This window comes from Sinomonas flava (assembly GCF_039531875.1).
GTDB classification, from domain to species: domain Bacteria; phylum Actinomycetota; class Actinomycetes; order Actinomycetales; family Micrococcaceae; genus Sinomonas; species Sinomonas flava.
Map to the genome: position 1 here is coordinate 1 of NZ_BAAAQW010000005.1, position 49,591 is coordinate 49,591.

Below are 49,591 nucleotides of genomic sequence, written 5' to 3' on the forward strand. Positions count from 1 at the left end.
TGGTTGAGCGGAGCGCAGCGGAGTCGAAACCCGTAAGTGGTTTCGACTCCGCTCAACCACCGGCTCGGCCCGACCACGAAGGAGCACCATGACTGACATCGAGAACAAGATCCTCATCGGGACGGCCCCCGACTCGTGGGGCGTCTGGTTCGCCGACGACCCGAAGCAGACCCCGTGGGAGCGCTTCCTCGACGAGGTGGCCGAGGCCGGCTACAAGTGGATCGAGCTGGGCCCCTACGGCTACCTGCCGACGGACCCGTCTCGGCTCGCCGACGAACTCAAGTCCCGCGACCTGCAGGTCTCTGCCGGGACCGTTTTCACCGCGTTCCACCGAGGCGGGCGGCCGGGGGACGCAGCATTCGAGGAGGCCTGGGAGCCGGCCCGGCGCGTGGCCGAGCTGACGGCGGCCATGGGCGGCGAGCACATCGTCGTCATCCCCGCCATGTGGCGCGACGACGTCACCGGCGAGGCGGTCGAGAACCAGGACCTGTCCTCCGAGCAGTGGGACTCGCTCTTCAACGGCCACAACGAGCTGGGCCGCCGCCTGCACGAGCAGTTCGGCCTGGCGCAGCAGTTCCACTCCCACGCCGACTCGCATGTGCTCACGCAGGAGGACATCGAGACCCTCCTGAAGAACACCGACCCCGCGCTCCTGAACCTCTGCCTCGACACTGGGCACGCGGAGTACGGCGGTGCAAGCAGCGTGGACCTGGTCCGCAGGTATCCCGAGCGCATCGGCTACCTGCACCTCAAGCAGGTCGACCCTGGCGTCATGGAGCGGGTGCGGGCCGAGAACCTGACGTTCGCGGCGGCCAACGCTGCCGGCGTGATGACCGAGCCGCCCGGCGGCCTGCCGGACCTGCGCGAGGTCCTCGAGGAGGTCGAGAAGCTCGACCGTCCGATCTTCGGCATCGTCGAGCAGGATATGTACCCGGTCGCGTTCGACGTCCCGCTCCCGATCGCCAAGCGCACCCGCAACTACCTCCTCTCGTGCGGGTCCCGCACCCGCGTCTCCTGACCTGCCGGTCCCACGGACACAGACCAAGAAAGGCACATTCCCATGGCTGAGAACCTGCGCGTCGCCGTCATCGGCGCCGGCCGTATGGGCGCTGACCACATCCAGCGCCTCCACACGCGCATCCACGGGGCCGACGTGGCCGCCGTGGTCGACATCGACCTCGAGCGCGCCAACGCCGCGGTGGCCCACATCCCCGGGGCGAAGGCCTACGCGTCCGCCGCGGAGGCGTACGAGTCGGGAGACGTGAACGCCGTCCTCATCGCCACCCCCGGCTTCCTCCACGAAGTCGCCCTCCTCGAGGCCCTCGAGCGGGACATCCCGATCCTGTGCGAGAAGCCGCTCACGCCGGACGCCGCCTCGGCCTGGAAGATCGTGGAGGCCGAGCAGAAGCTGGGCCACCAGCGCATCCAGGTCGGCTTCATGCGCCGCTTCGACGAGGGCTACCGCGAGCTCGGCGGCATGGTCCGCTCGGGGGACCTCGGCGAGCTCCTCATGCTCCACTGCCGCCACCGCAACCCGGACACGCCGGCCGGCTTCACCAACGAGATGCTCATCAATGACTCGGTCGTGCACGAGTTCGACGTCATCCGCTACCTGACCGGCGAGGAGATCACCTCCGTCCAGGTGCGCCTGGGCAAAGCGTCCTCGAAGGCGCCGAGCGGCCAGCACGACCCGCAGCACGTCCTCATCGAGACCACCTCGGGCGTCCTCGTCGACGTCGAGATCTTCGTCAACGCCCAGTTCGGCTACCAGGTGCTCACCGAGGCCGCGTTCGAGGACGGCATCGTCACCATCGGCGGCGACAGCGGGCCGTACGTCCAGCGCGCCGGCCGCTGGGGCGGCGAGGTCACGCCTGGCTTCGAGGCCCGCTTCGGCGCCGCCTACGACGTCGAGGTCCAGGCGTGGGTCGATGCGGCGCTGCGTGGCGGGATCGGCGGCCCCTCGGCCTGGGACGGCTACGCCACCGCTGCCTGCTGCGAGGCAGGCGTCGAGGCGCAGAAGAGCGGCGAGAAGGTCGCCGTCGTGCTCAACGAGAAGCCGGAGCTGTACCGTGCCGGCGCAGCCGCGGAGGCGGCGAAGTGAAGTTCGCGCTCGATCCCACCCCGTTCCACTCCACGCATTCGCTGCTCGAGTTCCCCGCCCTCGCCGCGGAGCTGGGCTACAAGTACCTCCAGATGACTCCGCACCGGGACTTCATCCCGTTCTTCACGCACCCCAAGGCCGATGACGAGCTCGTCCGGCAGTTCCGCAAGGCCTGCGCCGACGCGGAGGTCGAGGTCGCCTCGGTCCTGCCCGTACTGCGGTGGTCCGGCCCCGACGAGACGATGCGCGAGGCCGCGGTGCGGTATTGGAAGCGCGCCGTCCAGATCACCGTGGACCTGGGCTGCACCCAGATGAACACCGAGTTCTCGGGCCGCCCCGAGAAGCCGGAGGAGTCCGAGGCGGCCTTCTACAAGTCCATGGAGGAACTCGTGCCCGTCTTCGAGCGCGAGGGCGTCCACGTGGCGATCGATCCGCACCCCGACGACTTCGTCGAGGAGGGCCTCGCAGCCCTGCGCGTGATCCGCGGCATCAACTCGCCCAGCATCGGGATGGTCTACGTGGCCTCGCACACCTTCCACATGAAGGACGAACCGCTCCAGATCATGCGAGCGGCCGGGGAGCGCCTCCGCGTGGTCCACGTTTCCGACACGATGAACCACCATGCCTCGCACGGACTGCGGTACATCACCAACCCGCCCGGCAACGATGTGCGGGTGCACCAGCACCTCAAGATCGGCGACGGCGACGTCAATTGGGATGAGTTCTTCGGCGGCCTGGGCGAGATCGGCTTCCTCGACCGGGAGGACACCGTCATGGTCTCGAGCGTCTTCGCAGAGAACGAGAACGCCGACGAGGTGTCCCGCTACCAGCTGCGCACCATGCAGGACCGGGTCGCGAAGGCCTCCCGCTGACGCAGCTTCCGGACGCTCGATGGGAGATGACCGGATCCCGAAGGGCCCAGGCCCGGTGACCTGCTCACCGGGACTGGGCCCTTCGCCGTCCCCGGCCCGCCGAGGTCACCCCGTGCCCGCGCGAGGTCACCCCGTGCCCGCGCGAGGTCACCCCGTGTGCGCGCGAGGTCACCCCGTGTGCGCGCGAGGTCACCCCGTAGAAATGCGCACGACGGCGCGCGGCCGCGCGCGCCGGGGCCGGCCACCCGCCGTCGTACCTGAGAAGCGTGTGGGGCGGGAAGAGCTGTACCCGAAACGTCCTTGGGGCGAAAATGGCGTACCCGAAACAGGGTGGGCGGTGGCTCAGGCGGTGAAGGGGAGGCGGGCGTCGACCTGCTGGGCGTCCCACGTGGAGCGGATCCAGCCGTGGTGGGGGTCGTCGCTGATGAGCCACTCGCGCACCCGGCCCGGGCCAGCCATCACGTTGAGATAGTAGAGGTCGTAGCCGGGGGCCGCCATGGCCGGGCCGTGCCACCCGTAGGGGACCAGCACGACGTCGCCCGTGCGCACCTCGGCGTTGACTTCGATCGGCCGCTCGTCGGAGGCGTACACGCGCGCGTATCCCACCGGATCCTGGCCCGCGGCAGCTTCGGAACCCGTGGGCGAGCCCGGGGCCAGACGCGTCTCGAAGTAGTAGATCTCCTCGAGGAACGTCTCCCCGTCCTTCTCCTCGTCGTGCTTGTGCGGGGGGTACGAGGACCAGTTGCCGGCCGGCGTGATGACCTCGCACACGATGAAGCGGTCGGCCTCGAGCGCGGCGGGCGTGCCGAAGTTGTGCACCTGGCGCGAGCAGTTCCCCGCGCCACGCAGCTCGACCGGGGTCTCCTCGGCGCGCACGAGCCGGGTCGGGTACTCCGCCTTCGCGGGGGCGAGCGCGACGGCGACGCGGCCGCCCCGGGCGCTCGAGATCTCCACCGACCTCCCGATCCCGGTGTAGAGCACGTCGCTCGGCCCGGCGAAGACCGAGGTGCGGCCGCGCAGGGAGTGGACGACGCCGTCGACCGTCACCTCGAATGCGCCGGCGAGAGGCACGACGATCCGCTCCTCGCCAGTGGCCTCGAGGGAGACCGAGGCGCCGGGCGCGAGCTCGGCCACCTTGAGGCCCGTGTGCTCCCAGCCGTCCACGGCCGTGGAGCTGTCGTGCCCGCCGAGGGAGACCTGCCAGTCGCCGTCCTTGGCCGTTCCGAGGGGGTAGACCCACTCTGCCATGTGATTCCTTTCGTCAGGTGCTGCTCGGGCGCTGCCTCAGCGCTGGACCAGCGTCATCTCGAAGCTGTACGAGTCCGCCCGGTAGACGTGCCGGCCGGTCTCGACGTTGCGCCCGGTGTCGTCCACGGCGGTGCGCTCCATCGTCACGAGCGCCGAGCCGGGCGCGGTCTCGAGGAGCTCGGCCTGGTACTCGTCGGCGACGGTGGCGCCGATGCGCTGGTTCGCGAGGCGGAAGTTCACCCCCGCGTCGCGCAGGATCTGGTACATGCCGCTCTGGCGCAGGCCTTCCTCGGTGAGCTCGGCGACGTCGTCGCGCACCCAGTTCTCCATGAGGGCCAACGGCTTCTCGCCGACCGAGCGCAGGCGCGTGAAGTGGTAGACGCCGACGTCGGGCGGCAGCTGCAGCGTCTCGGCGATGTCCCGCTCGGCGGGGCCGTGACGGAACGCGAGCACCTTCGTGGTGGGCTGCTTGCCGCCGCGCGAGAGGTCGTCGAAGAGGCTCGAGAGCTCGAGGTGCCGGCGCACCTGGCTCGCGACGACCTGGGTGCCCACGCCGCGCTTGCGCACGAGCAGGCCGGCGCGGACCAGCTCGTCCATCGCCTTGCGCATGGTCGGGCGCGAGAGGTTGAGCTGCGCCGCGAGCTCGATCTCGTTCTCGAGCCTCGAGCCGGGCTCCAGAGTGCCGCTGCGGATCATCGCCTCGATGCCCTGGACCACCTGGTGGTACAGGGGAATGGGGGACGAGCGGTCGATCGGGATGTTGAGGCTGGCTGCCATGACCCCTCCTTGGGTCGAGGTGACGGGTCCTGTGTCCCCGAACCGCTTTGTTTATTTGATAGGACAAATTCTCCACGCTCATCCTAGCAGTCGCAACCCCATTCCTCCGGGAATTCCGGCGGAAGGATGGTCGGCCGGCGCTTGTCTGCAGGAGGTGACAAACCATCATCGATGCTTCGGAGGGCTCCAAAAATTAGTAAGTATGTGTGGACAAACTGTTGACAGCGGTGATGTATGTCACCCAAGATCGACGCAAGAGCCTCAGGGGCCGGCGCAGCCGCCGGCCAGGCCGAGATCAAAGGAGATTTCCGTGACCAAGTTTTCGTGGCGCCGCGCAGCTGTTGTGGCGCTCGCCGTGCCCGCGCTCGCCCTCTCGGCCTGCTCGGCCGGCGGCAAGGCCGGTGACACCGGCGGCGGCAGCGGCGGCGGCCAGGCTGCCTCGACGCCCAGGATCAAGGTCGCGCTCGTCACGCACGCAGCAGCGGGCGACACGTTCTGGGACATCGTCCGCAAGGGCGCCGAGGAGGCGGCGTCGAAGGACAACGTGGACCTGCAGTACCTCAACGACCCCGAGGCGGGGCGCCAGGCCCAGCTCGTCCAGCAGGCGATCGACTCGAAGGTCGACGGCATCGCCGTTACCCTCGCAACGCCCGATGCACTCAAGGACGTCGTGAAGAAGGCGACGGACGCCGGCATCCCCGTGGTGAGCCTCAACGCGGGCGAGGACGTCTCCGCGAAGCTCGGGGCGTTCACCCACTTCGGCTCCAACGAGAAGCTCGCCGGCGAGACAGTCGGCACGCGCCTCGCGTCCGATGGGTACAAGCACCCGATCTGCGTCATCCAGCAGCAGGGCCACGTCGGCCTCGAGAACCGCTGCGCGGGCGTCAAGGCCAAGGTCCCCGGCACGGAGATCCTCTACGTCAACGGCCAGGACATGACCTCGGTGCAGTCCACCGCGACCGCCAAGCTCCAGGCCACCAAGGACGCCGACGTCATCATCGGCCTCGGCGCCCCGATCACCCTGACCCTGCTCAAGTCCGTCACGGACGCCAGCAGCTCCGCCAAGGTTGCCAGCTTCGACCTCAACGCCGAGCTCGCGCAGAAGATCGCCGACGGGACGGTCATCTTCACCATCGACCAGCAGCCGTGGCTCCAGGGGTACATGTCCGTCGACGCGCTCTGGCAGAACAAGCGCGGCGGCTTCAAGATCGGCGGCGGCCAGCCCGTCCTGACCGGTCCGACCATCGTCGACAAGTCCAACGCTGCCGACGTCGTCAAGTTCGCCCAGCAGGGCGTCCGCTAACACCGGATCGCGGGCTGCGCGGCGCGCATCGTCCAGAAGTGCGCCGCGCGGCCCGACCACCAAGGAGCATCCCCATGGCAACAGCAACCCTGCCGTCGGCGCCAGCGCCGCTTGCGGACGAGCGGATCGGGCGCCGCAGCCCGTTCCAGAAGCTCCTCGGGCGTCCCGAGGTCGGGGCCCTCGTGGGCGCCGTCGTCCTGTTCATCTTCTTCTCGTTCGTCTCGAGCACCTTCCTCCAGCCAAACGCCTTCGCCACCGTGCTGTACGGGTCCTCGACCATCGGGATCATGGCCGTCGGGGTGTCGCTGCTGATGATCGGCGGCGAGTTCGACCTCTCCGCCGGCGTCGCCGTGATCTCGTCGGCCCTGACCGCCTCGCTGTTCTCCTGGAACTTCGGCGTTAACGTGTGGGTCGGCGTCCTGCTCGCCCTCGTCGTCTCCCTCGGCATCGGGTTCGTGAACGGCTGGATCCTCGTCAAGACCAAGCTGCCGTCCTTCATCGTCACCCTCGCCACGTTCCTCATGCTCACGGGCCTGAACCTCGCCCTGACCCGGGCGATCGGCGGGGCCGTGTCCTCGCCGTCGATCGGGGCGATGGACGGGTTCTCGGCGGCCAAGGCGATCTTCGCCTCCTCGGTCTCCATCGCCGGGGTGGATCTGAAGATCACGGTCTTCTACTGGGTCGTCCTGGTCCTCATCGCCTCCTGGGTCCTCCTGCGGACCCGGGTGGGGAACTGGATCTTCGCCTCCGGCGGCGACGCCAACGCGGCACGCGCCGTCGGCGTCCCCGTCACGGCGACCAAGATCGGCCTGTTCATGGGCGTGGGGTTCTGCGGGTGGCTGCTGGGCATGCACAACCTCTTCGCGTTCGACGCCGTGCAGTCCGGGGAGGGCGTGGGCAACGAGTTCCTCTACATCATCGCCGCGGTCATCGGTGGCTGCCTGCTCACCGGCGGGTACGGCTCGGCCGTGGGCGGGGCGATCGGCGCGTTCATCTTCGGCATGGCCAACAAGGGCATCGTGTACGCGCAGTGGAACCCGGACTGGTTCAAGTTCTTCCTTGGCCTGATGCTCCTGCTGGCCACGATCGTGAACCTCATCGTCAAGCGCCGCGCGGAACTGAAGTAGGACGGAGTGGCCACCATGGCACAGCACAAGGCAGCCCAGCACATCAGCAACAAGGACCTCCTCGCGGGCGAGAGCGACCCGCTGACCGACCGGCCGGTGCACCTGCTGCACCTGGACTCTGTGGGCAAGCACTACGGGAACGTCATTGCCCTGCGGGACGTGACGATGGCCGTGGACAACGGCCGGGTGACCTGCGTCCTGGGCGACAACGGGGCGGGGAAGTCGACCCTGATCAAGATCATCGCCGGGCTCCACCAGCACGACGAGGGCACCTTCACCATCATGGGCGAGGAGCGGAAGCTCTCCAGCCCACGCGAGGCCCTGGATGCCGGAATCGCCGCCGTGTACCAGGACCTAGCGGTGGTCTCGCTCATGCCGATCTGGCGGAACTTCTTCCTCGGCTCCGAGCTGACCACCGGCGTCGGCCCGTTCCGGCGCATGGACGTGAACCGGATGAAGGAGATCACCAAGAAGGAATTGGCGCAGATGGGCATCGACCTGCGCGATGTCGAGCAGCCCATCGGCCAGCTCTCCGGCGGCGAGCGCCAGTGCGTGGCGATCGCCAGGGCCGTGTACTTCGGGGCCAAGGTCCTGATTCTGGACGAGCCCACCGCCGCCTTGGGCGTGAAGCAGTCCGGGGTGGTCCTGCGGTACATCCTCCAGGCCCGCGATCGGGGCCTCGGAGTCATCTTCATCACCCACAACCCGCACCACGCCTACCCCGTCGGGGACCGGTTCCTGCTCCTGAAGCGCGGCCGCTCGATCGGCTACTACGACAAGAAGGACATCACTCTCGAGGAGCTCACCGCCCAGATGGCCGGCGGCGCCGAGCTCGCAGAGCTCGCCCACGAGCTCGAACAGCTCGGCGGCCACACCCAGGCGCTCAAGGAGGTCAAGGCCGAAGCCGCCGCGGTCACGGCGGAGGCGCCCTCCTCCGAGCGGGACCTCTCGACCCGCCCCTGACCCCTTCCCTTTCATCGACTGCTCCGCAAGTGTCGTTTTCGAGCCTCAGACCGACACTTCTGGAGCAGTCGATGGGGGTGTGGGGACGCGCGCACGACGGCGCGGCGCGGCACCCAGCCCGCCGCGCCGCCGTCGTGCGCTGGTATGCGGGTGACGAGCGCACCTTGACAGGACAAAGTCGGAGCGTCTGAGATGGTGCAACGTTACCTTTGAACGTTCCACTAATCCCGTCGGAGGGATCGCATGAGCATCAGAGTCGGCGTGATCGGCGCCGGAATCATGGGCGCGGAGCGCGTCCGCAACCGGGCGCTGCAGATGTCAGGAACTGCACAAGCCACGGCCGGAAGCGGCCACTGGGGGCGTCGTCCGTCCCCGAGACGTGCAGTTTCGGGCGCCGCTCAGAAGATGTCCCTCAGGACGTGACCCTCAGAAGATGACCCTTAGAAGATGACCTTCAGGAGGGGACCTTCAGGAGAAAACCTTCAGACGGAAGCCGCTGGGGCCGTCGAGGCGCGGACCACGAGCTCGGGCGCCAGGAGCTCGCGGTGCGGGGGAGCGTCAGGGTGGTCCAGCCGGGAGAGCAGGGCCCGGGCGGCGGCGGCGCCGACCTCTCGTGAGTGTCCGTCCACGCTCGTGAGCTGGAGGTACCGGTAGGCGGCGAGAGGCGAGTCGTCGTGACCGACAAGCGATACCTCGGCCGGCACCGACAGGCCGCGTTCGCGAAGCGCCGCCAGCGCCCCGACCGCCATGACGTCGTTGCCTGCGACGATCGCCGTCACGCCCGCGGTCCCGTCGAGCAGGTCGCACGCAGCGGCATAGCCGTCCTCCTCGGAGGTCCCGCCGTCCTCGCCTGTCACGGCGGGCGCGAGGCCGGCCGCCGCCATCGCGGCCTCGTATCCCCGTCGCCGATGCGCGCCGGGCCCGCTGCGGCCGGTCAGGTGGCCGATGCGCCGGTGCCCCAAACCGATGAGGTGCTCAGTTGCGAGACGCGCGCCCAGCTCGTCGTCGCCGGCCACGATATCGGCGTCCTGCGCGCCGCCCAGTTCGCGGGTGCCGGCGACGACGATCGGCGCGCCCACGCCGTCGAGTGCGCCGGGCGCGGGCTCGGCGGCGACGACGAGCGCGTCGACGTGCTGGGCGAGGAAGCCGTCCACGGGATTGCGGCCCGAAGCCGCGTCGAGCTGCAGATCGGCGACGCTCGCGGTGTACCCCGCAGGGTCGAGGACGGAGCGCAGCCCCGCGAGGAGCTCGACGAACCAAGGGTTGTGGAAGTCATCGATGAGCACCCCGACCGTGCGCGTGCGCTGGCTGGCGAGGGCTGCGGCGGCCCGCGACGGACGGTAGCCCAGCTCTTCGATGGCGGCCTCGACGGCCTCCCGCCGCGCCTCGCTCACGTGCGGGGATCCGCGCAGCACGAGCGAGACGAGCGACTTCGACACGCCGGCCCGCTGCGCGACGTCGTAGATCGTCGGACGGGGGCTCGCATCGGCTGGCACGGGTCCATCATGGCACCCGCCGCTGCCGGGCACGCGCTGGGAAACGCCCCGCCGCGCTCTCTATTGACAGGACAAAGTCGCCGCCTCTACCCTGTCTTGGAGCGCTCCAAAATTAGGACAATTCCCGGCGACGCCGGACCCCTCGAAGGAGAGAAACATGAGCAAGCCCCTCGGCGTCGCCGTCATCGGCGCAGGCATGGCCGGCAAGGCCCACGCCGCCGCATACCGCACCGCGAGCACCCTCTACCGCCCCACCCTGCCGGAGATCCGCCTCGTCTCCATCGGCGACGTCAACGCCGAGTTCGGCCAGGCCGCCGCGACCCGCTTCGGCTACGCCCGCCACGACCCGAGCTGGCAGGCCATCGCCGAGGCGGACGACATCGACGTCGTCTCGGTCGTCATCGCCAACTCGCTGCACCGCGAGGTCGTCGAGGGCCTCCTCGCCGCCGGCAAGCACGTCCTCTGCGAGAAGCCGCTCTCCGACTCGCTCGTGGACGCCCGAGCGATGGCCGACGCCGCCCGCGCCGCCGAGGAGCGCGGCGTCCTGGGCCGCATCGGCTTCACGTTCCGCCGCACGCCCGGCATCGCCGCGATCCGCCAGCTCATTCAGGACGGCACGCTCGGCCGCCCGCTGCACTTCTCCGGCCGCTACTGGACCGACTACGGCTGCAGCCCCGAGGCCCCGATGAGCTGGCGCTACAAGGGCGGCCCCGGCTCGGGCGCGCTCGCGGACGTCGGCAGCCACCTTGCCTACGTGGGCGAGTTCCTCTGCGGCGACATCCAGTCGGTCTCGGGCGGCCAGCTCTCCACCGCGATCGCGCAGCGCCCCCTGCCCCTCGGCGCGGTCATGGGCCACGACCACGCGGCCGTCTCGGATCGCTTCGAGCGCGTGGAGAACGACGACGTCGCCTCCTTCTCGGCCGAGTTCGCCTCGTGCATCGGCTCGCTCTCGGTCTCCCGTGTCGCCGCAGGGCATGCGAACTCGCTCATGTTCGAGGTGTTCTGCGAGAACGGCGCGGCCGTCTTCGACCAGCGTCGCCCGGCCGAGATCGGCCTGTTCCTCCACGAGGGTCCCGACGCCCAGAATGGCTACCGCCAGGTCATCCTCGGCCCCGACCACCCGTACATCGCGGGCGGGCTGGCCATGGACGCCCCGAGCGTGGGCTTCGGCCAGAACGACGCCTTCGGCTACCAGGCGCGCGCGTTCCTCGAGGAGGTCGCCGGCCTGTCCGAGGCCGAGTCCCTCCCGCGCTGCGCGTCCTTCGACGAGGGCGTGCGGAACATGGAGATCCTCGACGCCGTCGCCGCCTCCGCCGCGGATGCCGGCCGCCGCGTCGAGGTGGGATCCGCCCCGAAGCCGACCGCCGCCGTCGTGCGCTGACCCCCCGAAAGGAACCGACATCATGGAGCTCGGCGTCTACAACGCGATCCTGCATGACCGTTCCCTGCCCGAGGCCCTCAAGGTCATCGCCGACCTGGGTCTGACCGGGATCGAGATCAACACCGGCGGCTTCCTGCCCGCCGTGCATGTCCCCACCTTCGATGAGATCCTCGTCAGCGACGCCGCCCGCGACGACTACCTCGGGATCTTCGAGGGCACGGGCGTGGGCATCGCGGGCCTGAACTGCAACGGCAACCCGCTGCACCCCAAGGCCGAGATCGGCCAGAAGCACGCGGAGGACATCCGCCGCTCCATCCGCCTCGCGGAACGGCTCGGCCAGACCCGGCTGGTGACCATGTCCGGCCTGCCCGGCGGCGAGCCCGGAGCGACCGTGACGAACTGGGTCGTGAACGCCTGGAACTCCGCCGCCCTGGACGTGCTGGACTACCAGTGGGGGATCGCCGCGGACTTCTGGCGCGAGACCGACCGGTTCGCCGCGGACCACGGCGTCAAGGTGGCCCTCGAGCTCCACCCGCAGAACATCGTGTTCAACACGGCGGATGTGTACAGGCTCGTGGAGCTGACCGGCGCGACGCACGTGGGAGTGGAGCTGGACGCGTCGCACCTGTTCTGGCAGCAGATGGACCCGGTCGCGGTGGTCCGCGAGCTCGGCCCGCTCGTGTTCCACGCCGCCGCGAAGGATGTGCGCGTCAACCCCGAGAACGCTCGCCTGTACGGCGTCCTCGACAACCGCTTCCGCCGGCTCTCCCCGGACGAGCCCCGCACCAACCTCGGTGGTGACGAGTGGGCCAACGAGTGGCCCAAGGACTCGGCGTGGGACTTCGTGGCGCTGGGCCGCGGGCACGACGCCGCGTACTGGGCCGAGTTCCTGCGCGCTCTCCGCGACGTGGACCCGGAGATGATGGTCAACATCGAGCACGAGGACGTCTCCCTCGGTCGGATCGAGGGGCTCGAGGTCGCCGCCGGCGTGCTGCTCGAGGCCGCGCGGATGATCGGGGAGGACGCCCCGGCGCGCGCCTGACGTCCCGCCCACCCATCGACTGCTCCGCAAGTGTCGTTATGAGCCCTGAAACGGACACTTGCGGAGCAGTCGATGGGGTCTAGCGCACGACGGCGCGCGGCGGGTCGGGCGCCGTGCGTAGCCGCGCGGCAATGACCTCCCCGACAAGCAGCGCCGCGACCGCCGGCCCCCGTCTCGGAGCGGTCGGCAGGATCGACGTGTCCGCGACCGTGAGACCCTCGACGCCGCGGACGGCGCCAGCGCCGTCGACCGCCGAGCCGGCTCCGCCGAAGGGGACCGTCCCGCACGTGTGCAGCGACGTGCCGAGGTGCGCGGCGATCCAGGAATCGAGGGCTCGGTCGTCTCGGACCGCCGTGTCTGGGATCCCGATGCCGGCGGCGCGGGCGGCCCGCCACGGCGCTGAGCCGAGGAGCTCGGCGCACAGCCGGGCCGCGTCGCGCAGATCCCGACGGTCGCGCTCGGTGCGGAGGTAGCCGTACTCCACGAACGGCGGGACATCCGCGTCGGCGGAGGCCAGCCGCAGCCGCCCGGTGTTCCTCGGCCGCTGGACCGAGGTCATGAGCGCCAGCGGTGCCCGCTCTGCCGCTCTCGCTGGATCAAGCAGGGCTCGCATGGGCTTGACGGTGCCGATCACCTCGAGGTCGTCGGTGTGCAGGCAGCCGCCCATCCACTGCCCGGGTGCTGCGGGCTGCTGATGGCGGGGACTCCATTCGACCACCAGCTGGGGATGGTCGCTGAAGGAGCTGCCGACTGTGGGTGAGTCCACGAGCACGGGGACACCTGCCCGGCTCAGCTCCTCGGCAGGCCCGACGCCGGAGAGCATCAGCAGGTGCGCGGAGCCGATCGCCCCTGCGCACAGCACGATCCTGTCGGCGTACGCCCGATGGCTGCGGCCCTGAGACCGGTACTCGACGCCGACGGCGCGACCGCCAGCGAACAGCAGCCGGGTGGCAGTGGCTCCGCCGCGCGCGGAGAGATTGGGCCGATGGAGGGCTGGAAGCAGGTGGGTCATGCCGGCGTTGTGGCGGATCCCGCGGCTGACGTTCGTGGGAACCGGTCCGAAGCCGGGAGGGCATTGGTCGTTCTTGTCCGGTTCCGGCGGGAACCCGAGCTTCGCCGCGGCTGCCTCGAACGCCTCGCCTGCCCATCCGGCAAGGGGGGCGCGGTGCACGGGGACCGGGCCTATGTCGCCGTGGACAGGCGTACGGCCGTACTCGGCGTCGGCCTCCGCGGCGATGAGCGCGGGAAGGGTTCGCCTGTACGACCACTCGGGGCCGCCGTCGATCGCCCAGCGTTCGAAGTCGGTGACTCTCGGGCGGATGAAGTAGCCGCCGTTGATCGTCGACGACCCGCCGAGAATTCGCCCGCGCACGGTCTCGTAGGGGCGTTCAGGTGTCAGGGCAGCGGGAAAGGTCCAGTTGATCGGCTGGTGCGGCGCAGCGCCTTGGACCGTTCCGCCATCGAGCAGGGCGGCCGGGAAGTCCTCCACATGCTGAGGGATCTGACCTGCTTCGAGGAGCAGCACGCTGCACGATTCGTCCTCGGAAAGCCGCGCGGCCACGACGCACCCGCTCGAGCCGGCACCGACGACGATGACATCGGGACCCGTCACGGCTCGCGCGCCCCGAACACGTCCTCCAGCTGCGTCATCGCGCTGTCCAGGAGCTCCAGAAGGCTCTTCTCGGGAAGGCGCAGCCATTGCTCGTACGCCGCGAGGCAGGCCGCGAGGCAGGCCCACGCCACGACCTGCGGCCCGAGGTCCGTCTCGGGGAGCCCCAGGCGGCGTCCGGCGAACTCTGCGACGACGGCACGCCACGACGCGTACCGCAGGGTCGAATGGGCCACGAGGCTCGGGACGTTGAGGAGGAGCTGCATCCGCTTGCGGTGGTAGTCGAGCTCCTCCTGCGGATACCGGTTGAAGTCTAGGATTGCCGTGCGCAGGGCCGCGACCATGGGGATCTCCGCGGGCACCGCGGAGAGGTCATTCCGCATCCGGTCGATGAGGATGTCGAATTCACCCCACGGCAGGTCGTTCTTCGAGGGGAAGTAGCGGAAGAAGGTCCGGCGGCCGATGCGCGCGGCCTCGGCGATGTCGTCCACGGTCGTCTCGTCGAAGCCGCGCTCGAAGAAGAGCTGCAGGCCGATGTGGCTGAGATCGGCGACCGATGTGGCCCGGAGCCCGTTGGGACGGGACGGCGTCGAGGCTGCCATGAGGACAGTTTTTACCACACCCCCTTGCCTTGGCACTCAGTGCCACCCTATGGTGAGTCACATCACACCGGTTCTCCCTGAAACAGCCACCCTCCACATGCAAGGAGACGCCCGCATGGACAACCCCACCAGCACAAGCGCCGCTGACGAAGCCGCCGTCGAGCCAGATGCCGTCGTCGAAGCCGATACCCTCGTCGAAGAGGTGTCGATCGACGGCATGTGCGGTGTCTACTAGTCCCGCCACCGCAGGCATCGACCTGGAGCGCGCATGGCGCCTGCACCCACAGGTCTCGGTTCGCCCCGAGCCGTTCGGCGCACTCCTCTACCACTTCGGAATCCGCAAGCTCTCGTTCCTCAAGGACCCCCGGCTGCTCGACGTCGTGCAGCGGCTCGGCGAGGAACCCACGGCGCTCGCGGCCTGCCGGGAGTCCGGCGTCGCGGATGCGGAGCTTCCCCGCTTCGCCAGCGCACTCGGAACCCTCGTCCAGTCGTCCATGATCGTCGAAGGGGCGCCATGACTCTGATTGCCGAAACCCCGTACAGGGCGGCGCCTCCCCGGGCCACCCGTCTCAGCGACCACTTCGAGCGCGGCCTCACCTCGCCGATCTGCCTGACCTGGGAGCTCACGTACGCATGCAATCTCTCGTGCGTGCACTGCCTCTCGAGCTCGGGGCGCCGCGATCCGCGCGAGCTGACGACCGAGGAGTGCAAGGCGGTGATCGACGAGCTCGAGCGGATGCAGGTCTTCTACGTCAACATCGGCGGAGGCGAGCCGACGGTCCGCAGCGACTTCTGGGAGATCGTCGACTACGCCACGAACCACCATGTGGGTGTGAAGTTCTCCACCAACGGTGTGAAGATCACCCCGGAAATCGCGCGGAAGGTGGCTGGCAACGACTACCTCGACGTGCAGATCTCGCTCGACGGGGCCACGGCCGAGGTCAACGACCACGTCCGCGGACCCGGGTCGTATGACACCGCGCTGCGCGCGCTCCGGAACCTCCGCGATGCGGGAGCGCAGAACTTCAAGCTCTCGGTCGTCTGCACCCGCTACAACATCCCCCAGCTGGACGCGTTCAAGGAGATCGCCGACCGCTACGGGGCCCAGCTCCGCCTCACCCGGCTGCGGCCCTCGGGGCGGGGAGCCGACTCTTGGGATGACCTGCATCCGAGGCCGGAGCAGCAGCGTGAGCTCTACGACTGGCTGGTCGCCCGCGGTGAGGACGTCCTGACGGGAGACTCCTTCTTCCATCTGTCGGCCTACGGCCAGGCGCTGCCGGGGCTCAACCTGTGCGGCGCGGGCCGCGTAGTGTGCCTCATCGATCCGGTCGGCGACGTCTACGCGTGTCCCTTCGCGATCCATGAGCAGTTCCTGGCCGGCAGCGTGCGCGAGCGCGGCGGGTTCCAGGGCGTCTGGCGCGGGTCGGAGCTGTTCACCCGGCTGCGCCAGCCTCAGTCCGGGGGAGCATGCGCCTCCTGCCAGTTCTTCGACACCTGCAAGGGCGGCTGCATGGCCGCGAAGTTCTTCACCGGGCTGCCGCTCGACGGGCCTGATCCCGAGTGCGTCCAGGGACACGGCGAGCAGCTCCTGAGCATGACGGACGACGGCGCGCGCGCACCCAGGCCCTCGGCTGACCACTCGCACCGGGTCGCCCCGCCGCGTCCGCGGCCCGGCTTCACCAAGGTCCCCCTCACGCTGTCACGCCGGGAGGACCTCGCGGCGCCACCGGTCAGTGCCTGCGCCGAGGATCCCCTCGCCGGCTTCACCCCCTAACCGCACACCGCTCCCACCCAAGGCGCACCGTCGGAGGACGGGACGCGCCGTGCTCCAGCGCACCCAGAAACCAACGACGGAAGGACATGCCATGGGACTCCTCGACGGCAAGGTTGCCCTCATCACCGGTGGCTCCCGGGGCCAGGGCCGGGCGCACGCCGTGACCAGCGCCCGTGAAGGCGCGGACATCATCATCATCGACACCCTCGAGCAGATCGGGACGGTGCAGTACCCGATGGCCCAGCAGGCCGACTTCGACGAGACCGTCAAGCAGGTCGAAGCCCTCGATCGGCGGATCATCGCCGTCAACGGAGACGTCCGCAAGCAGGCGGACCTGGACCGGGCGGTCCAGCAGGGCATCGCGGAATTCGGCAAGATCGACATCCTCATCGCGAACGCCGGGATCTTCTCCCTCTCGCCCGCCCACGAGATGACCGACGAGATGTGGGACGACATGATCGCCGTCAACCTCACAGGCATCTGGAAGTCCGCCAAGGCCGTCCTGCCGCACATGATGGAGAACGGGGGCGGGTCCATCGTCATCACGTCCTCGATCAACGGACTCGAGCCGGGCGAGAACTACGTGCACTACTGTGCCGCGAAGTTCGGGGCTGTCGGCGTCATGAAGACGCTTGCCCTCGAATATGCCAAGCACGGCATCCGGGTCAACGCGATCCACCCGGGCGCCATCCTCACACCCATGACCAGCTGGCAGGGCGCCTGGGACATGATGAGCGGCAAGCCGGCAGGCGAGGGAACCGAGGCGGACATGCTCGAGGCCGGCTATTCGTTCCACGCGCTCAAGGGCAACGGCTTCCTCTCGCCCCAGCGCATCGCGGACACCGGGCTGTACCTCAACTCGGACCTCGCGTCGTCGGTCACCGGGGTCTCGATCCCGGTCGACGCCGGCCACCTCCTCCAGCCCGGCTACAACCCGAACCCCGTCAAGTAGCACGCCGTCGCGGCGTCCGTGTCAACCACCCACCGAAGGAGAGAAGAACCATGGCAGGGAGAGTCGAAGGCAAGATCGCCTTCATCACCGGTGCGGCGCGCGGGCAGGGGCGCAGCCATGCCGTCCGCCTGGCTGAGGAAGGCGCGGACATCATCGCAGTCGACCTGTGCGGACCCGTGCCGAACCTGCAGTACTCGCCGGCCACCGAGGAGGATCTCGCAGAGACGGTGCGGCAGGTCGAGGCGCTGGACCGCCGCATCGTGGCCACCAAGGCGGACGTGCGGGACCGCGACGCGCTGAAGGCCGCGATCGACACCGGCGTGGCGGAGATGGGGAAGCTCGACATCGTCGTGGCCAACGCAGGCATCTGCATCATCGCGGAGTGGGACAAGGTCACCCCCGAGGTCTGGAACGACACGGTCAGCACGAACCTCACCGGCATCTGGAACACGGCGCAGCTGACCGCCCCACACCTCATCGAGGCCGGCGGCGGGTCGATGATCTTCACGAGCTCGGCGGCGGGACTCAAGGGCCTTCCGTTCCTGGCTCCCTACGTTGCAGCGAAGCACGGCGTCACGGGGCTCGCGAGGGCCCTCGCGCACGAACTGGCCGAGCACAGCATCCGGGTCAACTCGCTCCACCCGACCGGTGTTGCGACGCCGATGGGGGAGATGGCGAGCCTCTACCCACCCCTGCTCGAGGCCCATCCACGACTCGTGGGCATGCTGACCAATTCGCTGCCGATCGACGTGACCGAACCCGTCGACCAGTCCAACGCCGTCCTGTTCCTCGCCAGCGACGAGGCGCGGTACGTCACCGCGCTCGCCATGACGGTGGACGCAGGCAATACCCAGTACTGAACACTGGCCAGCACGGAGAACGCCACACCGATCGAGAGGAGCACCGAATGGGACGGGTTGAAGGCAAGGTCGCGTTCATCACCGGAGCGGCGCGCGGCCAGGGCCGGAGCCACGCGCTCCGTCTGGCTGAGGAAGGCGCCGACATCATCGCAGTCGACATCTGCGAGCCGCTGCCGGGCATGGACCGGTACTACGAGGGCGCAACGGACGAGGACCTCGCCGAGACCGTGAAGCAGGTCGAGGCCCTCGACCGCCGCATCGTGGCGAGGAAGGCGGATGTCCGGGACTTCAACGGCCTCAGGTCCGCGCTCGACGAGGGCGTGGCAGAACTGGGCCATGTGGACATCGTCTCGGCCAATGCAGGCATCTTCGCCTTCGGCGACCAGACCCATGCGGTGTCCGAGGACGAGTGGCAGCTCGTCACCGACATCAACCAGACCGGCGTGTGGCATACGGCCAAGGCCGTGATCCCCCACCTCATCGATCAGGGAACCGGCGGCTCGATCGTCCTGACGAGCTCGACCGCGGGGCTCAAGGGCACACCGAACGTCGCGGCGTACACGGCGAGCAAGCACGCCGTCGTGGGCATCATGCGCACGCTCGCGCTGGAGCTCGCACCCCACCGCATCCGGGTCAATACGGTCCACCCGACCGGCGTGGCCACGGACATGATCCTCAACGAGGCCACGTTCAGGCTCTTCATGCCCGACGTCGAGCACCCCACCCAGGAGCAGGCCGCGCCGATCTTCGAGTCGACGAACGCGCTTCCCGTGCCCTGGGTCGAGCCCGTGGACATCTCCAACGCCGTGCTGTTCCTCGCATCCGACGAGGCGCGGTACGTCACCGGCACCGAGCTCAAGGTCGACGCCGGCTACACCCTCAAGTAGGACCGCCACCATCACCACCGCATCTGAAAGGAACACACCATGGGACGTCTTGACGGCAAGGTTGCCTTCATCACCGGCGCGGCTCGAGGCCAGGGCCGCAGCCACGCGATCCGTCTGGCCCAGGAGGGCGCGGACATCATCGGCATCGACGTCTGCGAGGCGGTCGAGACCAACAAGATCCCGCCGGCCACCCAAGAAGACCTCGACGAGACGGTCCGCCAGGTGGAGGCGCTCGACCGGCGGATCATCGCGACGAAGGCCGACGTACGGGACTATGACGCCGTGAAGTCCGCGGTGGACGCCGGCGTCGCCGAGCTCGGACGCCTCGACATCGTCGCCGCCAACGCGGGGATCTCGGGCACGCCGAACAGGGCGGAGGAGATCCCCGAGAAGGACTGGATGACGATGATCGACATCAACCTGTCGGGAGTGTGGCGCGCCTGCAAGGCTGCCATCCCGCACCTGCGGGCCGCAGGAGGCGGCTCGATCATCATCACGAGCTCCGATGCCGGCCTGTTCGCCTACGAGAACATCTCCCACTACGTCTCGGCGAAGCACGGGCTCGTGGGCCTCATGAGGACGCTCGCCCTCGAGCTCGCGCCCGACATGATCCGCGTCAACAGCGTCCACCCGACGACGGTGGCGACCGACATGGTCATGAACGACACCATCTTCAAGCTGTTCCGACCAGACCTCGAGAATCCGACGAAGGATGACTTCGCCGCCGCGGCCGTTCAGATGAACGCGCTCCCGGTCCCCTGGGTCGAGGCCGTGGACATCTCCAACGCGGTGCTCTTCCTGGCCTCGGACGAATCCAGGTACATCACGGGCGTGCCCCTCCCGGTCGATGCCGGCGCAGCCGTCAAGTAGCGCCTCAGCGACCGACCGACCAGCACGAGGAAGCCCGAAGTGATTGAAGAGAAGGCAGCCGACGCCACCCGCGCGGATGCCCCGGTGGATGCGCTCATGGCCAACCTCGAGCGCATCGCCTCCCACCTCGTCGGCCGCGAGCGCGAGCTTGAGCTCACCCTCGCGGCCGTCGCGGCGGGCCGGGACATCCTGCTGGAGGGGCCGCCGGGCACGAGCAAGACGACGATCCTCACCGCCATCACCCAAGAGTGGGGAATCCCCCTGCTCTTCGTCGAGGGCAATGCCGACCTCACCCCCGCGAAGCTCGTGGGCCACCACAACCCGGCCCGCGTGCTCAAGGAGGACTACAGCGCCGAGAACTTCGTGGGAGGTCCGCTCGTCGAGGCGATGCGCGAGGGAGGCTTCCTCTACATCGAGGAGTTCAACCGCGCCCCCGAGGACACGCTCAACACGCTCCTCACCGCCATGGCCGACCGTTCCATCGCGGTGCCGCGCGTGGGGCGCATCAGGGCGAAGCCGACCTTCCGCGTCATCGCATCGATGAACCCCTACGACAACGTCGGCACCACTCGCCTCTCGACCAGCGTGCACGACCGGCTCAACCGCCTTGCCGTCGACTACCAGGACGCACCCAGCGAGGAGCGCATCGTCGCTCTCCGCACGGGTGCCGGCGGCGCGCTGGGGGAGCAGCTGACGGTCGACGCCGTCGCGGTCACCCGGGCGACCCGCAGCCACCCCGACGTGCGGCAGGGCTCCAGCGTGCGGGGCGCGATCGACCTCGTCCTCGTCGGCATGAAGCTCGCCGGCCTCCGCAGGGTGGCCGCTCCGGACCACGAGAAGTACGCGGGCCTCGTGTTCGACGCCATGATCGTGGCGCTCTCAGGCCGCATCCACCTCGACGAGGCCATCGAGACAACGCCCGAACGGGTGCTGAGGGAGATCTGGGAGGACCGGTTCATCCTCGAGCCGTCTGCGGCCAAGCCGGGTTGAAGGAGCGTCCCCGCGGACTCGCCTCTCCGTCGGGAGAGCGGCGAGAAGCGGGAGCGCGCGGGGAAGCCGTTGAGGCGCAAGCCCAAGCAGCTGGACGAGGAGCCCAGAGTGTTCGATGCGACCGGTGGAGCAGGAGGCGGAGCCTCCCTGACAGCGGGGGAGGGTCGACGCCCATCGCACGCGAAACCGCTGCCCGGGACCACCGCGACGGGGTTCACGGACGAGCCGGCGTCCCTCGTCGCGCCCGAGACCACGAGGGCGGTCGACCCGCTGGTCCGCGCCCGCGCCCGGCAGATCGCGTCGCGGCTCGCGGTGCGCAGGCCCAAGCGGGACGCCACGAGCCGGCGCGGGATCGGAGACCTCGGCAGCCTCCCCTATCGGGGCGGCTCGGACGACATCGACCTGGACAGGACCCTCGAGATGCTCGCCGAACGACCCGTGCCCGAGGACGAGGACATCGTGGTGCGCGACCGCGTCCGCACGAAGCGGTCCGTCGTGCTCGCCGTCGACGTCTCGGGATCGATGAAGGGCGAGCGGGTGGCCACGGCTGCCGCCGCCGTCGGGGCGCTGGCAGGAGAGCTCCAGCACGATGACCTCGCGGTGATCGCCTTCTGGTCCGACGCCGCGATCCTGCTGAACCTCGGCGAACCGGTCAGGCCCATGGAGCTGCTCGACGCCATCATGCATCTGCCGGCCCAGGGGCTCACGAACGTCGCGTTCCCCCTCGAGCTGGCCGCCAAGCAGCTCGCGCGGGCCCCAGTGCGCGATGCGCGGGTGGTCATGCTGTCCGACTGCGTCCACAATGCGGGTCCCGATCCGAGGACGTTCGCCGCGAAGCTGCCGCGCCTCGACATCCTCCTCGATGCCAGTGGCGAGAAGGACGTCGATCTGGGGCGCGAGCTCGCACTTGCCGGCCGCGGGACACTGCACCTCGTCCGGGACTTCCGCGACGTCGCCCCGGCCGTCACCGCAGCCTTCGGCACTTAGGCGACGCCAGGCGCCAGAAGCCAGCCGTGCGGCGTCGTCCGCCGTACGATTCCCGTCAGAAGGAGAACCCACCATGCGACAGAACCCGTGGTTCGAGTCAGTGCTCGAGGCCCAGCGCCGCGCGAAGAAGCGGCTGCCGCCATCCGTGTACGCGGCCCTGGTCGCCGGCTCGGAGCGCGGCCGCACCCCCGACGACAACCAGAACGCCTTCGCCGAGCTGCAGTTCGCACCCCGAGTCGCAGGACACCAGCCTGAGCGAGACCTCTCCACCACGGTGATGGGAATCCCCATCTCGCTTCCGGTCATCATCTCCCCGACCGGCGTCCAGGCAGTCCACCCGGACGGAGAGGTCGCCGTCGCGCGTGCGGCGGCGTCCCGCGGGACGATCATGGGACTGAGCTCGTTCGCGAGCAAGCCCGTCGAAGAGGTGACCGCAGCGAACGAGAACACGTTCTTCCAGATGTACTGGACGGGAACCCGGGAGACGATGGTGCAGCGCATGGACAGGGCGCGCGCGGCAGGGGCGAAGGGGCTCATTGCCACCCTCGACTGGTCCTTCTCGATCGGGCGCGACTGGGGCAGTCCCGTGATCCCCGAGAAGCTGGACCTCAAGTCGATGTGGGACTTCGCCCCCGAGGCCATCCGCCGGCCAAAGTGGCTCCTCGCGTACGCGAAGACCGGCAGGGTGCCGGACCTGACGGCCCCCAACCTCCAGCCCCCGGGCGGACCCGCGCCGACGTTCTTCGGGGCGTACTACGAGTGGCAGCAGACCGCACCCCCCAGCTGGGAGGACGTCGAGTGGCTGCGGAGGGAATGGGGCGGCAAGTTCATGCTGAAGGGGATCACCAGGATCGACGACGCGAAGCGTGCGGTCGATGCCGGAGTCGACGCGATCTCCGTGTCCAACCATGGCGGGAACAACCTCGACACGACCCCGGCGACCATCCGCTGCCTCGGCCCGATCGCCGATGCGGTCGGACACGAGATCGAAGTCCTGCTCGACGGCGGTGTGCGCCGCGGCGGGGACGTGGCGAAGGCCCTCGCCTTCGGTGCTCGCGCCGTCATGATCGGGCGCGCCTACCTGTGGGGGCTCGCCGCCAACGGCCAGACGGGCGTCGAGAACGTGCTCGACCTGCTCCGCGTGGGGCTGGACTCGGCCGTGCTGGGACTGGGGCACCGCTCGATCACACAGTTCAGCCGTGCCGACTTCTATGTGCCCGAGGGCTTCGAACGGAGGCTCGGCATCGAGGCGGCCTCGACCTCGCCAGTGACGGCATGACTGGCCGGTGCGACAGCCCGGCACTCGCTGACGCGCGCTGGCACGGACTGGGGGACACCGCCGTCGTCCTCGTCCCCCTCGGATCGACGGAGCAGCATGGGCCCCACCTTCCCTACGACACTGACACCGTCATCGCCGCTGCCGTCGCGAGGGCTGCCGCTCAACGGCTCCTCGACCGCGGGGCACCTGCCCTCGTGGCCCCAGCGCTCGCGTACGGCGCGAGCGGAGAGCACCAGGACTTTCCCGGCACGGTGTCGATCGGTGAGGAGGCCCTGAGCGCCGTCGTCATCGAGATGGCGCGGTCCCTCCGCACGTGGTCGCCGCGCGTCGTGTTCGTGAACGGGCACGGCGGGAACGTCCGTGCGCTTGCGGCCGCCGTCGCCCAGCTGCGCGCGGAGGGGCACGACGCCGCGTGGGCACCGTGCGCGGTGGCGGGCGCCGACGCACATGCCGGCCGCACGGAGACGTCGCTGATGCTGCATCTCGCCCCGGAGCGCGTCCGCCTGCAGGATGCCGTCGCGGGCCCCCCGGCGCCGGTGGCCGAGCTCATGCCCGCGCTCCGCGAGAGGGGCGTGCGCGCGGTCTCGCCGACCGGGGTCCTCGGCGATCCCACCGATGCCTGCCCCGAGCATGGCGCCCTGATACTCGGGGCCATGGTCGAGTCCTTCTCGCGGCGCCTCACGGCCGGGGCAGTCGACCGCCACGGCTGCCTCCGAGATGTCGCCCAGGTGGCCCCATGACCCTGCCGCGGGACTTCACCGTCCGCCTGAATCGGCACGCGCGGGTCATCGACGGGGGCCGAGCGCTCGTGGGCGGATCGCCCACACGGGTGGCCTACCTGGCTCCCCAGGCTCGCCCGCTGCTGGCCGGACGGGTCGTGACGGCCGATTCGCCCGCTGGCGCGGCGCTTGCGGACCGCCTGCTGGACCTCGGCATGGCCGACCCGGTGACGGACCTGCTTCCCGACGTCGACGCCGACTACACCGTCGTCATCCCGGTCATGGACCGGGCCGCTGAACTGGACCGTCTTTTGACCAGCATCGAGGCAGCCACCGACGGCCGCCGCGTCCCCCCGGTCATCGTGGTGGATGACGGCTCGAAGGACCGCGCTGCTGTCGCCGCCATCGCAGCCAGGCACGGAGCGCGCCTCGTGTCCCTCCCCGAGAATGTGGGACCGGGCGGGGCACGCAATGCGGGCCTGCGCGAGGTCACAACGCCGTTCGTCGTGTTCGCCGACTCTGACATCGTGCTCAACCCGAACACCGTGCCGACCCTCCTGAAGCATTTCGCGGATCCCAAAGTCGGCCTCGTCGCCCCGCGGATCGTGGGGCTGAAGGGCCAGCGGACGTGGATCGCCCGCTATGAGGACGCCCGGTCCTCCCTCGACCTCGGGCACCACCCCGCGGCGGTGAAGCCGCGCTCGCCCGTAGCCTGGACTTCGACAGCGTGCGTCGTCGCCCGCGTGGCGGCGCTCGGCGACGGGTTCGACGACGCGATGCGCGTCGGCGAGGACGTGGACCTGGGGTGGCGGCTCGTGGAACGCGGGTGGCGCGTGCGCTACGAGCCCGGCGCGCAGGCCGAGCACGAGCACCGCGCCGCCTTCGGTGACTGGTTCCTCCGCAAGGCGGTGTACGGGACGGGCGCGCATCCCCTGTCAGAGAAGCATCCCGACGCGATCGCGCCCGCGGTCCTCTCCCCCTGGAGCGCGGCCTTCCTGCTGGCCGTCATGGCGCAGCGGCGGTGGTCGGTTCCCGTCGCACTGGGGATCTACGGCGCTACAGCGCTCCGGATCGCCCGCAAGCTCGGGCGCACCGAGCGTCCGCTGGCCCTGGGCCTGTGGCTCACGGCCAACGGGGTGGTGAGTGCCGGTGCGCAGGCCTCGGCCCTGGCGCTGCGGCACTGGTGGCCTCTCGCGGCCGCCGGATGCCTTGTGTCCAAGCGCGTGCGCCGGACTGTGGCGGTCGCGGCCGTCGTCGACATCGTCCTGGAATACCGCAGGACCCCGGCGCAGCTCGACGTCGTGCGCTTCGGCATCGCCAAGCGCCTCGATGACATTGCCTATGGCGCGGGCGTGTGGTTCGGGGCCCTGCAGGCCCGCTCCTGGGCGTCGCTGAAGCCTGATGTGCGTTCCGGCCGCCGCTAGCCTGACGGCCGCGACCCTCGGGGCCCTCGCCGTCCCGCCCACCCCCATCGACTGCTCCGCAAGTGTCGTTATGAGCCCTGAAACGGACACTTGCGGAGCAGTCGATGGGGTCTAGCGCACGACGGCGCGCGGCGGGGCCGTGCTCGACCTCACCGTCAGCGAGGGCGGGACGAGGACCTGCGCGGGCTGCCCGTCGAGCGCGGCGGACGCGGCGCCGACCGCGGCTGCGGCGAGGGCGTCAGGGTCCTGGCGCACGCTCGTGAGGCTCACGTGGGCGAGGGCGGCGAGCCGTGAGTCGTCGTAGCCGACCATCGAGACGTCCTCCGGGATGCGCACCCCCCGCTCGCGCAACCCGTGCATGAGCCCCACGGCGAGGACGTCGTTGAACGCAACGACGGCGGTCGGCCGGGACGCGTCCGCACCGCGGAGGATCTCCGCGAGGCCGTCGGCCGCGGCCATGCCGTGCTCCTCGGTGGGGCCGGCGGGAAGCAGGAGGGGAGCGGCGCCGTCGTGCGCGGCGAGCAGCTCGAAGGCGTCTGCCCGGGCACGGGATCCGACGGCCCCGCCGCCGGCGACGTGCGCGATCCGCGCGTGCCCGAGGGCGCGCAGGTGCTCGACGGCGAGACGCACGCCGGCCGCCTCGTCGGTCGCGACGCTCGCGAGGGTCGGGCGCCCGGACGGCTCGAGGACGGAGACGGCCGGAACCGGCAGCTCGAGGAGGCTCTCGCCGGGCGCATCGGGAGCGAGGACCAGGAGCGCCTCGACGCCCAGGTCCAGCAGGTCCTGGACGGCCTCGCGCTCCGGCCGGCGCGGTCCCCGCGCCGAGAGCGCGACGCCGAAGCCCGCCTGCGCCGCGGCCGGATACAGCGCTTCGACGAGCTCGGCGTGGAACGCGCCGTCGAGGGCGAACACCACGCCCAGCAGGCGGCTGCGTGCGCTGCGGAGGAGCCGGGCCCGGGTGTCCGGCCGGTATCCGAGGCGCCGGGCGGCGGCGAGGACGCGCTCGCGGGTCGCATCGCTCGCGCCGGGTGCGTCGCGGAACACGATCGAGACGAGGGCACGCGAGACGCCCGCCGCTGCGGCGACGTCGGCCATGGTGGGGCGTCCGGCCATGCTCCCTCCTTCCGGGCGTCATCCTCACCCATACTACTAGATCGATCTAGACGAGCGCGGCAGTGCCGTGCCACACTGGCTCCAGATGCTTTGCTAGATCGATCTAGAAGCCTCGCTGCTATCGCCCCGACCCCCGAGAGGACCCGTCATGAGCTACCTCCCCATCGCCTCCACGAGGCCCGCCCCCGTGCGCGTCGGCCTCGTCGGCGCCGGCTGGATGGGTGCCTACCACGCGCGCAGCCTCGCGCTCCGCATCCCGGGCGCGGCCCTCGCCGCGATCGCCGACCCCGCCCTCGAGCCGGCCTCGGCGCTCGCGGCCGAGCTCGGCGTCGCCCGCGTGACCGCCGACCTGGCGGACCTCTTCTCCGACCCGGAGATCGATGCCGTGGTGATAGCGGGGCCCGCCCGCTTCCATGCGCAGCTCTCGGTCGACGCCGCCCGCGCCGGCAAGCACGTGTTCTGCGAGAAGCCCGCGGCGCTCACCCTCGAGGAGCTCGCCGCCGTCCAGGACGCGGTCGCCGAGGCGGGGGTGCACTGGCAGATCGGCTTCAACCGCCGCTACGCCGCCGACTTCCTCGCCGCCCGCCGCGACATCGCCGCCGGGGCCGTGGGCACGCCGCAGCTGCTCCGCTCGCTCACACGGGACCCGGGCACCGGCAGCATTCCCCACGCCGCGCGCGTCCCCCAGTGGACGATCTTCCTCGAGACCCTCATCCACGACTTCGACGCGCTCAACTGGTACAACGCCGGCGCCGAGCCCCTCAGCGTCCACGTCACGGCCGACGCGCTCGTCGAGCCATCCCTCAAGGACGCGGGGTTCCTCGACACCGCGGTGGTGACCGTCCGCTACGCGAACGGCGCGATCGCCGTCGCCGAGGCCAGCTTCTCCGCGCTGTACGGCTACGACGTCCGCGGCGAGGTGTTCGGCTCTGCCGGGATGGTCCAGGCCGGGCGCCCCACCGAGACCGCGGCCCTGCGCTACGGCGCGGGCGGCCTCTCCGCCGAGACCCCGCGCCTGAACATCGAGCTCTTCGCGGACGCCTACCGCGACGAGCTCGCCGACTTCGCGGCCCACGTCGCCGCCCTCCGCGACGGCGCCCCCGCCCCGGACCACGGCGTGCCCCTCACCCCCGGGCTCGACGATGCCCGGCGGGCGCTCGCCGTGGCCCTTGCGTGCATCGAGTCGGCCCAGACGGGGGCCGCGGCGGCGGTCCCGGGGTTCGCGCCCGGCTCACCGTCACGAACGGGGCCCGCGCACGACGCCGCCGGCTCGCCCGCCGCCTCGGCGGCACCTGCCGCCGCACCTCGCGCCGCGGGAGCCCGGGCATGAGGCTCGCCGTCTGCGCCGAGATGGTCTACACGGACCTGCCCTTCCCCGAGCGGGTGCGCCGCATCCACGAGGCCGGATTCGACGTCGAGCTCTGGGACTCGCGCAGCAAGGATCTCGCAGCGCTCACGGCCACGGGAGCGCGCTTCTCGTCCATGACCGGCTACGGCGCGGGCTCGATCGTCGAGCCGGACACCGCGGACCTCGTGGTGCGAACCGCGGAGGGCCTGATCCCGGCCGCACTCGAGCTCGGCGTCGAGCGTCTCGTGGTGCACCCGGCCGAGCTCGTCGACGGGCAGGCGGCGAGGCCCTACTGGCGCTCGGACGGGACGATGTGGCTGACCGCGGCCAGGACGCTCGAGCGGCTCGGCGATCTCGGCGCGCGGCACGGGTTCACGTTCTGCCTCGAGAACCTCAACACGGTCCTCGACCACCCGGGCATCCCGCTGGCCCGTGCGAAGGACACGCTCGCGCTCGTCCGCGCAGTGGACCACCCCAACGTGCGGCTCATGCTCGACCTCTACCACGCCCAGATCGGCGAGGGGAACCTCATCGGGCTGGTGCGCGAGGCGCTGCCGTGGATCGGCGAGATCCAGATCGCGGACGTGCCGGGCCGCTGCGAGCCCGGCACCGGGGAGGTCAACTACGCGGCGGTGCACCGGGCCCTCGCCGAGGCCGGCTACGGGGGGACCGTGGGGATGGAGGCCTACGCCTCCGGGGACTCGGACGACGCGCTCAAGGCCTTCGGCTCCGCCTTCGGGCGCTGAGCCACGCACGACGGCGTGGCACACGCCCGGCCGGTCGACCCGAGCGGCGGCCGGTGGGAGACTGGGCCGCATGACCCTGCGCATCACCGGCGACGCCGACGCCGACCGCCTGCTCACCGACGACCCGCTCGCCCTGCTCATCGGGATGCTCCTGGACCAGCAGGTCCCGATGGAGACGGCCTTCGCCGGGCCGCACAAGATCGCCCAGCGCGCGGGCACCCTAGACCCCGCGGCCCTCGCGCAGATGAACCCCGACGAGTTCGCGGAGCTGTTCAAGGAGACGCCTGCCGTGCACCGCTTCCCCGGCTCGATGGCGGCCCGCGTGCAGGCGCTGTGCGGGGCGGTCGAGCAGGACTTCGGCGGGGACGCCAAGGCGATCTGGACCCAGGGCGACCCGGACGGCGCCGAGGTCCTCAAGCGGCTCAAGAAGCTGCCCGGCTTCGGGGAGCAGAAGGCGAAGATCTTCCTCGCCCTGCTCGGCAAGCAGTACGGGTACGCCGGCGCGGGCTGGCGCGAGGCGTCCGGGGCCTACGGGGAGGAGGACTCGTACCGCAGCGTCGCAGACATCGTCTCGCCTGAGTCCCTCGCGAAGGTCCGCGAGTACAAGCGCGGGCAGAAGGCAGCGGCCAAGGCGAAGGCGCAGACCTCCTAGGCCGTTCCGGAGGAGAGGGAATGCAGAACGGGTACAGCCACATCGTCATCGGAGCCGGCGCGATCGGCTCGGCGGCGGCCTACTGGCTCTCGCGCAGGCCCGGCACGCGCGTGCTCGTGGTGGAGCAGTTCGGCCTCGTCAACACGCTCAACTCCTCCGGCGACGTCTCGCGGATCATCCGCCACGCCTACCACAGCAGCGACTACACCAAGCTCACGCCGGCGATGTTCGAGGCGTGGGCCGAGGTGGAGGAGCGCTCGGGGATGACCCTCTACGTGAAGACGGGCGGCCTGGACCTCGCGACCTCGGCCGAGGCCAGCATCGCCGAGCTGGACGCCTACCGCGGCGCGCTCGCCGCCGAGGGCATCCCGTACGAGGACCTGACCGCGGCGGAGATCCGCGCGCGCTACCCGCAGTGGCGCATCGACGACGACGTGGCCGGCATGTACCAGGAGGCAGGGGGACTGGTCGACATCCGCGCCACGGTCGCGGCCCACACTTCGCTTGCGCTCGCCGCCGGGGTGGAGTTCGTCCCCGACACCCGCGTCACGGGGGTGGGCGTGCGGCCGGACAGCGTCACCGTCAGGACCGACGGCGGCGAGTTCCACGCGCAGAACCTGGTCGTCGCGGCCGCGTCCTGGCTCCCCGAGCTCATGCCGGACCTCGGGCTCGACTACCCGCTCACGCTCTCACAGGAGCAGGTCACCTACTTCACCTCGCCGAACCTCGGCGACTTCGCCCCCGAGAAGTTCCCCATCTGGATCTTCCACGGCGACGAGACCTTCTACGGCTTCCCGGTGTACGGAGAGCCGGGCGTCAAGCTCGCCCGGGACATGCGCGGGCGGTTCATCACCAGCAGCGAGCGGGTCTTCGAGGGCGACGACGATGAGGCCGCCATCCTGCGCAGCTTCCTCGAGCGGCACCTGCCCGGCGCGGTCGGCCCGGTCTGGGCCAACAAGACGTGCGTGTACGACATGGCCCCGGACCGCGACTTCGTCCTCGACACGCTCCCCGGCAGCCCCCACGTCGCGGTCTTCAACGGCGCCGGCCACGCGGGCAAGTTCGCGAGCCTCATCGGGAAGATCCTCGCCGAGCTCACGGTCGACGGCGCGGCCTCCCTCCCGATCGGGCCCTTCTCGCTGACGCGGCCCGCCCTGACGGATCCCGGCTTCGTGCCAGCGTTCCGGCTCACCTGATGCACCGACGAGGGCGCGGACCGCTGCGGGGCCGGGTCAGCGCACGACGCCGGTCGGCGGCGCCGTGCTCGAGCGCGCCTTGAGCTCAGGGCTCAGGAGGACGACGGCGGTCGGTTCCGCGCCGCCGTCGTCCGTGCCACCCGTGCCCGAGCCCCGTGCGCCGGCGATGCGCTGGGCGAGCAGGTCCGCCGCGACGCGCCCGGCCTCGCGGCTCGCGTTGTCCACGCTCGTGAGGCCGACGGCGCGCAGCCTCGCCGCGGGCGTGTCGTCGTAGCCCGCCAGCGAGACGTCCCCGGGGACGCCCAGGCCCAGCTCCTCGGCGGCGGAGAGCGCACCGAAGGCGGCCATGTCGTTCACGGCGAAGAGCGCCGTGGGCCGCGGATCCTTCCGGAGCGCCTCGAGGGCTGCCCGGCGCCCGGCCTCCTCCGTCAGCCCGCCCGGGACGGTGGATGCCTCGATCCCGGCGCGGCGGGCCTCGTCCTCGAACCCCGCTTGGCGCGCTTCGCCCACGGGCGTCCCGGGCGCGGAGAGGTGCGCGATGCGCCGGTGGCCGAGGGCCGCGAGGTGGCGGACCACGCGGCGGGCGCCCTCGGCGTCGTCGTTCGTCACCACGGCCGCGCCCGGGACCTGGGCGAGCGGGGAGCCGACCTGGACCGCCGGAAGCCCGCCGAGCGCGGGGAGGGCGCTCTCGGCGCCGTCGAGCGTCCCCACCAGCACGAGGCCCTCCACGCGCAGTTCGAGGAAGCGCTCGGCGAGGGCCGCGCCCTCGAGCCGCCAGTCCCCGAGCAGCGGGCTCAGGCCCGCGGCGTGAAGGCCGTCTGAGAGGCCCTCGACGGCGGGCACGAACCACGGGTTGCGCAGGTCGTCGAGGATGAGGCCCACGGTGCCGCTGCGGGCTGAGCCCATCGCGCGGGCGGCGGCGTTCGGCCGGTAGCCGAGCTCCGCGGCCGCCTCGAGGACGGCGCGGCGCTTCGCCTCGCTCACGTAGCCCGTCCCGCGCAGGGCGAGGGATGCGGCCGACTTCGAGACGCCCGCGCGTGCGGCGACGTCGAGGATCGTGACGGACTTCGCCACCCCGACCTCCTTTCATGTCAGGACAAAGCTTGACCGCGCGTGCGGCCTCAGAGATACTCTAAGGGAAATGTTGGAACGTTCCCATAACACGATGGAGTGCCTCATGAAGACTGTCACGCTCGGGCTCGTCGGCGTCGGCCGGATCGGCGTCATGCATGCCCGGAACATCGCGGCAATCGCACCGCAGCTCGCCGCGCGCGGCGTCGAGCTGCGCCTCGCGCTCACCGACGTGGCCGAGGAGCACGCCCGCGGCGTTGCCGCCGAGGTCGGCGCGGAGTTCGTCCCCGGGGGCGCGGCCGGGCTCATCGCCCATGGCGTCGACGCGCTCGTCGTCGCGACCGGCACCCAGACCCACCCCGAGCTCATCCGCGCCGGCGTCGACGCCGGCCTGCCCGTGTTCTGCGAGAAGCCGGTCGCGGGCTCCGTCGCAGAGTCCCGGCCCGTGCTCGAGTACATCGCCGAGAAGGGCGGCACGGTCCAGATCGGCCACCAGCGCCGCTTCGACGCCGGCTACCTCGAGGCCAAGCGCCGCTTCGACGCGGGAGAGATCGGCTGGATCCACTCGCTGCGCGCGATGACCGGGGACATGGTCCCGCCGTCGGTGGAGTTCATCGCCACCTCGGGCGGGCTCTTCCGCGACTGCTCCGTGCACGACTTCGACATCCTGCGCTGGCTCACCGGCCGCGAGATCACCGAGGTCTACGCGAAGGGCTCCAACAACGGCGACCCGGCGATCGGCGAGGTCGGCGACGTCGACACGGCGCTCGCGGTCGTCACGTTCGACGACGGCACGGTCGGCACCGTCTCCGCGACCCGCTACAACGGTGCTGGCCACGACGTGCGGCTCGAGATCCAGGGCTCGAAGTCCTCGGTCATGGTCGGGCTCGACGACAAGACCGCGCTGCGATCCACCGAGGCCGGGGTCGCGTTCCCCGCGGGCGAGACGCACAAGACCTTCGCCGAGCGGTTCGACGCCGCGTACCGCGCCGAGCTTGTGGCGTTCGTCGAGCTCGTGCTCGGCGAGCGGGAGAATCCCTGCACCCCGGAGGACGCGGTGGCAGCGTCCTGCGTGGCCGACGCAGCCCAGGAGTCCCTCGAGACCGGCGCCCCCGTCCAAGTGGGGGTCCCCGCCCGCGCCTGACCCGTTTCGGGTACGCCAAATTCGCGCCCCGCCCGTTTCGGGTACGCCAAGTTCGCGCCAGGCCCGTTTCGGGTACGCCAAGTTCGCGGCAGGGCGGGTTCCGGCCACGCCGTCGCGTACCCGGAGGCCGCTTGGGCGCGATCATCTGTACCCGAAACGGGGTCCCGCTACGCTGGCCCCATGGACCCCGCCCCCGCGCTCAACCCGATGCCGCGCACTCTGGAGGTCGAGTCGCTCGAGCAGTTCGACGCCCTCGTCGAGGCGGGTGCGACCGACATGGCGGGGTGGCACGTCCAATCCGTTGACCTCACGGAGCGGTCCGGCGTGCTCAAAGCACTCAACCCGACCTCGGCGATGTTCCTCGGCTGTGCCCTGCAGCCCGGCATGGAGCAGTCGCTCCGGGCCAGGGGAGCGCTGGTCTTCCCCGTGCTCCCGGACGTGCCGTTCAACCCCTACCGCCCGAGCCTCTACACCGGCCCCGAGCTCTACGAGGGTGTCCTCGCCCGACCCTACGAGGAGACTCCCGACGCGCGGATCTACGCCTGGGCCAAGCGCCAGGGCCGGGCCGGCGTCGAGTCGGCACTGTCCGCGGCCCTCCACGACCACCACATCGGCGACGCGCTCCTCGACGCGCTCGAGGAGCTCGGCGCGGGCCGGCGAGTGGTCGGCGTCATGGGCGCGCACGCTGCGGCACGGGGCAGCCGCACGTACGACGACGCCGCACGGCTCGGGCGCGCGCTCGCTGCGGCCGGGCATCTGGTCGCCACCGGTGGCGGGCCGGGCGCGATGGAGGCCGCGAACCTCGGCGCCTACCTTGCCGCCGTCCCCGAACGCGACTTTGCCGCGGCGCTGCGGGAGATCGCCGTCGTGCGTTCGTTCCGCCCCTCGGTGAGCGCGTGGGCGCGGGCGGCGCTCGCGGTGCTCGGGCGGTTCCCGGGCGGGACGCCGAGCCTCGGCATCCCGACCTGGTTCTACGGCCACGAGCCGCCGAACATGTTCGCGACCCACATCGCCAAGTACTTCGCGAACTCGGTGCGCGAGGCGGTGCTCCTCGAGAAGTGCACGGGAGGCGTGGTGTTCCTTCCCGGCGCGGCGGGCACCGTCCAGGAGGTGTTCCAGGATGCGTGTGAGAACTACTACGGCACGCCGGGGACGATCACTCCCATGGTTCTCGTGGGAGTGCGGCACTGGACCGAGGAGCTGCCCGCGTGGCCCCTGCTTGCGCGTCTCGCCGAGGGCCGGGGCATGGCCGGGCGCATGCACCTCGTCGACTCGGTCGAGGAGGCGGTCGCGGTCCTCGGCTGACCCCGCAACGCACCGGACAGGACCCCGCAACCAGTGCGGTTGCGGGGTCCTGTCCCTATCGTTGCGGGGTCCTGTCCCGCTGGTCGGGCTATCAGTCGAGGTCCCGCCGGGTCCCCTCCGGGGTGGCGCGGACCGCGACGAACGCTACGAGCAGGATGCCGATCCAGAACGCCGCGACGGGCCACAGCGCGCCGCCGGCGGCGAGGGTCAGGCCCGTGATGATCATCGGGGTGAAGCCGGCGCCCAGCATCGACGCGGTGTGGTACGCGAGCGATGCGCCGGTGTAGCGGTGCCGGGTCGGGAACTGCTCCGCGACGTACGCCGCGATCGGGCCGTAGAGGACGCCCTGCACGAGGCCGTTGCCGATGAAGATCGCGAGCCCGAAGCCCCAGAGCGTGCCGTTGGTCATGAGCAGGACCGTCGGGTACGCCGCCACGATGCCGAGCAGGGCGCCGAAGGCGAGCACGCGGCGTCGTCCGAACCGGTCGGAGAGGCGCGCCGAGACGAAGCACATCACGAGGGTCAGGACCGCCGCGCCCGCCTTGATGTTGAGCACGCCGTTCTTGTCCGCACCGGACTCGACGGCGACCGAGACGCCCCACACCGTGGTCATGGCCTGGCAGACGTAGAAGGCGGTAGTCGCGGCCAGGCCGAGCAGGACGGCGCGCTTCGAGTGGCGCAGGACGTCGACGATCGGCACCCGGCGCTTCTCGCTCGCGGCCTCGAGGCGCTGGAAGGCGGGGGTCTCGGAGACCTTGAGGCGGATCACGAGGCCGACAGCGATCAGGAGCGCCGAGAGCAGGAACGGCACCCGCCAGCCCCAGACCAGGAACTGGCTGCCCGAGATCGCGGCGAAGAAGGACAGGGCCAGCGTGCCGAGGATCGCGCCGGCGGGGCCGCCGGCGTTGGCGAAGGAGGCCGCGAAGCCGCGGTGCTTCTGGGGAGCATGCTCGATCGCCATGAGCGCGGCGCCGCCCCACTCGCCGCCCACCGCGACGCCCTGGACGAGGCGCAGCAGCACGAGCGCAATGGGGGCGACCATCCCGACCTGGGCCGTCGGGGGGAGCAGGCCGATCGCGATCGTGCCTGCGCCCATGATCACCATGGACAGCACGAGCATCTTCTTGCGGCCCACGAGGTCGCCGAAATGGCCGAAGATGAGCCCACCGAGGGGCCGGGCCACGTACCCGACGGCGAGGGTCACGAACGAGGCGAACAGCGCGAAGCCGGGGCCGAGGTTCGCGAAGAACACCTTGTCGAACACGAGTGAGGCCGCGGTCGCGTAGAGCATGAAGTCGTAGTACTCGATGGCGCTGCCGGCGAAGGACGAGGCCAGGATGCGGCGCATGTCCTTCGTGTTGAGCGTCTCGGTGGACGCGGTCTGCTGCCCACGGGCTGTCTCGGTTGCCATGGTGCTCTCGGTGGTGGCGGTGCTTTCAGTGGTCACGGTGGTCCTCTTCCAATGATGGACTCAGGTGGGTCGGCCGTCAGCGCTGACGGCCGAAGGGGATGACGTCGAGGTCGTTCGGCAGCACGAAGCTGCCGGTGAAGTGCTCGGCGGCCTCTGCCCAGACGGCCTGGGGCGCGTGGCCGGGCACGAGGTGGTGCAGGGCGAGCGTGGCCGCGCCCGCGGCGTCGGCGGCCTTGGCAGCCTCGCGGACGCTCGTGTGCGACTTGTAGTGGTGGTCGCGCGCGGCGCGGGAGGCTTCGTCGGTCTTGTCCCCGTAGAGGGACTCCACCCAGTCGAAGTCGATGGCCTCGTGCAGGAGCAGGTCCGTGCCCTGCGCGAGGGTGATGAGGTTGGGGGTGTAACAGGTGTCGCCGGAGATCGTCACCGAGCCCTCGGCGGTGTCGAAGCGGAACGCGAAGGCCGGCGCGACGGGCGGGTGCTCGACCAGGATCGCCGTGACGGTGACGAGTTCGTCCCGGTAGACCTCGAACGGGTCCATCTCGGGGGTCTGGTTGTCGTTCGGGTGGTAGCCGATCCCGGCCGGGATCTCGATGTCCTCGGCGCTGAACACGTCCAGCGGACTGGGCTTGAGCGAGTCGAGGATGCGGTCGTTGAGGTCCGTGGCGTGCGCGGCCATGAGGGTCTCGAACATCTCCCGGGTGCCGGGCGTCGGGCTCTGCGGCGCGAGGGGCTCGGGACGCACGACGGCGCGCGGGGACACCGGGGGCAGCGCGCCGCGGTTGCCGGGGCCGAGGATGCGGACCGGGTCCTTCCCGGCTCGGTCCTGCAGGGCGTAGAGGCCGAAGATCCCGAGGCCCGCGAGGTCGTAGACGTGGTCGGAGTGCAGGTGCGTGATGAACAGGGCCCGGAGGTCCTTCAGGTCCAGGCCCGCCTGTGCGATGCGCCGGCCGGCTCCCTGGCCCACGTCCACGAGGTAGAAGGACTCGCCGACCACGACGGCGGTCGCGATCCCGGTGCGCTCGCCCGAGTCGGCGGCCGCCCACCAGCGGGGCCCGCCGGCGGTGCCGAGGGTGACGATGTGGGGTGCGAGAGGCGCTGCCATGGGGAGGATTCCTGTTCTTCCGGTCCTGCGGGTCTGGGATCCAGTGTGTCGAGCGCCACTCCATTTGTATAATCAATCATTCCGAGCCAAAACATAAGGAGTCTTGATGTCAGACTTCACGCTCCGGCAGCTCGAGTATTTCGTCGCCGTCCTCGACACGGGCTCCGTCACCGAGGCCGCGCAGGCCTGCCGGATCTCGCAGGCCGCCGCCTCCATGGCCATCGCGCAGCTCGAACGGTCGCTCGGCGTCGACCTCCTGGTCCGGGCGCGCTCCAAGAAGGTTGTTCCGACGCCCGCCGGCGTCGAGCTCGGGGCGCGGGCCCGCCGGATCCTCTCCGAGGCGGCCGACATCCCGGACGCGATCAGGACGGGCTTCGAGGAGCTCCGCGGCCGGGTCCGGCTCGGGTGCATGATCGCGATCGGGCCCCGACTCGTGCCCCGCCTCCTCGCCGAGGTCGGAGAGCGCTGGCCGGAGATCAGCGTCGAGTTCCGCGAGGGTGCGGCCGAGGAGCTCCAGCGCGCCGTCGCCGACGGTGAGCTCGACGCGGCGTTCGTCTACTCGCTCCAGGCGATCGGCGGCGTCGACCTCGTGGTGGTGGCGGAGTCCCGTCCGCAGATCATGCTGCACGAGTCCCACCCGCTTGCCGGCCGGGAGTCGCTCGCGTTCGCCGACCTCGCCGGCGAGGACGCGGTCCTGTTCGACGTTCCTCCCAGCGCGGAGCGGGTCCTGGCCATGTTCCGCTCCGCCGGAGTCGAGCCGCGGGTCCGGTGGAGGAGCGTCGTCGCCGAGAACATCCGGGGCATCGTCGCCCGGGGTTTGGCCTACTCGGTGGTGAACGTCTGGGAGGGGATGGGGGAGCTGTTCGCCTCGTCCGGCGTGGTCCTGGTGCCGGTTTCGGACCCGACGCCGCACAACGCCGTGGTGGCGGCCGTCCCGCCGGGGCTGAGCAGGCCCCGGCGGGTCGATGCCGTCATCGCCGCGGCGCGCGAGATCGCGAGCGCGTGAGAGGGAGCGGCCGGGCCCGGCCGCCCCGACGCCCCTCAGCCGATCGGCGCCCGCGCGGGCTCCTGCTCCGCGACGGCCCGGGCCGGACGCGCGGTGCGCCCCGAGATCCGTCGTTCCAGGTACCGGGCGAAGTGCGAGATGAGGATGTTGGTGACGATGTAGACGGCGGCGATGACGAGGAAGGTCTGGATGAGGTGGCTCGTGTACGCCGTGAGGTTGTTGGCCGTCTTCATCAGCTCCGGGTAGCTGACCGCATAGCCGAGCGTCGTGTCCTTCAGGAGCACGACGAGCTGCGCGACCATCGAGGGCACGACGATGCGCACGGCCTGCGGCAGGACCACGTACCGGGTGGCCTGGGAGGGCTGGAGCCCGATGCTGAGGGCTGCCTCGACCTGCCCGGCGGGAAGTGCGAGGATGCCGGCCCGGAAGATCTCCGCCATCACCGCGGAGCTGCACAGCGTGATGGGAATGACGAGCTTCCAGAAGATGTCCGGGTTGATCCCGTAGGACGGCAGTCCGCTCACGAAGACGTAGACGACGAGCAGGAGCGGGACCGAACGGAAGAACTCGATGTAGGCGACCGCTGGCAGCCGCAGCCAGGCGCGGCGCGAGGTGCGCGCCAACGCCATGAGCAGCGCCGTGGGGATCGCGAAGACCGCGGAGGCCCCGGCTGCGAGGGCGGTGTTTCCCAGGCCCGCCAGCAGGAACTGGAGGTAGGGCCACTGCGTGAACTCCGCCCAGCGGTCGGCGGCGAGCTGTCCTGCCTGGCCGAAGCGCAGGACGATCAGGATGGCGATGGCCGCGATCGCCAGGAGGCTGAGGGCCGTCACCGCCCGGATCGTGCGCCGCGCCCGCGGTCCTGCCGCGTCGAAGATGTGCTCCTGGGTGCTCACCGCTGGACCCTCCACCGCTTCTCGAGCCGCGCGCCGAGGCCACCGGCGAGGAGCGAGATGATGACGTAGGCGAAGGCGACGACGACGTAGGCCGTGAGTCCGAGGGCCGCCTCGTTGTTGATCTCGGACACCTGGAGCGTGAGGTCCTTGACCCCGATGACCCCCGCGAGCGAGGAGCTCAGGAGGATCCCGATGAAGACGTTGACGAGCGGCTGGACCACGCTCCGGTAGGCCTGCGGGAACAGGACGTGCCGGAGCACCCCCGAGAAGTCCAGTCCGATCGAGCGGGCTGCCTCGATCTGCCCGACCGAGACCGCGTTGATGCCCGTGCGGATGGCCTCGCAGGTGAACGCGCCGCCCAGCAGCGTCATGGACAGGGCGGCGCACGTGAAGAGGTCGAACGTCACCCCGATGTCAGGCAGCCCGAACGTCACCACGACCAGGAGGCTGATCAGCGGGATGTTGACGAACAGCTCGACGTAGAGCCTGCCCACGGCGCGGAGCGGCACGATCGGGCTGATCCGGAAGGCAGCTGCGACCGTGCCGACCACCAGCGAGCCCAGGAAGCTGACCGCCGTGAGCCTGAGGGTCATCCAGAGGCCGTCGAGCAGCTCCGGCAGGTAGGTGCTGAACAGCTCCTCCATGGGTCAGGAGGCGATGGCGGGCGGCGCGGGCGGCTCCGTCTTGACCACCTGGCCGACGGTCGCCTTCCAGAGGGCGGCCCAGGATCCGTCGCCCTCCATGACCTTCAGCCAGGCGTTGACGAAGGCGAGCGCATCGCTGCCCTTGTGCAGCCCGATCCCGTATGGATCCGACGAGCCGAACGGCTCCCCGACGATCTTGACGTCCTTGTTCTTCGCGACGTTCGACAGCAGGATCGACTGGTCGATCACGTACGCATCCACGCGGCCCTGCTGCACCGCCGCGAGGCACTTCGGGTTGTCGTCGAAGGTCTGCACGTTCGCCTTGGGCGCGTACTTCTGCAGGAGCGCGACGCCGGTGCTCGCCGCCTGGGTCGCCACGTTCTTGCCCGCGAGGTCGTCGACGGACTTGATGTCGTTGTTGGTGGACTTGACCAGGATCGCCGACTTCGACTCGTAGTACGGCCCCGCGAAGTCGACCTTCTGCTGGCGGGCGGGGGTGATCGAGTATGTCGCGACGATCAGGTCGACGGACTGGTTCTGCAGGAGCGTCTCCCGGGTGTCGACCGTGACCTGGCTGAGGTTCTCCTTCGGCTGCCCGGTGATGTACTTCGCCAGGAGCTGGGAGATGCCCGCGTCGAAGCCCGCGACCTTCCCCGTGGTCGGGTCCCTGAGAGAGAAGAGCGACGACGTGTCGGTGCCGCCGCGGTTGATCATCCCGCGGTCCTTGATGGCCTTGGCCCAGGAGTTGCCGTCCACGAGCGAGGCATCCGCCACCGCCCCCTTCGAGAGGACGGCATCGAAGGCCGCGAGGTCGATCGCCGAGCCGGAGGAGGACGCCCCCGCGCTCGCGGACCCCGACGACGCCGGAAGCGTGGGGGAGCTGGAACAGGCGGCCAGTGCTCCGGCGCTCACCGCGCCGAGGCCGATTCCCAGAAGTCCCCTTCTGCTGAGGCTGCGCCGAGCATTCTCGATCTGGTCCATGGCAGTTCCTCCCGTTTCCCCTGATTCCTCAGTACGGGCGCCTGACCGTGGCTCTCGGGCCCCACCAGGTGCCGCAGGGTCAGTCTAGGCACGCGGTGCGCCGGTACTGCAGACCCCGCGCGGGAGCGAGTCCAGCTCCTTCCGGCTGCGGGAGCCGCAGGACGGGCCGGGATGCCAGCCTTCGTCCTGCTAGCCGACCGTGGCCCCGAAGACCCAGCCGAGGATGTACGTCACCGCGGCCGCGCCGAAGCCGATGCCCAGCTGGCGCAGGGCCCGTGTGAGCGGCGAGGCCCCGGCGAGCAGGCCGACCACTGCGCCGGTGCCGAGGAGCGCGAGGCCCACGAGGACTCCGGCCACGATCAGCGCCGGAACTCCGATCATGCCGAAGAGGAACGGGATGATCGGCACGATCGCGCCCGAGGCGAAGAAGCAGAAGCTCGAGAGCGCGGCACCCCATGCGGAGCCGATGGCCTCGTGCTCGTCCTCCGTCTCCTCCTTCTCCGGGTGGAGCGACAGGCTCGGGTCGCAGTCGCACGCGAAGTGGCCGAGCCGCTCGGCCGCGCGGTGCTCGGCCGCCTGCTGGCTCATGCCGCGCGCCTTGTACACCAGCACGAGCTCGTTCTGGGTGAGGTCCAGGTCGGGGGCAGCAGTAAGGGTGATCTGGGTGGGGCGCGACGCCGAGAGGAGCTCGCGCTGGGAGCGGACGGAGATGAACTCGCCGGCGCCCATGGACAGCGCGCCGGCAAGCAGCCCTGCGACGCCCGAGAGCAGCACGACATGGCCCCCGACGCCCGAGGCGGCCATGCCCGCCACGAGGGACAGGTTGCTCACGAGGCCGTCGTTGGCCCCGAACACCGCTGCGCGGAACGTCCCGGAGAGGCGGGTGCGGCCGCGGATCGCGAGGCCTCGCACGACCTCCTCGTGGATGCGCTCGTCCGCCGCCATGGCGGGCGTCGCGAACGGGTCGTCCGCGTACGGGGAGCGGCTCTCGGCCCGCTGGGCGAGCGCGAGGACGAAGACGCTGCCGAAGTGCCGGGCGAGGAACCCGAGGAGCTGGCTGCGCAGCGAGGGCGCCACGGGACGGCCGGCCTTTTCGCCCAGGAGGGTCCTCCAGTGGGCCTCATGGCGTCCCTCGGCCTCGGCCAGGCCGAGCAGGATGTCGCGCTCCTCGCCCTCGCGGCGCGAGGCGAGCGCCCGGTAGATGGCGGCCTCGGCCCGCTCGTCGGCGAGGTACTGGCGCCAGCGCCGGACGTCGGACGAGGAGGGGTCCCGGCGGGGTCGGGGCGCGGTGGGGGAGGTCTTCTGCATGGCGGCTCCTGGGCTTCAACGGCGAACTGCGGGCGCCTTTGCCTCCAGCACTGTAGCCCTTTTGGCCGCCGATTTTCGGCCGGTATACCGCTGCTCCTGAGTTAGGCGGGCCGCAATCTCGTCCCTTCTCGGACCGCGGTGCCTAGAAGGCAACGGCTGTTGTCAATTAGGCTTGCGTCACCCAGCACATCGTCCTGGCAGAACGCCAGCCTGCCTCCAGCGCCTTGGGGAGAACCAGATGAAAGCCCTGCCCGTCGAGCCGAGCAACGCCCCCGTGGCCATCGGTTCCCGCATCCGCGCCGCGCGGCAGTCCCAGCGGATGACCATCGAGCAGGTGGCGGACGCGACCGGGCTCACGAAGGGGTTCCTCTCACGGGTGGAGCGGGACCTCACCTCCCCGTCGGTCGCCTCGCTCGTGACGCTGTGCCAGGTCCTCTCCCTCTCGATCGGCGATCTCTTCGCCACCCCCGAGACCCACCTCACCCGTGCCGCCGAGGCCCCGCGGATCTCCCTCGGCGGCGAGGGGATCGTGGAGAAGCTCCTCACAGCGAGGTCGGAGCGGCGGGTGCAGGTGCTGCAGGCGGACATCGAGCCGCGCGGCACGGGGGAGTCGGAGCTCTACGCCGTGGACTGCGACGTGGACGTGCTCCACGTGGTCCGCGGCCAGATCGAGCTCGTGATGACCAACGAGCGGTACGCCCTCAGCGCCGGCGACACGCTCACCTTCCCCGGCCGCGAACCGCACACCTGGGTGAACCCCACGGACAGGCCCGCGACCGTCCTCTGGATCCTCGTCCCGGCTGCCTCGCGCTGACCCCGCCCTCGCCCAGCGCAAGCCCCATCCGGCCGGGAAAGTCGGCGCCCCGCGTCACCGCCGCGTCATGAGGTACGCCGCCCACCCGTGCGGCCAGCCCTTCAGCCCGGACTCGCCCGCGATGCGCTCGATCGAGAAGTCCCGTCCGAAGCGCTCCTCGACCTCACCCGGGCGCAGCGCCATGTCCCCGAAGGGCAGCGCGGCCACGGCCGCCCTCTCCCACAGCGACGGGACCCACTCGAAGCACCACAGCAGGAACAGCCCGCCCGCGCGGAGCAGCGGCACGACCGCGCGCACGTACGCGTCCCGGTCGCGTCCATGCAGGTCGTCGAACGAGCCGTAGTCCACGAGGACATCGAAGGGCCCGGACACGCGGCGCATGGTGGTGAGGTCGTCTTCGACGAAGCGCACGACGACGCCCGCCGCCTCCGCCTTCGACCTCGCCTTCGCGAGGGCTGCCGGGGCGAAGTCGACGCCGGTCGCCTCGAAGCCGTGCCGCGCGAGGAACACGGAGTTGTCCCCTTCGCCGCAGCCCAGGTCAAGGGACCGGCCCGGCGGGATGCGGCCCGACTCGACCAGCCGAACGAGCTCCGCCCGGGCCGGGCCCACCCAGGGCGGCGTCCCGCGGCGGTACCACAGGTTGTAGAAGGCCTTCATGGCTTAGTCCTCCTTGAGTCAGCGCGAGGTGGTCCGGCGCCGTCGTGCGTACCCGCCAGGGCCACGACGCCCGCATTTCGCGTACCCGAGACGGTGAGAGGGGGTTGTGATGTGTACCCGAGACGGCCGCGGGCCGGGAGACGGGTCAGCCGACGTGGACCCAGGGCCGCTCGGTGATGTCCGGCTCGGCCTCGCGGAGCACCTCGCGCGTCACCGGGGCGATCTCTCCCTCCCCGAAGAACAGGAACTTCGTGAGGTTCGTGACAGGGTTCCCCTCGGTCCAGCGGAAGTAGATGTGCGGCATGAGGCCCGTGACGTTGCGCAGGTGCAGGAGCACGGCGGCGAGGGTGTTGGGCACGTTGTTCGAGTGCACCTCGAGCACCTTGAAGCCGTGCCGCTTGATGCCCACCACGTCGAGCTCCTGCTCGAATTCGGAGGAGTCGTCCACGACGATCTCGATGAACAGGATGTCCGCGTCCTCGGGCAGGTGGTTCGCGGCCCGGGCGTGCTCGAGCTTGTTGCGGTAGCGCTCGGAGTCGAGGCGCTTGGGCTCGTGGGCGATGAGCCGGATCGGGCCCTGCTCGACGTCGGTGAGGAACTCGAGGGCCTGCTCGTCGAGGCGGACGTGGGTGGCGCGCAGCTCGAACGAGCGCCGCACCCGGGAGGCGAACGAGACCACGATGATGCCCACGATGAACAGCGCCGCGATCCGGATGCCGTCCGGCCGCTCGATCACGTTGGCGATCGTCGTGTAGGTGAACACGGCGCTCACGATCCCGAAGGCCCAGGTCCGGGACCTCTGCCTGCGGTGCTTCGCCGAGAGGGTCACGGCCACGGCCGCCGAGGTCATGAGCACGAGGACGCCGGTGGCGTACGCGCCGCCCTGCGCCTCGACGTTCGCGTCGAAGATCCAGGTGATGAGGAACGCGACCGCTGAGAACACGAGCACGAGCGGCCGCACCGCGCGCGTCCACGCCGGTGCCATGCCGTAGCGGGGGAGGTACCTGGGGACGAGGTTGAGGAGCCCGGCCATGGCCGAGGCCCCTGCGAACCACAGGATCGCAATAGTGGAGATGTCGTAGACCGTGCCGAACCCGTCCCCGAAGAACTGGTGGGCGAGGAAGGCGAGGGCGCGCCCGTTGGCCTTCCCGCCGTCCTCGAACTCCTGCGCGGGGATGAGCACGGTCGTGGCGAAGCTCGAGGTGATCAGGAACGAGGACATGATGAGCGCCGCGGTCGTCAGGAGCCGGTGCGTCCCGCGGATCCGGCCCTCGGGGTTCTCCTCGGTGTCCGTCGGGTAGCCCTTGACCTGCGGCATGACGGCCACGCCGGTCTCGAAGCCGGACAGGCCGAGCGCGAGTTTCGGGAACACGAGCAGGGAGATGCCCACCATCATGAGGGGGTCGCTGTGCTGGGTGGTGAGGGTGGTCCACCAGTCGGTGACCACGGCACCTTCCGTGAACACCCGCACGACGGCGGTCCCGACCACCACCGCGTTCAGCGCCAGGTACAGCCCGACAAGCACGACCGCGACATTGATGGCCTCCTTGAACCCGCGCAGGAACACGACCGCGAGCGCCGCGATGAGCACGAGCGTGATGGTGACCTGCTGGCCGTGGAACGCCTCCGGCGCGAACGGGTTCTCGATGAGGTGCGCGCTCGCGTCTGCCGCCGAGAGCGTCATGGTGATCATGAAGTCCGTGGCTGCGAAGCCGAGGAGCGCCAGCACGAACAGCTTCCCGGTCCATCGCCCCATGAGCCGCTCGAGCATGGCGATCGACCCCTCGCCGCGGTGGCTCTCGCGCGCCACCCGGCGGTAGACCGGGAGCGCTCCCGCGAGGGTGACGATCACGAGGATGACCGTCGCCATCGGAGCCAGCAGCCCCGCGGCAAGGGCCGCGATGGCGGGCTGGTAGCCGAGGGTCGAGAAGTAGTCGACGCCGGTGAGGCACATGACGCGCCACCACGAGGCCGGCTTGTGGTCCTCCTTGGGGACGCCGTGGGGGCCTTGCCTCTTGCCGGCCGTCTCGGGCATCCCCTCGAGGAGCCAGGTCCTCAACGGATGCTGGTCGTGGTGGCGTCGCTTGGGGCTCGGCTCGGCGGGGGGTCGGGTGAGTGTGCTCATGGCTCCTGCTGGTGCGGGACGCCGGGATGGCGTCCACTGGAGCGTAGAGCGGCGCCGCGGCGGGGACGGCTGCCCTTTATGGAACCTTTACGGCTCGCTCGCGGTGTCTTTGCGCACGACGCCGTCGGGGGAGCCTCGCGCGGCGAAGTCACGGCCTGCTCACAGTCGCCGGGGAGCCCAAGGGGTTCCCATAACAAGTGTATTTCACTTCGATGGATATACCCTTCTGGCCCTAGCGAGGCCCCGAGTGGCGGTGTCACGGTTGACTCGCGCATCCCGCGCCCGCACCCAGGAGTTGACCACCATGGAGCCCATCCCCGCCCGCACCCCCGCGGCCCTCGCCTTCGGACTCGCCCTCGCGCTGTCAGGCTGTGCCGCGGCCCCCGGAACCGGCGGCGCCGGAACCTCCCCTGCCGGGACGCCCTCCGCCGCCGCGTCCGCGTCCTCGAGCGCGCCGGCGAGCTCTGCCGCAGAGGCGACCCCGCCGCCGTCGAACGTGCCGGCTGCAGGTGCGGCGGCACAGCAGGGGCTCGCCACGTTCACCTTCCCCGACGGGCGCACCTCGTTCAGCTACCCGGCCTCCTGGACCGTCGACGTCTTCCACGCCGCCGGCGCGCAGGCGACCTCCGCGACCGCGACCGTCAAGGACCCGGCCGGACGGCGCATGGCGACCGTCTACATCGGCCAGGTCACCGACGCCGTGACGACGCCGGCGGTCAGGACCGTCTACGAGTCCACGCCCGTCCCGGGGCTCGCGGCCCTGCCCGCCCCCGCGGCCCACGTCTCGTGGTACCGCGACGACTCCGGGGGAGCGTCGGCATACCGGCTGCACCTCACCGCTGGCCCGGCGGCCGCGGGCGAGGGCATGTCCCTGGACGGGATCATCCGCGCCGGCGCGGGAGTGCTCGTCGCCGAGGTGGTCTGGGACTCGTCGACGCCGTTCGCGTCCGAGGAGGCGGCGGAGGCCTGGTATGCCTCCCAGGAGGGGCAACAGGTCAGGGCGCTGCTGACGAGCATCGCGTACAGCTGAGCAGGGGGAGTGCCGCCATGACTGGAAGAATGCTCGGACTCGTCGTCGGCCTCGCGCTCGCTGCCGGGCTCACCGGATGCGGATCGGGGACGCCGGCGGCGCCGCGGGCGACGGCGGGTGGCGGCTCCCCGTCGTCGTCCGCCGCTGCGGCAACCGCCGCGGCTGCGGCGACCACCGCCGGGACGGCTGCTGCCGCGTCATCGGCGCCGCCAACTGCGACCGCGGACCTCTCGACGTTCACCTTCACCACCCAGAAGCTCTCCCTCCGCTACCCGGCAGAGTGGACGGTCGAGGCGAAGACGTTCCCGCGGGGGCCCGTGATGGGGGAGTCGGCAGAGTTCAGGGACGCCGCCGGGAAGGCGGTCCTCACGGTGATGATCAACGCCACGAGCTATGACGTCGGCTGGCCGGTGCAGCGCACCGTCATCGAGTCGGCGGCGCTTCCCGGCCTCGCGGCCGGCGGGTGGAGCCCCGCGCTGCAGTACTCCTTCTTCGCGGAGGAACCGACGGGCGGCGGGGGCCTGGGCGCGCTCTGCACCCTGAAGCTCTCGGGCGAGGTCCCAGCGAATGGCCCCGGCACCCTGCGCGGCCTCCCGCAGGGCGGCCCGGCGCAGGGTGGCCCGGCGCAGGGTCCGGGGCCCAGCGGACCCTACCTGCCGGGCGTGGAACTGGGGCCAGAGGTCGAGAAGTGCGGTTCCGTGGACGGGGCCAGGGCGTGGTGGGCCTCCCCGGAGGGCCGGCAGGTCAAGGCGATGCTCCTGAGCCTGACGGCTGGCTGACTCAGACGATCGAGTAAACAAGGGGTGCATATGGGGCAACTTCTCCTGTACGCTGGCTCACAGAAGAGCCACCTATGGAGGGTTATCGTGCAAGAGCTGCGCATCGAGGAGAACGGCAACCTCGGCCCCATTGATTCGTCCCGCATCCCGCGCTTCGCCGGCGCCGCGACGTTCGCCCGCCTGCCCCGCCTCGACCAGGTGCGCCGGGCGGACGTCGCCGTCGTCGGGGTCCCGTTCGACTCGGGGGTCTCGTACCGCCCGGGGGCGCGGTTCGGCGCGAACCACGTGCGCGAGGCGAGCCGCCTGCTCCGCCCCTACAACCCCGCCCAGGACGTCTCGCCGTTCGCGAGCGCCCAGGTCGCCGACGCCGGCGACATGGCCGTGAATCCGTTCAACATCCACGAGGCCATCGAGACCATCCAGCAGGACGCGCTGGACCTCACGGCCGACGGCGCGCGCCTCCTGACGCTCGGCGGGGACCACACGATCGCCCTGCCGCTCCTGCGGGCCGCGTCCGAGCGCGCGGGGGAGCCGGTGGCACTCCTGCACTTCGACGCCCACCTCGACACGTGGGACACGTACTTCGGCGCCGAGTACACGCACGGCACCCCGTTCCGGCGGGCCGTCGAGGAGGGCCTCCTCGACACCGAGGCCATCTCCCATGTCGGCACCCGCGGCCCGCTCTACGGCAAGCGCGACCTCGAGGACGACCGCCGCTTCGGTTTCGGCATCGTCACCTCGTCCGACGTCTACTACCAGGGCGTCCGCGAGGTGGTCGCGAAGCTGCGCGACCGCATCGGCGGCCGCCCGCTGTACATCTCGGTGGACATCGACGTCCTCGACCCCGCGCACGCCCCCGGCACCGGCACCCCCGAGGCCGGCGGCATGACCAGCCGGGAACTGCTCGAGATCATCCGCGGCCTGCGCGGGCTCAACCTCGTCGCGGCCGACGTCGTCGAAGTCGCCCCCGCCTACGACCACGCCGAGATCACCGGCGTCGCCGCGGGCCACGTCGCCTACGACCTCGTCACGCTCATGAGCGAGCTGCCCCGCCCGGTGGTTGAGCGCAGTCGAAACCAGGAGCCCGGGATCCCCGCCGAGCAGCGCACGACGGCGGGCGCCCAGTGAGCGCCGTCGAGTCGCCCCGTGCGGGGGAGGCCGAGGCGATTCAGGCCCGCGAGGCGGGCATCGCCGCGGCGGCCCGCGAGGACGGCGAGCGTGCAGCGCAGGGCGGCCAGGACGGCGTCGTGCGCCAGTACGCTGGCCGTGCCGTGCGGAACGGCGGCGACCTCGTCGTCGAGACGCTCGAGGCGCTGGGGGCGAAGACCGTGTTCGGCATCCCCGGCCAGCATGCGCTCGGGCTGTTCGACGCGATGGGTCGCGGGAACCTGAAGTTCGTCTCGAGCCGGGTCGAGAACAACTCGGCGTTCGCCGCGGACGGCTATTCCCGGGCCACCGGCGAGGTCGGGGTCCTGTTCCTCTCGACCGGCCCCGGCGCGCTCACCTCGCTCGCGGGCCTGCAGGAGGCGTACGCGACCGGCGTGCCGATGGTGGTCATCGCGAGCCAGATCCCGCTCGAGGGCCTCGGCGCGCGGCGCAAGGGCATGCTGCACCAGCTCGACGACCAGAAGGCCTCCGCCGCGAACGTCACGAAGAGCCAGCGGCTCATCCAGCACGCCTCGGGCATCCCGTCCGCCATCCAGGACGCCTGGACAGACGCGATCTCCTCGCCGCAGGGTCCCGTATGGGTCGAGATCCCGCAGAACGTGCTGCTCGAGCCGATCATGGTCCCGCCGGTCGAGGACGCGCTCGCGGTCGCGGCCGACAACCCGCCCCGCGTCGAGCTCGTGCGCGAGGCCGTCAGGTGGCTGCGCGAGGCCCGTCGGCCCGCGGTCATCGCCGGCGGCGGCACCCGGCGGGGGCACGCCGAGAAGGCGCTGCTCTCTTTAGCCGAGCGCCTGCGGGCCCCCGTGATCTGCACGCCCGGCGGCAACGGAGCATTCCCGTGGGAGCACCCGCTCTCGCTCCAGTCCTGGATAGAGGACCGGCACATGACCGACCTCCTCGAGGATGCGGACGTGCTCGTGGTCATCGGGTCCTCGCTGGGCGAGGTCACGTCGAACTACTTCACGTTCGAGCCGCGCGGGCGGATCATCCAGATTGACGCCGAACCGCGGGTCCTCGAGTCGAACCGGCCGGGGCTCGGGATCCGGGCCGACGCCGGGCAGGCGCTGGACGCGTTGAACGCGGCACTGGACGCGGCGCTGCCCGGGGCGCTCGACGCGGAGCGGCCGGCCCCCGACTGGCACGGGAAGAGCCCGGAGGAAGTGGTCGCCGACTCGCTCGCGGCTGTCCGCGCGCGACTCGACTCGCAGGACCTGGGCAAGGAGCTGCGGTTCATGGCGGACATCCGCGCGGCCGTGCCGGACGACATGCAGACCTTCTGGGACATGACGATCTCCGCCTACTGGGCCTGGAGCTGCTGGGACGCGCGGCAGGGCCAGTTCCACTCCGCCCAGGGCGCGGGCGGCCTCGGCTTCGGGTTCCCCGCCGCGATCGGCGGGGCCGTGGGGCTCGCGACCGTCGGCAAGCCCGCGCGCGTGCTCGCCGTGTCCGGGGACGGCTCCGCGATGTACTCGATCTCCGAGCTCGCGACGGCACGGCAGCACAACGTCCCGGTCACGTGGCTCATCGTCGACGACGGCGGGTACGGGATCCTGCGCGAGTACATGGTGGGTGCCTTCGGCAAGGCCACCGCGACGGAGCTCGCGCGCCCGGACTTCGTGGCGCTCGCGGAATCCTTCGGCGTCCCGGCCAAGCGCGTCCCCGTGGACGGCGTGCAGGAGGCGCTTGAGGCGGGCTTCGCGGCGGACGGGCCCAACGTCGTCGTGGTCGAGACGCTCCTGAAGATGTTCGCCCCGACGCATCTGGAGGCGTAGGCCGCCCGGCCCACCCGCCGCCCCTCCCCGCCGCCCCTCTGGGGGTCACCTTCTGGGGGTCACG

General features: G+C 70.8%; 47 protein-coding genes. 32 read left to right on the top strand and 15 right to left on the bottom strand.

Going from position 1 to position 49,591, the window contains the following annotated elements; genetic code table 11:
• Positions 1-88 precede the first annotated feature (88 nt).
• From ABD298_RS08560 to ABD298_RS08570, 3 genes are read left to right on the top strand one after another with little or no spacing between them, the layout of a single operon-like run.
• The gene (locus tag ABD298_RS08560; protein WP_344299264.1) at positions 89-1,018 is read left to right on the top strand and encodes a sugar phosphate isomerase/epimerase family protein; all 930 of its coding nucleotides are present in this window, start codon (positions 89-91) and stop codon (positions 1,016-1,018) included.
• Positions 1,019-1,060: 42 nt separating this feature from the next.
• The gene (locus ABD298_RS08565; protein ID WP_344299265.1) at positions 1,061-2,101 is read left to right on the top strand and encodes a Gfo/Idh/MocA family protein; all 1,041 of its coding nucleotides are present in this window, start codon (positions 1,061-1,063) and stop codon (positions 2,099-2,101) included.
• Positions 2,098-2,973, top strand: a complete 876-nt coding sequence (locus ABD298_RS08570) for a sugar phosphate isomerase/epimerase family protein (protein WP_344299266.1) — start codon at positions 2,098-2,100, stop codon at positions 2,971-2,973. Before ABD298_RS08565 ends, ABD298_RS08570 begins: the two co-directional genes overlap by 4 nt.
• Before the next feature lie 342 nt (positions 2,974-3,315).
• On the opposite strand, the gene iolB is transcribed toward ABD298_RS08570, so the two are convergent.
• Both iolB and ABD298_RS08580 read right to left on the bottom strand, forming a co-directional pair.
• Positions 3,316-4,221, bottom strand: a complete 906-nt coding sequence (gene iolB / locus ABD298_RS08575; protein ID WP_344299267.1) for a 5-deoxy-glucuronate isomerase — start codon at positions 4,219-4,221, stop codon at positions 3,316-3,318.
• A gap of 36 nt (positions 4,222-4,257) precedes the next feature.
• The gene (locus ABD298_RS08580) at positions 4,258-4,998 is read right to left on the bottom strand and encodes a GntR family transcriptional regulator (protein ID WP_208711779.1); all 741 of its coding nucleotides are present in this window, start codon (positions 4,996-4,998) and stop codon (positions 4,258-4,260) included.
• A gap of 310 nt (positions 4,999-5,308) precedes the next feature.
• On the opposite strand from ABD298_RS08580, the gene ABD298_RS08585 reads away from it, so the two are divergent.
• The 3 genes from ABD298_RS08585 to ABD298_RS08595 all read left to right on the top strand — a co-directional run bounded on the left by ABD298_RS08585 (position 5,309) and on the right by ABD298_RS08595 (position 8,391).
• Complete coding sequence (locus ABD298_RS08585) at positions 5,309-6,301, top strand: substrate-binding domain-containing protein (RefSeq protein ID WP_344299268.1); 993 nt, start codon at positions 5,309-5,311, stop codon at positions 6,299-6,301.
• Positions 6,302-6,375: 74 nt separating this feature from the next.
• Positions 6,376-7,428: an ABC transporter permease gene (locus ABD298_RS08590; protein WP_344299269.1), complete on the top strand. Its 1,053-nt coding sequence runs from the start codon at positions 6,376-6,378 to the stop codon at positions 7,426-7,428.
• A 15-nt stretch (positions 7,429-7,443) separates the two neighbouring features.
• A complete protein-coding gene (locus ABD298_RS08595; protein ID WP_344299270.1) occupies positions 7,444-8,391 on the top strand; it encodes an ATP-binding cassette domain-containing protein in 948 nt (315 codons plus the stop codon).
• 482 nt (positions 8,392-8,873) lie between these two features.
• Here ABD298_RS08595 and ABD298_RS08600 read toward each other — a convergent pair whose 3' ends face one another.
• Entirely contained in the window at positions 8,874-9,887 is a 1,014-nt protein-coding gene (locus ABD298_RS08600; protein ID WP_344299272.1) for a LacI family DNA-binding transcriptional regulator, read from the bottom strand.
• 157 nt (positions 9,888-10,044) lie between these two features.
• Between ABD298_RS08600 and ABD298_RS08605 the strand changes: the two genes are divergently transcribed.
• A complete protein-coding gene (locus ABD298_RS08605) occupies positions 10,045-11,268 on the top strand; it encodes a Gfo/Idh/MocA family oxidoreductase (RefSeq protein ID WP_344299273.1) in 1,224 nt (407 codons plus the stop codon).
• Between the two features lie 22 nt (positions 11,269-11,290).
• Positions 11,291-12,310, top strand: coding sequence for a sugar phosphate isomerase/epimerase family protein (locus ABD298_RS08610; RefSeq protein ID WP_344299274.1), 1,020 nt, complete (start codon positions 11,291-11,293; stop codon positions 12,308-12,310).
• Between the two features lie 79 nt (positions 12,311-12,389).
• Here the strand turns inward: ABD298_RS08610 and mftG are convergent, their stop codons facing one another.
• Together mftG and mftR are read right to left on the bottom strand one after the other, a co-directional pair.
• Complete coding sequence (gene mftG / locus ABD298_RS08615; protein ID WP_344299275.1) at positions 12,390-13,922, bottom strand: mycofactocin dehydrogenase MftG; 1,533 nt, start codon at positions 13,920-13,922, stop codon at positions 12,390-12,392.
• Complete coding sequence (gene mftR / locus ABD298_RS08620) at positions 13,919-14,521, bottom strand: mycofactocin system transcriptional regulator (protein WP_344299277.1); 603 nt, start codon at positions 14,519-14,521, stop codon at positions 13,919-13,921. The genes mftG and mftR overlap by 4 nt, the downstream gene beginning before the upstream one ends.
• A 115-nt stretch (positions 14,522-14,636) precedes the next feature.
• Here mftR and mftA point away from each other — a divergent pair, with 115 nt between their 5' ends.
• The 12 genes from mftA (at position 14,637) to mftF (ending at position 25,263) form a co-directional block, all read left to right on the top strand.
• Positions 14,637-14,756 carry a mycofactocin precursor MftA gene (gene mftA / locus ABD298_RS08625; RefSeq protein WP_344299278.1) on the top strand — a complete coding sequence of 40 codons (120 nt, stop codon included), beginning with the start codon at positions 14,637-14,639 and terminating at the stop codon, positions 14,754-14,756.
• Entirely contained in the window at positions 14,746-15,039 is a 294-nt protein-coding gene (gene mftB / locus ABD298_RS08630) for a mycofactocin biosynthesis chaperone MftB (RefSeq protein WP_344299279.1), read from the top strand. The genes mftA and mftB overlap by 11 nt, the downstream gene beginning before the upstream one ends.
• Positions 15,036-16,295 carry a mycofactocin radical SAM maturase gene (gene mftC, locus ABD298_RS08635; protein WP_344299280.1) on the top strand — a complete coding sequence of 420 codons (1,260 nt, stop codon included), beginning with the start codon at positions 15,036-15,038 and terminating at the stop codon, positions 16,293-16,295. The genes mftB and mftC overlap by 4 nt, the downstream gene beginning before the upstream one ends.
• 91 nt (positions 16,296-16,386) lie before the next feature.
• On the top strand, positions 16,387-17,247 hold the full coding sequence (locus tag ABD298_RS08640) for a mycofactocin-coupled SDR family oxidoreductase (protein WP_344299281.1): 861 nt from the start codon (positions 16,387-16,389) through the stop codon (positions 17,245-17,247).
• Positions 17,248-17,297: 50 nt separating this feature from the next.
• A complete protein-coding gene (locus ABD298_RS08645) occupies positions 17,298-18,107 on the top strand; it encodes a mycofactocin-coupled SDR family oxidoreductase (RefSeq protein WP_344299282.1) in 810 nt (269 codons plus the stop codon).
• Between the two features lie 47 nt (positions 18,108-18,154).
• Positions 18,155-18,994, top strand: a complete 840-nt coding sequence (locus ABD298_RS08650; protein ID WP_344299283.1) for a mycofactocin-coupled SDR family oxidoreductase — start codon at positions 18,155-18,157, stop codon at positions 18,992-18,994.
• Positions 18,995-19,033: 39 nt separating this feature from the next.
• Positions 19,034-19,864: a mycofactocin-coupled SDR family oxidoreductase gene (locus ABD298_RS08655; RefSeq protein WP_344299285.1), complete on the top strand. Its 831-nt coding sequence runs from the start codon at positions 19,034-19,036 to the stop codon at positions 19,862-19,864.
• 39 nt (positions 19,865-19,903) lie between these two features.
• Positions 19,904-20,854, top strand: coding sequence for an AAA family ATPase (locus ABD298_RS08660; protein ID WP_344299286.1), 951 nt, complete (start codon positions 19,904-19,906; stop codon positions 20,852-20,854).
• A gap of 108 nt (positions 20,855-20,962) precedes the next feature.
• Positions 20,963-21,841 carry a vWA domain-containing protein gene (locus ABD298_RS08665; protein WP_344299287.1) on the top strand — a complete coding sequence of 293 codons (879 nt, stop codon included), beginning with the start codon at positions 20,963-20,965 and terminating at the stop codon, positions 21,839-21,841.
• Between the two features lie 73 nt (positions 21,842-21,914).
• A complete protein-coding gene (mftD, locus tag ABD298_RS08670; protein WP_344299288.1) occupies positions 21,915-23,120 on the top strand; it encodes a pre-mycofactocin synthase MftD in 1,206 nt (401 codons plus the stop codon).
• Complete coding sequence (gene mftE / locus ABD298_RS08675) at positions 23,117-23,860, top strand: mycofactocin biosynthesis peptidyl-dipeptidase MftE (protein WP_344299289.1); 744 nt, start codon at positions 23,117-23,119, stop codon at positions 23,858-23,860. The genes mftD and mftE overlap by 4 nt, the downstream gene beginning before the upstream one ends.
• A complete protein-coding gene (gene mftF, locus ABD298_RS08680) occupies positions 23,857-25,263 on the top strand; it encodes a mycofactocin biosynthesis glycosyltransferase MftF (RefSeq protein WP_344299290.1) in 1,407 nt (468 codons plus the stop codon). Before mftE ends, mftF begins: the two co-directional genes overlap by 4 nt.
• 111 nt (positions 25,264-25,374) lie before the next feature.
• Here mftF and ABD298_RS08685 read toward each other — a convergent pair whose 3' ends face one another.
• Positions 25,375-26,376 carry a LacI family DNA-binding transcriptional regulator gene (locus tag ABD298_RS08685; RefSeq protein ID WP_344299291.1) on the bottom strand — a complete coding sequence of 334 codons (1,002 nt, stop codon included), beginning with the start codon at positions 26,374-26,376 and terminating at the stop codon, positions 25,375-25,377.
• 148 nt (positions 26,377-26,524) lie between these two features.
• Between ABD298_RS08685 and ABD298_RS08690 the strand changes: the two genes are divergently transcribed.
• From ABD298_RS08690 to solA, 4 genes are all read left to right on the top strand, one after another.
• On the top strand, positions 26,525-27,706 hold the full coding sequence (locus ABD298_RS08690; protein ID WP_344299292.1) for a Gfo/Idh/MocA family oxidoreductase: 1,182 nt from the start codon (positions 26,525-26,527) through the stop codon (positions 27,704-27,706).
• Complete coding sequence (locus tag ABD298_RS08695) at positions 27,703-28,470, top strand: TIM barrel protein (RefSeq protein WP_344299293.1); 768 nt, start codon at positions 27,703-27,705, stop codon at positions 28,468-28,470. Before ABD298_RS08690 ends, ABD298_RS08695 begins: the two co-directional genes overlap by 4 nt.
• 70 nt (positions 28,471-28,540) lie before the next feature.
• Entirely contained in the window at positions 28,541-29,122 is a 582-nt protein-coding gene (locus ABD298_RS08700; protein WP_208711789.1) for an HhH-GPD-type base excision DNA repair protein, read from the top strand.
• 20 nt (positions 29,123-29,142) lie between these two features.
• The gene (solA, locus tag ABD298_RS08705) at positions 29,143-30,318 is read left to right on the top strand and encodes an N-methyl-L-tryptophan oxidase (RefSeq protein WP_344299294.1); all 1,176 of its coding nucleotides are present in this window, start codon (positions 29,143-29,145) and stop codon (positions 30,316-30,318) included.
• A gap of 36 nt (positions 30,319-30,354) precedes the next feature.
• On the opposite strand, the gene ABD298_RS08710 is transcribed toward solA, so the two are convergent.
• Positions 30,355-31,392 (bottom strand): LacI family DNA-binding transcriptional regulator, encoded by a 1,038-nt coding sequence (locus ABD298_RS08710; protein ID WP_208711791.1) that lies wholly within the window; start codon positions 31,390-31,392, stop codon positions 30,355-30,357.
• Between the two features lie 103 nt (positions 31,393-31,495).
• On the opposite strand from ABD298_RS08710, the gene ABD298_RS08715 reads away from it, so the two are divergent.
• Both ABD298_RS08715 and ABD298_RS08720 read left to right on the top strand, forming a co-directional pair.
• Positions 31,496-32,533, top strand: a complete 1,038-nt coding sequence (locus tag ABD298_RS08715) for a Gfo/Idh/MocA family oxidoreductase (protein WP_344299295.1) — start codon at positions 31,496-31,498, stop codon at positions 32,531-32,533.
• 180 nt (positions 32,534-32,713) lie between these two features.
• Entirely contained in the window at positions 32,714-33,838 is a 1,125-nt protein-coding gene (locus tag ABD298_RS08720) for an LOG family protein (RefSeq protein WP_344299296.1), read from the top strand.
• Positions 33,839-33,929: 91 nt separating this feature from the next.
• On the opposite strand, the gene ABD298_RS08725 is transcribed toward ABD298_RS08720, so the two are convergent.
• Both ABD298_RS08725 and ABD298_RS08730 read right to left on the bottom strand, forming a co-directional pair.
• On the bottom strand, positions 33,930-35,285 hold the full coding sequence (locus ABD298_RS08725) for an MFS transporter (RefSeq protein WP_344299297.1): 1,356 nt from the start codon (positions 35,283-35,285) through the stop codon (positions 33,930-33,932).
• 40 nt (positions 35,286-35,325) lie between these two features.
• Positions 35,326-36,351, bottom strand: coding sequence for an MBL fold metallo-hydrolase (locus ABD298_RS08730; protein WP_344299299.1), 1,026 nt, complete (start codon positions 36,349-36,351; stop codon positions 35,326-35,328).
• Between the two features lie 106 nt (positions 36,352-36,457).
• Here ABD298_RS08730 and ABD298_RS08735 point away from each other — a divergent pair, with 106 nt between their 5' ends.
• Positions 36,458-37,357: a LysR family transcriptional regulator gene (locus ABD298_RS08735; RefSeq protein ID WP_344299300.1), complete on the top strand. Its 900-nt coding sequence runs from the start codon at positions 36,458-36,460 to the stop codon at positions 37,355-37,357.
• A gap of 35 nt (positions 37,358-37,392) precedes the next feature.
• On the opposite strand, the gene ABD298_RS08740 is transcribed toward ABD298_RS08735, so the two are convergent.
• From ABD298_RS08740 to ABD298_RS08755, 4 genes are all read right to left on the bottom strand, one after another.
• A complete protein-coding gene (locus tag ABD298_RS08740; protein ID WP_344299301.1) occupies positions 37,393-38,250 on the bottom strand; it encodes an amino acid ABC transporter permease in 858 nt (285 codons plus the stop codon).
• The gene (locus tag ABD298_RS08745; protein WP_344299302.1) at positions 38,247-38,894 is read right to left on the bottom strand and encodes an amino acid ABC transporter permease; all 648 of its coding nucleotides are present in this window, start codon (positions 38,892-38,894) and stop codon (positions 38,247-38,249) included. Before ABD298_RS08745 ends, ABD298_RS08740 begins: the two co-directional genes overlap by 4 nt.
• A gap of 3 nt (positions 38,895-38,897) precedes the next feature.
• Entirely contained in the window at positions 38,898-39,875 is a 978-nt protein-coding gene (locus ABD298_RS08750) for a glutamate ABC transporter substrate-binding protein (protein ID WP_344299303.1), read from the bottom strand.
• Positions 39,876-40,064: 189 nt separating this feature from the next.
• On the bottom strand, positions 40,065-41,183 hold the full coding sequence (locus tag ABD298_RS08755) for a VIT1/CCC1 transporter family protein (protein ID WP_344299304.1): 1,119 nt from the start codon (positions 41,181-41,183) through the stop codon (positions 40,065-40,067).
• Positions 41,184-41,421: 238 nt separating this feature from the next.
• Here ABD298_RS08755 and ABD298_RS08760 point away from each other — a divergent pair, with 238 nt between their 5' ends.
• The gene (locus ABD298_RS08760) at positions 41,422-41,997 is read left to right on the top strand and encodes a cupin domain-containing protein (RefSeq protein WP_344299305.1); all 576 of its coding nucleotides are present in this window, start codon (positions 41,422-41,424) and stop codon (positions 41,995-41,997) included.
• A gap of 54 nt (positions 41,998-42,051) precedes the next feature.
• On the opposite strand, the gene ABD298_RS08765 is transcribed toward ABD298_RS08760, so the two are convergent.
• The gene (locus ABD298_RS08765; protein WP_344299306.1) at positions 42,052-42,654 is read right to left on the bottom strand and encodes a class I SAM-dependent methyltransferase; all 603 of its coding nucleotides are present in this window, start codon (positions 42,652-42,654) and stop codon (positions 42,052-42,054) included.
• A gap of 145 nt (positions 42,655-42,799) precedes the next feature.
• Positions 42,800-44,779: an APC family permease gene (locus ABD298_RS08770; RefSeq protein WP_344299307.1), complete on the bottom strand. Its 1,980-nt coding sequence runs from the start codon at positions 44,777-44,779 to the stop codon at positions 42,800-42,802.
• Between the two features lie 304 nt (positions 44,780-45,083).
• Here ABD298_RS08770 and ABD298_RS08775 point away from each other — a divergent pair, with 304 nt between their 5' ends.
• The 4 genes from ABD298_RS08775 to ABD298_RS08790 all read left to right on the top strand — a co-directional run bounded on the left by ABD298_RS08775 (position 45,084) and on the right by ABD298_RS08790 (position 49,527).
• Entirely contained in the window at positions 45,084-45,809 is a 726-nt protein-coding gene (locus tag ABD298_RS08775; protein WP_344299308.1) for a hypothetical protein, read from the top strand.
• Between the two features lie 17 nt (positions 45,810-45,826).
• The gene (locus ABD298_RS08780; protein WP_344299309.1) at positions 45,827-46,588 is read left to right on the top strand and encodes a hypothetical protein; all 762 of its coding nucleotides are present in this window, start codon (positions 45,827-45,829) and stop codon (positions 46,586-46,588) included.
• 87 nt (positions 46,589-46,675) lie between these two features.
• Entirely contained in the window at positions 46,676-47,716 is a 1,041-nt protein-coding gene (speB, locus tag ABD298_RS08785) for an agmatinase (protein ID WP_344299310.1), read from the top strand.
• Between the two features lie 119 nt (positions 47,717-47,835).
• Positions 47,836-49,527 (top strand): thiamine pyrophosphate-binding protein, encoded by a 1,692-nt coding sequence (locus ABD298_RS08790; RefSeq protein ID WP_344299771.1) that lies wholly within the window; start codon positions 47,836-47,838, stop codon positions 49,525-49,527.
• The last annotated feature ends 64 nt before the right edge of the window (positions 49,528-49,591 follow it).

What these genes read in the sequence shown, in the direction of transcription:
- ABD298_RS08560 (WP_344299264.1), top strand. Translation starts at nt 89, where the DNA reads ATGACTGACATCGAGAACAAGATCCTCATCGGGACGGCCCCCGACTCG.
- ABD298_RS08565 (WP_344299265.1), top strand. Translation starts at nt 1,061, where the DNA reads ATGGCTGAGAACCTGCGCGTCGCCGTCATCGGCGCCGGCCGTATGGGC.
- iolB (WP_344299267.1), bottom strand. Translation starts at nt 4,221, where the DNA reads ATGGCAGAGTGGGTCTACCCCCTCGGAACGGCCAAGGACGGCGACTGG.
- ABD298_RS08580 (WP_208711779.1), bottom strand. Translation starts at nt 4,998, where the DNA reads ATGGCAGCCAGCCTCAACATCCCGATCGACCGCTCGTCCCCCATTCCC.
- ABD298_RS08590 (WP_344299269.1), top strand. Translation starts at nt 6,376, where the DNA reads ATGGCAACAGCAACCCTGCCGTCGGCGCCAGCGCCGCTTGCGGACGAG.
- ABD298_RS08595 (WP_344299270.1), top strand. Translation starts at nt 7,444, where the DNA reads ATGGCACAGCACAAGGCAGCCCAGCACATCAGCAACAAGGACCTCCTC.
- ABD298_RS08605 (WP_344299273.1), top strand. Translation starts at nt 10,045, where the DNA reads ATGAGCAAGCCCCTCGGCGTCGCCGTCATCGGCGCAGGCATGGCCGGC.
- ABD298_RS08610 (WP_344299274.1), top strand. Translation starts at nt 11,291, where the DNA reads ATGGAGCTCGGCGTCTACAACGCGATCCTGCATGACCGTTCCCTGCCC.
- mftR (WP_344299277.1), bottom strand. Translation starts at nt 14,521, where the DNA reads ATGGCAGCCTCGACGCCGTCCCGTCCCAACGGGCTCCGGGCCACATCG.
- mftA (WP_344299278.1), top strand. Translation starts at nt 14,637, where the DNA reads ATGGACAACCCCACCAGCACAAGCGCCGCTGACGAAGCCGCCGTCGAG.
- mftC (WP_344299280.1), top strand. Translation starts at nt 15,036, where the DNA reads ATGACTCTGATTGCCGAAACCCCGTACAGGGCGGCGCCTCCCCGGGCC.
- ABD298_RS08640 (WP_344299281.1), top strand. Translation starts at nt 16,387, where the DNA reads ATGGGACTCCTCGACGGCAAGGTTGCCCTCATCACCGGTGGCTCCCGG.
- ABD298_RS08645 (WP_344299282.1), top strand. Translation starts at nt 17,298, where the DNA reads ATGGCAGGGAGAGTCGAAGGCAAGATCGCCTTCATCACCGGTGCGGCG.
- ABD298_RS08650 (WP_344299283.1), top strand. Translation starts at nt 18,155, where the DNA reads ATGGGACGGGTTGAAGGCAAGGTCGCGTTCATCACCGGAGCGGCGCGC.
- ABD298_RS08655 (WP_344299285.1), top strand. Translation starts at nt 19,034, where the DNA reads ATGGGACGTCTTGACGGCAAGGTTGCCTTCATCACCGGCGCGGCTCGA.
- mftD (WP_344299288.1), top strand. Translation starts at nt 21,915, where the DNA reads ATGCGACAGAACCCGTGGTTCGAGTCAGTGCTCGAGGCCCAGCGCCGC.
- mftE (WP_344299289.1), top strand. Translation starts at nt 23,117, where the DNA reads ATGACTGGCCGGTGCGACAGCCCGGCACTCGCTGACGCGCGCTGGCAC.
- mftF (WP_344299290.1), top strand. Translation starts at nt 23,857, where the DNA reads ATGACCCTGCCGCGGGACTTCACCGTCCGCCTGAATCGGCACGCGCGG.
- ABD298_RS08685 (WP_344299291.1), bottom strand. Translation starts at nt 26,376, where the DNA reads ATGGCCGGACGCCCCACCATGGCCGACGTCGCCGCAGCGGCGGGCGTC.
- ABD298_RS08690 (WP_344299292.1), top strand. Translation starts at nt 26,525, where the DNA reads ATGAGCTACCTCCCCATCGCCTCCACGAGGCCCGCCCCCGTGCGCGTC.
- ABD298_RS08695 (WP_344299293.1), top strand. Translation starts at nt 27,703, where the DNA reads ATGAGGCTCGCCGTCTGCGCCGAGATGGTCTACACGGACCTGCCCTTC.
- ABD298_RS08700 (WP_208711789.1), top strand. Translation starts at nt 28,541, where the DNA reads ATGACCCTGCGCATCACCGGCGACGCCGACGCCGACCGCCTGCTCACC.
- solA (WP_344299294.1), top strand. Translation starts at nt 29,143, where the DNA reads ATGCAGAACGGGTACAGCCACATCGTCATCGGAGCCGGCGCGATCGGC.
- ABD298_RS08715 (WP_344299295.1), top strand. Translation starts at nt 31,496, where the DNA reads ATGAAGACTGTCACGCTCGGGCTCGTCGGCGTCGGCCGGATCGGCGTC.
- ABD298_RS08720 (WP_344299296.1), top strand. Translation starts at nt 32,714, where the DNA reads ATGGACCCCGCCCCCGCGCTCAACCCGATGCCGCGCACTCTGGAGGTC.
- ABD298_RS08730 (WP_344299299.1), bottom strand. Translation starts at nt 36,351, where the DNA reads ATGGCAGCGCCTCTCGCACCCCACATCGTCACCCTCGGCACCGCCGGC.
- ABD298_RS08735 (WP_344299300.1), top strand. Translation starts at nt 36,458, where the DNA reads ATGTCAGACTTCACGCTCCGGCAGCTCGAGTATTTCGTCGCCGTCCTC.
- ABD298_RS08745 (WP_344299302.1), bottom strand. Translation starts at nt 38,894, where the DNA reads ATGGAGGAGCTGTTCAGCACCTACCTGCCGGAGCTGCTCGACGGCCTC.
- ABD298_RS08750 (WP_344299303.1), bottom strand. Translation starts at nt 39,875, where the DNA reads ATGGACCAGATCGAGAATGCTCGGCGCAGCCTCAGCAGAAGGGGACTT.
- ABD298_RS08755 (WP_344299304.1), bottom strand. Translation starts at nt 41,183, where the DNA reads ATGCAGAAGACCTCCCCCACCGCGCCCCGACCCCGCCGGGACCCCTCC.
- ABD298_RS08760 (WP_344299305.1), top strand. Translation starts at nt 41,422, where the DNA reads ATGAAAGCCCTGCCCGTCGAGCCGAGCAACGCCCCCGTGGCCATCGGT.
- ABD298_RS08765 (WP_344299306.1), bottom strand. Translation starts at nt 42,654, where the DNA reads ATGAAGGCCTTCTACAACCTGTGGTACCGCCGCGGGACGCCGCCCTGG.
- ABD298_RS08770 (WP_344299307.1), bottom strand. Translation starts at nt 44,779, where the DNA reads ATGAGCACACTCACCCGACCCCCCGCCGAGCCGAGCCCCAAGCGACGC.
- ABD298_RS08775 (WP_344299308.1), top strand. Translation starts at nt 45,084, where the DNA reads ATGGAGCCCATCCCCGCCCGCACCCCCGCGGCCCTCGCCTTCGGACTC.
- ABD298_RS08780 (WP_344299309.1), top strand. Translation starts at nt 45,827, where the DNA reads ATGACTGGAAGAATGCTCGGACTCGTCGTCGGCCTCGCGCTCGCTGCC.